This is a genomic window from Telluria sp. LT2P34 (assembly GCF_059685915.1).
Genome location: NZ_JCASIN010000013.1, coordinates 1 through 52,568 on the forward strand (window position 1 = coordinate 1; position 52,568 = coordinate 52,568).

Here is a 52,568-nt window from a genome sequence, read left to right on the forward strand (position 1 = left end):
CGCTATCGGTGCAGCGATGCGCAAGCTGGCGCACCTGTGCTTTGGTGTCCTCCACACGGGCAAGCCCTACGATCCAAAATTTGCGATGTAGGGCTTGACGATGAAGACGGTATCTACCGGTCCGTTTTTCACGTCGGCGAGTATGTCGCATCATGCGCAGGCCGTATCCAATTGCCGCGCCGTCCGCGGACGCGGCAGCGTCCACTCCGCGCAGACCCAGCGCTCGAAGTCCTGCGGCGCCATCGGGCGGCCGTACAGGAAACCCTGCACCTGGTCGCAGCCGGCGCCGCGCAGGAACTGCGCCTCTTCCGCCGTCTCCACGCCTTCGGCCACCACCACCTGCCCCAGGTCGTGCGAGAGCTGGATCATGGTCGCCACCAGCACGCGTTTGCGCTTGTCCAGGTGGATGTCGCGGATAAAACTCTGGTCGATCTTGACCACTTTCGCCGGCATGCTTTGCAGGTAGGCCAGGCTGCTGTAGCCGGTCCCGAAATCGTCGATCGCCAGCTCCACCCCGCCCGCGGCCAGGCCGGCCAGGGTCAGGCCGGCGAGCTGGCGGTTGCTCATCAGGGCGCTTTCGGTAATCTCGATGGCGAGCGCCGTGGCGGGCAAGCCGTGCTCGCGCAGGCGTGCCAGCACCCAGCTGCAGAAATCCGGTTCCAGCAGGTTTACCGCCGACACGTTCACCGCCACCTGCTGCGCCAGCCCGGCGCGGTGCCAGCTGGCGAGCTGGCGCAAGGCGCGCTCGATCACCCAGCGTGTCGTCGCGCGGGCCAGCGAAGTCTGTTCGATGACCGGGAAGAATTCGCCCGGCGAGACGTCGCCCAGCGCCGGATGGCGCCAGCGCAGCAGCGCCTCGGTGCCGACGCAGCGCCCGGTGGCCAGTTCGACCTTCGGCTGGTAGACCAGGCGCAGCTGGCTGTCGTCCTCGAGCGCGGGGCCGAACTCGTTCACCAGCCTGAAGCGCCGCATGAAGGCCGCGTTCTGCTCGGCCGAAAAGACGCGCACCCGCTGGGCGCCTTCGGCCGCATCGTGCGCCGCGCTGTACAGGTCGCGCAGCAGGCCGGACGGCGCGGTATGGCCGATTTCCAGCCCCGCCACGCCGATGCTGGCGGTGGTGACGAAGCGCGAGCTCATGGTTGCCGCGCGCAGCTCGAGCCAGGCGCCGAGCCAGGCGCAAAAGCGCTCGACCTCTGCCCCCGGCTCGGCCAGGAAGGCGAACTGGGTCACGCCGACGTGGTACAGGCGGCGCGCCGGTCCCAGCGCCGCGCGCAGCATGCGCGCCGCTTCGCAGACGATTTCATCGAGCCCGGCGGCGCCCATCGCGCGCGCCGCATTGCTCAGCTGCTCGATTGTCGCCAGGTTCACCAGCGCGGCCAGGCGCGCCTCTCCTGCCGGACGATCGATCGCCAGGTCGGCCAGGTCGTCGAAAAACTGGGTGCGGTTCGGCATGCCGCTGACCGGGTCGATGCGGCCGAGCGCGTGCTGCAGTTCGATCTGCGCCATCACCATCGCGGCCAGGTCGGCCAGGCCGGCGCGCTCGGTCTCGCTGAAGCCGCGCGGCTCCAGGCCCAGCACGCACATCGCCCCCAGGCAGTAACCGTCGCGCGTGGTGAGCGGCGCGCCGGCGTAGAAGCGCACGCCGCTGGCGGCCAGGTGGCTGTCGCGGTAGCGCGGGTCGGCCTGCAGGTCGAGGATCACCAGCATGCTGGCGGTGTCGGCCACCTGGGCGCAAGGCGCCTGTTCGCGCGGGATCGCGCAATGCGCGACGCCGACGCGCGACTTGAACCACTGGCGGTTGCTGTCGGTCAGCGAAACCGCCGCGATCGGCAGCGTGAACAGCTGGGCCGCCATGCGGGTGATCCGGTCGAAGGCCTCGTTCGGCGGCGTGTCGAGCAGGTCGAGTTTGCGCAAGGCGTCGAGACGGACTGCTTCCAGCGGGGCCGGCGAGGGGTGACTCATGGTGTCCTTGTGACTGCCGGCGGGGCGCCGATCGCTGGATGATGAAAATGATGAGCAGACCATTTTGATCATCAAATTTCACTGAGTCAACAAAATTTCCAGGGAATGTCACAAATTAATGTCGAATTGTGAACAGATCAGCACGCCGGCAGCGTGTGATTCGTCAAATCCGGCAGTTCGGCCCTGCCTGGTTCAGGCGCCGCCGGCTTGCTGCCGGCGCACCAGGGCGAGCACGGTGGCGCGGATGGTTTTCAGCACGGTGTCGGCCTTGAACGGCTTGACGATGAAGCCATGTACGCCGCGCGCCATGGCCGCTTCGATGGTGGGGGCGTCGAAGGTACTGGAGACCATGAAGACCAGGGTTTTCGGCAGCGCTTCACGCAGCTGCTCGACGACGCCGCTGCCGTCCTCCACCTGGTCGCGCGCGATGCAGATGATCTGCGGCTGGAATTTCATGGCCAGCACCAGCGCCCCTTGCGCGGTATGGGTCTGGCCGACGACCTCGTAGCCGCCCTCCTGCAGCACCGTATTCAACAGGCCGCGCGATACTGCGTTCGAATCGACTAACACTGCCTTGAGCATGGCATGGTCCTTCTGATGGTGATGTTCATGGCGAATTTCATGACGCTTCGTAGGCCAGCATTTTCCAGCTCACGCCCAGGCGCACATCGGTTTTCAGTTCGACGAGCTGGCGCGACAGGTAGAGGATATCGCGCTCGGCGCGCAAACGCTCGCCCAGCGGCGTCTTTAGAATGCCGGCGCCGGCCATGACGGCGTCCAGGTTGCCGTAGGCGGTCAGCAGGCGCGCGGCCGTCTTCATGCCGATCTTCGACACGCCCGGCACGCCGTCGGTGGCGTCGCCCATCAGCGCCAGCAGGTCGTGCAGCAGCTCGGGCGCGACGCCGAACTTGTTGCGCACCCAGGCGTCGTCATGCCACTCGTTCTTGAAATGGTCCCATACCAGGGCGCCATGGGCGATCAGCACGTGCAGGTCCTTGTCGGTGGTGGCGACGATCGCCTCGCCCCGGTTCTCCTGCAGCCAGCGCATGACGCAGGTGGCGAGCACGTCGTCGGCCTCGACGCCCGGCGCCACGATCACGGGCACGCCGGCGCCCTCCAGGCGCGCCTGGAACTCCGGCAGCGCCTCGCGCAGGCAGGAGGGCATCGGCGCGCGGTGCTCGCGGTAGCGCGGGTAGAGGGCGTGGCGCCAGGTCTCGCCGCCGTGGTCGAACGCGGCCAGCACGTGGGTCGGCGCGTGCGCCTCGAGCAGGTTGCGAAACGACGAGAAGGCGTGGCGCAGCGCGATCGTCGCCTTCAAATCGGAGTCGGGCTCCGGGCTGGCTTCGTAGACCCGGCGCACGATGTTCAGGCCGTCGATCGCGAGCAGCTTGGCCATGCCGTCTTACCTGGCGAAGTCGTATTTGCCGCCGCGCTCCAGGGCACGCAGGTAGGCCGGCCGTGCATGGATGCGCTCCAGGTACCCCGACAAGTTCGGGTACTGCGCGCCGAGGCCCGCGCGCGAGGCGGCCGCTTCCAGCGGGAAGCTCATCTGGATGTCGGCGGCAGTGAATTCGCTGCCGGCGAACCAGGCGCGCGTTGCCAGTTCGGCTTCCAGAAAGTCGAGCTGGTTGCGGATGTTGGGATTGATGAAGGTGTCCTTGACCTTGCGCGCGATGCCACGGGCGATCGGTTTCGCGAAAAACGGCAGCGGGCCATGCTCGATGCGGTCGAACACCAGCTTCATCAGCAAAGGCGGCATGGCCGAGCCTTCGGCAAAGTGCAGGAAGAAGCTGTACCGGCGTTTTTCCGGCGTGGCGGCCGGCGGCGCCATGCGCCCCTCGCCATAGGCTTCGATCAGGTATTCGATGATCGCGCCGGATTCGGCGACGGTGACATCGCCATCCGTGATCACGGGCGACTTGCCGAGCGGGTGCACGGCCTTCAGTTCGGGCGGCGCCAGCATCGTTTTCGGGTCGCGCTGGTATTTTTTGATCTCGTATTCCAGGCCCAGCTCTTCGAGCAGCCAGAGGATGCGCTGCGAGCGCGAATTGTTCAGGTGATGGACGGTGATCATGGGAGAGCGAGCCTGGTGCGAAGGAGCGTTAGCTTAGCATGGCGGATCACATCGTACGTCAGCGCACCGAGCCGCCGGGTGGCCCCATCTATGATGCAAGCATGGGCAGGATTCACATCGGTATCTCCGGCTGGCGCTATGTTCCCTGGCGCGGCGTCTTCTATCCGCGCGGGCTGGCGCAGGCGCGCGAGCTCGACTACGCCTCGCGCCAGTTGCCGACGATCGAGATCAACGGCTCCTTCTATTCGCTGCAGCGCCCCGAGAGCTATGCCGGCTGGTACCGCGCCACGCCCCCTGGCTTCGTGTTCGCGGTCAAGGGCAACCGCTTCATCACCCACATGCTCAAGCTGAATGAAATCGAAAGCCCGCTGGCGAACGTGATGGCGTCCGGCGTGTTCGAGCTGCGCGACAAGCTCGGCCCCTTCCTGTGGCAGTTCCCCGAAATGGTGCGCTTCGATCCCGAGCGCTTCGAGCGTTTCTTCGCCCTGCTGCCCCAGGACACGGAGAGCGCGCTGGCGCTGGCCTCGCGCCACCAGCCGCGCATGGAAGGCAGGGTCTCGCTCGCGATCGACGCACAGCGGCCGATGCGCCACGCCGTCGAAATTCGCCACGAAAGCTTTCGCGACGCACGCTTCATCGCCCTGCTGCGCAGGTACAACATCGCGCTGGTGGCGGCCGACACCGCGGGCCGCTGGCCGTATATCGAGGACGTGACGGCCGACTTCGTCTACATTCGCCTGCACGGGGACAAGGAGCTGTATGCCAGCGGCTACGATGACGAGGCGATCGCGCTGTGGGCGGCGCGGATCCGGGCCTGGAGCGCCGGCGGCGACGTGTACTGCTACTTCGATAACGACATCAAGGTGCATGCGCCCTACGATGCGCAGCGCCTGATCGCGGCCCTGGGCGCGGACCCGGGCCTGGACGTGGCCGGGCTGGCGCCGCCCTAGTCGATCACCATCCTGGTCAGCTCCGCGGAGCCGTTCCAGTCCGGCGCATACGTCCCTTCCTGGACATGGCGATGGAAGGTGGAGTGCGGCCAGTCCCGGACCCGCTCGACATGCCGGTGCTTGACCGGATCGTAATGGATGTAGTCCAGGTGCCGTTCAAAGTCGCCCTCGTCGCGCAGCTGGTGCTCCCAGAACTGGCGCTGCCAGAGATTGGCTTCGCGCCGATGACGGCTGGACGGATCCACGAAGGCGGTTTGCTGCAAGCGCCGCCCGACATCGCGCGACACATACTGTTTCAGCACCAGCCAGCGCGTGGCGTAATCGACATCGCCTTCGGGCAGCGTCCAGATGCAGTGCATGTGATCGGGCAGCAGGACCCAGGCATCGACGATGAAGGGCCGGGTGTCGCGGACAAACTGGATGGCCTGGGCCAGGCTGGCCCGGATGGCCGGGTTGCAGAAGATGGGCCGGCGCTGGTGGGCGACGATCGTGAAAAAATAGGTATTCCCAGCGGGAGATGGGCGATAGCGCGACATAGTCTTGCATCGTAATGCGGCCACATGCGCTGGCGGATGTGTTAAGTCAATTGTGACGCAGACGATACGAAATCGCGGCCAGGCATGCGGTTTGCATGGGGTGATACCCCGTGCGCACACGTGCCCACCCTACTTATCGCTGCTTACCTTTTCTCGTGGAGCTTGATTACGCGGTGTTTCGCGCCTGCCGGCGGGGTGGGTTCCGCGGGCGTTTCGCAGGTGTTGCAGGTCTTGCAGCCGCCGCCGCAGCTGGCGCCGGTGTCGAGCCAGCGCACCAGGGTCGAGTCGGCGCCGCCGCGCGAGAGGCGGTTGACGATGCGCAGGCGCCAGGCGGCGGGCAGGTATTTGGCGCCGACGTAGGCAGCCGCCAGCACCACGGCCAGGGCGACGGCGAGTTCCTGCCACATGCTTCAGCCCCCGCCCAGCGCCAGGGCGACGCGGTAGGTGATGAAGGAGGCGGCGTAGGCCAGCGCGAACATGTAGCCGGCCATCATCCACGCGTACTTGGCGCTGCCGGTTTCGCGGCGCACCACGGACAGGGTGGCGATGCACTGCGGTGCGTACACATACCAGGCCAGCAGCGACAAGGCGGTGGCAAGCGGCCAGGACGTGGCGATCAGCGGGGCCAGGGAATTGGCGACGTCATCGCCCGAGGCGGACAGCGCATACACGGTGCCGAGGGCGCCGACCGCCACTTCGCGCGCCGCCATGCCCGGCACCAGCGCGATGCAGATCTGCCAGCCGAAGCCGATCGGCTCGAAGATGAAGGCGAGCGCGCGGCCCAGCATGCCGGCGACGCTGTAGTAGATCGGCGGCTGGGTGGCGCCTTCCGGTGCGCCCGGGAAGCTCGACAGGAACCAGAGCAGCACCATCAGCGTCAGGATCAGGGTGCCGACGCGCGTCAGGAAGATCTTGGCGCGCTCCCACAGGCCCATGGCCAGCGTCGGCAGGTGCGGCCAGTGGTAGGCGGGCAGTTCCAGCAGCAGCGGATGCTGCTTGCCGCCGCTGCGCCGCTTCATGAACCAGGCCACCGCCATCGCGCTGACGATGCCCATCGCATACAGCACGAACAGCACCAGGCCCTGCAAGTTGAAAATGCCGATCTCGCGCTCGGGAATGAAGGCGGCGATGATCAGCGCGTACACCGGCAGGCGCGCCGAGCAGGTCATCAGGGGCGCGATCATGATCGTCACCAGGCGGTCGCGCGGGTTCTGGATGGTGCGCGCGGCCATTACGCCGGGAATCGCGCAGGCGAACGAGGACAGCAGCGGAATGAAGGCGCGTCCCGACAGCCCGACGCCGCCCATCATGCGGTCGAGCAGGAAGGCGGCGCGCGGCAGGTAGCCGATGTCTTCCAGGATCAGGATGAAGAAGAACAGGATCAGAATCTGCGGCAGGAATACCAGCACGCCGCCGACGCCGGCGATGATGCCGTCGACGATCAGGCTGCGCAGCGGGCCCTCGGGCATGGCGCCGCCGATCCAGCTGCCGACGCCTTCCACGCTGCCGGTGATCAGCTCCATCGGCGCTTCGGCCCAGCTGAAGACGGCCTGGAAGATCACGAACATCAGCGCGGCCAGCAGCACCGGCCCGATCACCGGGTGCAGCACCACGTTGTCGATCTTTTCCGAGAAATTGCCGGTGTCGTGGGCAGTGCTGACGCAGGCGTCTAGGATGCGGCGCACTTCGCGCTGGGTCTGTTCGACCGGCACCGCGTCGATGCTGGACAAGGGTTGCGGCTGGACCCCGCCGTCCAGGTCCATGCGGTCGAGCGCGGCCAGCAGCGCGGCCTCGCCGCCGGCCTGGATGGCGACGGTTTCCACTACCGGCATGCCGAGTTCGCGCGCCAGCTTGGCGGTGTCGATCTCGATGCCGCGCTTCTGGGCGACGTCGACCATGTTCAGGGCCAGCACCATCGGCAGCCCGAGGCGCTGGATTTCCAGCACCAGGCGCAGGTTCAGGCGCAGATTGGTGGCGTTGACGACGCAGACGATGGCGTCCGGCGCCGCTTCGCCGGCGCGCAGGCCGGCCACCACGTCGCGCGTGATGGCTTCGTCCGGGGTCTGGGCCGACAGGCTGTAGGCGCCCGGCAGGTCGAGCACGCGCAGCGCACGTCCGGCCGGCGAGGTGAAGCTGCCCTCCTTGCGTTCGATGGTGACGCCGGCGTAGTTGGCGACCTTCTGGCGCGCGCCGGTGAGGCGATTGAAGAGCGCCGTCTTGCCGCAGTTCGGATTACCCAATAATGCGATCAGGGGCGACCGCGCCGCCACCTGTTGTTCCATGACACCCATCGATTATTCCGGCTGGATGGAGATGAGGGCCGCCTCGAACTTGCGCAGCGCAAAAGTCGACTCGCCGACCTTGACCGCGACCGGCCCGCCCGGCAGGCCGCGCTTGAGCATGCGGATGCGTTCGCCCGGAACGAAGCCGAGTTCCATCAACCGGCGCGGCACGTCGACCCCATCCTGCGCGGTGGGCGCGAGGTGGATCACGGTGGCACTCTGCCCGACCTTCAGGGTATCGAGTGTGGTCAAAGTTGGGGCTAGGGTCATGGCGACGGTCCGGTGATGTAGCGCTGATGTAGCGCTGATGAGACAACTACGGACATCATAAACCTAAATGCGAATAATTTCTATTTGCAGGAAGATACCACGACAAAATCGCTTGCGTTCATCGAAAAGTTTCCGCAGAATAGAACACGAATGAGAACGATTCTCAATATTAATGCGTCATTATTTTAGTGACAATCCAGGGAACTACTTCAATGATCGTCTGTGTTTGCAACAACATCTCCGACCGTGAAATCCGCCAGGCCGTCGACCTCGGCATCACCTCGATCGCCGCGCTGCGCGCCGAGCTGGGCCTGGGTACCGACTGCGGCACCTGCGTCAGCTACGCACGCGAAGTGCTGCACGAAGCGCTCGACAGCAAGACCGTCGTGACCGAACTGCGCTTCCGCGCATCGCAGCCAGCCTGATTCATTTCCGCGAGCGCCGCTTTCTGCCGCGCGCCTCGCTGCCCTGCGCTATGATTGTGCTTATTACACATACATAATCAAGGCACATCATGAAGGGCGATCCCAACGTCATCCGGCTGCTCAACGCGCAGCTGACCAACGAACTCACCGCGGTCAACCAGTATTTCCTGCACGCGCGCATGTACCGCCACTGGGGCTTCTTCAAGCTCGGCAAGAAGGAATACGACGAATCGATCGGCGAAATGAAGCACGCCGACAAGCTGATCGACCGCATCCTGATGCTCGACGGCTTGCCGAATTTGCAGGCCCTGCACAAGCTCCTGATCGGCGAAAACACCGAGGAAATGCTGGCCGCCGACCTGAAGCTCGAACGCGCCGCCCAGTTCACCGTCAAGGAAGGCATCGCCGCCTGCGAAGCGGCCGCCGACTATGTCTCGCGCGACCTGCTGCTGTTCATCCTGGAAGACACCGAAGAACATATCGAGTGGCTGGAAACCCAGCTCGACCTGATCATCAAGGTCGGCATCCAGAATTACCTGCAGAGCCAGATGGTGGAGTAATGGCCGTCCACGGCCATTACTCGTAGGGTGGGCGGGGGATTTTAGTCCGGGGGACTAAAATCCCGCTCACGCGTTCAAATCACGTTTGAAAAGCCTGAGCAGTAGATCTTGTGCTGCCTGAACGCGTGAGCGGCGAACCGCGGGGCCGCCCAGGCCCACCCTACGGCCCCACCTGGTTGACCCAAATAGGGGCCGACCACAACACCTTGCCGTCGTCCTGGGTCACCTTCGCATAGTAAAAATGCGCGCCCGGCGCCGGCGTGAAGCTGATGTTCGCTTCGCTCGCCATCTGCGTCACATTCCCGCCCCTTCCGGGCACGCCTTCCATGATCGCCACCGAGGCCGCCTGCCTGCCGCCGCTGCTGGCGTAGTTCGCCACCAGCGTGACCGGCCCGGTATTCTCAAAGCGCTCGCCCATCATGCGGCCGTTCGCCGTCAGTATCAGTTGCGAACCCTTGTCCATGGTGGCGAACACACGCCGCGCCCGCAAGGCGTCGATGAAGCTGGCGCGATTCAAGGGCAGGCCGTTCGGAATCAGGACGCCGGTGCGGTTGGTGTAGGCCGTGCCCCAGTTGGCGCAGTGGTTGTCCTGGTTGGTGCTGAAGGCCACGTGGAAGCCGGCCTCCAGCACCTTGTTGCAGGCCATCTCGAAATTGCTGCGCCGGGTTTCGCCTTCCTTGTCGTTGCTTGAGAACGCGGTGCTGTTGACCACTTCGCACAGCGCCATCGCCTCGTCGCCATCTTTGGTGTAGCCAAGCGCCGTTCCCTGCACGCTGAACTGGCCGTTCATCGAGGGATGGTTGAACTGCCCGACCCAGCCGCGCTCGCGCATCAGGGTATAGAGCGCCGCATAATCGCTGCGCGGCGTTTCCAGGTCGGCCAGCAGCTCGCCTTTCGCGTTCTTTTCCCACCCCAGCAACTGTTCGCTATTGAAGATGTTGATATGGCCGCCCTTGTTGATGACGCCCCACTCCATGCCGTACAGCGCCAGGAAATCCGGGTGCGCCGCACTGAAACTGGCCGCGGCGTCGAGTCCCTTGCGGTACAGCGCCTTCGCGGTGGCCGGGTCGGCTTCCACCTGGGTGCTGTCGGAGCCGTCGAACATGTGGTTGTGCTCGGACGTGACGAGAACATCGAGACCGTGCCGGCGTGCATAGGCAAAAGCGGCGTCCGGTCCGTATTTCGCGCTCAAGGGTTCCTTGGCGCCCTTGCAGTCGGACAGTTCGGCGCCGCCGTCGCTGTGGTTGGTCTGGCTGTGCAGGTTGCCGAAGTAGACGGTGTAGGGCAGCGTGCCGGTGCCTGGCGCCGCCGCCAGCGGGCCGCGTGCGACCGGGAGCGGCGCGAACGGCGGCAAGGTCGGAGCCCGCGGCGGGCCGATTTCGATCTGCCAGGCCTGCTCGTGCACATCCTGGGAAGGCGCGCTGGACGCCGCATCGCGCGAGCCGGCGCGCAGGCGCACTTGGTAGATGCCGGCGGCGAGTTTGCCCGCATCCTGTCCCGACCAGGGCACCGCGACCGACACCGGCCCTTGCGGCATCGGCGTGCTGCCCTGCCAGCGGCGCACGACCAGCCCGCGCGGGTGGATCAGGTCGAGCTGCCAGTCGACGACCTGCGGCGTGCGCGCATTCGGGAAATCGAAAGCGAGGGTGAAAGTACGCGCCTCAGACATGCCGGGACGGGCGGCCCGGTAAGGCGCGTCGAGGGTGGCTTCGAATTCGCTGTGTTCGTCCGGACTGGCGCGGGTATTGGCAGCGCCGGAGGTGCAGCAGCACAGCAGCAAAATGCGCAACAACAGCGCGCGGCGGCAAGGGGGGCGGAGTGAGGTTTTCATGATGCAATTGTTGCAATTGCATCAGCAGTTCAACTTGCGCTAGCGCCCTGTTGAGTTGTCAATATCTATATATTTTTTGACAAAAGGACAAGCACCGCGATCCAGGCCGGCAGCATCAGAAATGGTATTGCGCGCGCAGCATCGGCGTGCTGGCGCGCTGGCCGCGCCCGCCCGTGGTGGCGCGGGTATTGCCGAACTTGTTGTTCCAGAACTGGTATTCGAGACCGACGCGCAAGCGGTTCTTCGGCTGCCCGACGTGGGCCCCGACGTCGTACATCAGGGCCATGTCGATATTCGTTTCCGGGCCGGTCTCCTGGCCGACTTCGTCCCGGCCCTTGGCGCCAATGAAATTGCCATAGCCTTCAAAGGAAAGCCGCTCCATCACCGGAATGGCCCAGCTGACGGAGAGCATCGCGTGGGTGTCGTAGGTGTAGCGGCCGCTGACACTGGAAATCGGTGGGAAGGCGCCGCTCGGCGCATTGCTTTCGCGTAGCAGCAGCAGGCTGGTATTCAGGAAGCCTTTCGGCACATCCCACATCAGGGTGGGACCGGCAACCAGCATGCGCTTGCGCGAGTTGTAGCCGACGTCGTTTTTCGTGTTCCAGTCGAAGCCGAGCGTCGCGCCCACGCCTTTTACCGGGCCGAAGCGCATTTCCCTGCCACGCAGCGCGCCGATGTCAAACGTGTGGCGGAAGACGACATAGGCTTCCTGCGCCCCTTCCGACTGGGTGGTCGAGGCCGGGTCGCTCTCGTCCGACTGCAGCAGGTCGACATTGAAGTAATTGCTGCCGTACTTGTAGCCGCTGGCATGGGTCAGCGCAAGGATGTGTTTTCGGATGTGCCCGGGATTGAAGGGCTCGGCGAAACGGGTGCCATAGCGCCAGCTGATGGCGGTATCGCTCCAGTCCGCGGCCTGGGCGGCCTGGGTGGCGCAGGACAGCAGGAGGGTGGCGCAGGCCGCCAGCGTGATCGTCGTCGTCATGGCATGGTTTTCGATTGGCTTGCTTCGCGTTCCGCCGGCATGGCCGGTCCTTGCCGGGGCGCGACCTGCAGCAGGACGTGATGGGCGGCGCCATCGTCGACCAGTTGCACGGTGTTGCCGGCAACAATTTGTCCATCGACCTGCAAGGCGCCCGACTCGGCGGCGCGCACTTCGATGGCGTACTGCGTGCTGCGGTAACGGTAGTGCAGGCGGAAACCCGGCCAGCCCTGCGGCAAGCGCGGCGCCAGCACCAGTTGCTCTCCACTGCGCTTGAAACCGAGCAGCGATTCGAGGATCAGCCGCAGCATCGGACCGGCCGGACCAGTGTAGCAGCCGCCACCCGCGCGCCCGCTTGCGGGCCCGTCGAACAAGGCGCTTTCAGCCAGTTGCCAGGCGCGCTCGCCCTGCTCGATGCCGGCCAGGGCCATGGCGGCCCAGAGCGCGGCCTCCGGCGCCTGGCCGCTCCCCGCGTTCCCATCGGCGGCAGCCAGTGCGCGGTGGGCGCGTTCATCGCCGGCCGCGCCCGAGAGCACGGCCCAGGCCTGCACGGCAAGCTCGGGCGCCGCCTGCTCGTCCTGGCGGGCGCGCCCGGCGCCGGGGCTGCTTCGGTAGCCGGCGCCATCCCAGGCGTGGTCGTCGATCCGGGCGGCGAGCGCCAGCGCGCCGGCGCGGCACGTCGTGGCGAAACCGTAATCGGCGCGCAAGGCGGCGACGTCGGCAAAGCGGCGCAGCACCTCGACCATGAAAAAGCCCAGCCAGACGCTCTCGGCGCCGTCGGCCAGCGGCAGGCCGTGTTCGCCGAAGCGCATGGCGTGGCGAATCGCCCGCACGCAGTGCTCGTACAAGTCGCCGTGGCCGTGGAGGACTGCTCGGCGCCCGCCGTCGTCCCCGGACGCGAGCGCTCGTTCTTCGAGCCAGGGGATCGATTCGCCAAGCACGCCGGTGTCGCCGGTGGCGGCAAGGTAATGCCAGGTCGCCAGGGGCAGCCACAGCAAATCGCTGGACGAGCGCATGCGTACGCTCTGCGGCGGCGGATAGCCGGGACTACCGGACCCCTCGTCGACGAACTGGCGCGCCGCGCACAGCAGCAGGTGTGCGCGTAGCAGTTGCGGGCGGGCGTGCACGACGGCCATCGCGTCCTGCAGGTGCTCGCGGAAGCACCAGGGCGCGTGCGGATCGAGGCCGGCGCCGCGCGCCCACATGCCGCGCGCGATTGCCGCGTACGGCAGCCAGCCGTTGACAAGCACATCGAGCATCGGGTCGGGCGTCTCGATCCGCAGCCCGCCCAGGGTGTCGTTCCACCAGGCGCGCACCTGCGCCAGCGCGGCCGCCGCATCAGCGTGATCCCGGACGATGGCCGCGATATCAAGGCCCTGCTGCGCCCCGAACATGAACACGATTTCCTTCTCCTCGCCCGGCGCCAGTTTGCATGATGCCTGCAGCGCCGCGCAGGGATCGAAGCCGGCGCCCAGGCTGCCCGCCAGATGCGAGCGGCACAGGGCCTGCGGGGCGCCGAGGCGCCCGTTGTGGCCGATGAATTCGAGGCGGTCGCAGGTGAAGGCCGCATCCCCGGCGTCCACATGGAAGAAGCCGACGCTGTCCGCCGCATTGGCGTGCCAGGGATTGCGGGCCAGGAGCGCGCCGCTGGCCGCATCCCGTTCGGTGACCACGTGCAGCGCCGACTGCGTGCGCTGCCGGGCCTCGCCCAGCACCCATTCGACATACCCGGTCACGGACAACCGGCGTAGCGCCGGGCCCTCGTTGCGCAGCTTGAGCACCGTGTACTTTACCGGGGCGTCGAGTGCGACGAAACTCGTCATCTCGGAGCGGATCGCGTGCGCGCTGTGCTCGAACACGCTGTAGCCGAAGCCATGGCGCGTCAGGTAAGCGCCGCCGGACGGCGTCGGCAGCGGTGTCGGCGACCAGATCACGCCGCTCGCTTCGTCGCGCAGGTAAAAGGCTTCACCGTCGCCGGCCCCGCCATCCTCGGCCGGCGCCGTCAGGTAATGCGCCTGCGCGCTCCAGCTGGCCGCCGCACCGCTGGCGGCGACGACGGCGCCCAACGCCGGATTGGCCAGCACGTGCGGCCGGAACGCCGGCGTGGCGCGGCCCGGCGCCGTGCGCACCAGGTATTCGCTGCCGTCGCTGCTGAAGCCGTCGCCGCTCTCGCCTGGCGGCTCGTCCACGGCCGGGAAAGCTGCCGCCTGGAGCGCACTCGCCAGCTGCGGCATCGGCGCCGTGGCGGCCGGCCGCGACGCCGCCGCGCGCCGTAGCTGTTCCGGCAAGCCGCCGCGCCGATCCAGCAACACGACGCGCGCCGCCGCCTGCATCAGCACACGCTCTTCTTCCGGCATGCCGTCGAAGGCAAAGGCGAAGATGCCGCCCGGGCCGTCGCCGGTATGGTCGTGCGCGCCGTCCGCGACCAGGCGCACGACCTGGCGCCGCACTGCGTCCGCATACCAGAGCACCAGGTCGACCGCCAGGCCCTTGCGGCGCCAGTACGCGTGCGCCTGCACCAGCTGGCGCACCAGTCCCAGGTTGGCGCTGTCGCGCACATGCACCAGCACGATCGGCAAGTCGCCCGAGATCCCGTAGGGCCACAGCTGCGCACGTCCCAGGCGGTTGCGCGCGATGACGGCGGGCTCGGCGCGCAGCGCGCGGTTCGGAAAGAGCACGGCGCCGGCCAGGCGCGCGTAGGCGACGGCATCGATCTCGGCGATGTCGAGCTGGCGCAGCAGCGCCTGCGATCCGGTCCAGGCCAGCTCGAAGGCGCTGTCGACGCCGCGCCCGTCGCGGTATTTGTCGACCAGGCGCAGCGCTTCATCGCGCGTGGGGGCCAGGCCGAGAACCAGATCGACCGTGACTTCCTCGCCAGCGGCCAGCGTCACGACGCGGCGGATCGCCAGCGCCGGTGCACGCCCTTCGGGTTCGGTCTCGAAGGAAGCCGGGTCGCCAGCTTCAGGACTGAGGGCCAGCAGGGTCAGCAGCCAGGGAGAACCCGTCTGCGGCGCCGTCGCGTGCGGTGTGTGCGGCCGGTGCGTGCACAGGATCGCGCCCTGTCCGGCCAGGATCTCGCTCTGCAGCGGCAGCGCGGCATGGCCCTCCTGCGCCAGCACCGGTTCGGCATGGCTCATTAGCTCGATGCGGCGCGCGCCGGCGCCGAGGTTGCGGATGCGCATGCGGCGCAGCTCGACGTCGTCGTCCAGCGCGACCACGATGTCGGTCTCCAGTTCGATGCCATGATCGACCCGGCGGAATTCGGCGCGGCCTTCGGGGAACACGGCCTTGTACTGCTCGGGCGTGGCGTAGGTCGGCAGGAAGCCTGGGGACCACACGGCCCCGCTGTCGAGGTCGCGCAGGGTGCAGGACAGCCCGGGGTTGGCGGCGCCCGCGGCTTCACTCCAGCGGGTCAGCGCCAGGTCATGCCAGCGGCTGTAGCCGGCGCCGTCGCTCGTGACCATGACGTGGTAGCGGCCATTCGACAGCAGTTGTACTTCATGCGGGACGCCGGGGCCGTCGATCGACCGCTGCAGGTCCGGCCCTGGCGCCTGCGCCGCGGACGGTCCGGGCGCCTGGAGACTGGCGACATCGAACGCGCCCGACTTCGGCACGCGCTCGTACAGCAGCGGCAGCGCGGCGGCGAGCTGCGCGTCGGCGGCGAAGCGCTCCTGCATCGGCCCGCCATGCAGCAATTGCGACAGCGCCAGCAGGCCCATGCCCTGGTGGTGCGCCATGAACGAGCGCACGACCGCGTGCGTCTGGTTGCGCGGCAGCCGCGCGCGGGTATAGTCGACCGCTTCATAAAAGCCGTACTGGCCGATCCAGCCGAGGCCCGCCATGCGCTCCAGGTTGGCGCAGGCCGCGGCCGGCGCCACCGTCAGCGCCAGCATCGCCGCGTAGGGCGCGATCACGAGGTCTTCGGCGCCGCCCGGCTTGAGAGCGTCGGCCACGCCGCTGCCCGGGACGCCGAAGGCTCGGTAGCCATAGTTCATCGCCGCGTCGAAGGTGTTGAAGCCGGATTCGGACATGCCCCAGGGGACGCCGTGGCGGCCGGCATGGCCGGCCTGCACGCGCACCAGCGCCTGGCAGGTCTTCTCGAACAGGGTGCCGCGATAACCCGGCATCACCAGCTGCGGGGCCAGGTAGTCCGCCATCGACCCGCTGCCCGATAACAGCAGCTGCTCGCCATCGATATACGCCAGCGGGCGCTTCAAGGCGAACCAGTGCGATTGCGGCAGCTGGCCGCGGGCGATGCCGATGAAGCTGGCCAGGCGCGACTCGGAAGCCAGCAGCTCGCAACTGGCGGGGTCGCGTTCGTCGGTGCTGGCGTTATAGCCGCTGGCAAGCAGGCCGGTGCCGCTGTCGTAGAGAAAGCCGAAATCCATGTCGGCGAAGGCGCGTGCCTGCCCTGCCAGTTCGCCGATCGCGTCCAGGCGCGCGCGCGCCGCCGCGGCGCCCTGTGCCACCATCGCCGCCAGAGCATCATCGGCAACGGGGACCATGGCATAAGCGGCCAGCTCGCGCAGGGTCGGGATGCGCGTCAGGCTGGCCTCGAACACGTATTCCTGCGCCGCCTCCATCCAGGGGACCAGCGCCAGCAGGTCGGCGCGGGCGGCGTGGCAGTCGGCCTCGAAGCGCGCGCTCCATTCGCGCAGGAGCGCGGGCGCATCGTCAGGCACGGCGTCGCCGATGGCGCTGGCCGCCCCGGCGGCGCTGCCCAGGAGATCGAGCAGGTCGGGCAAGGTGCCGGCCTTGCGGGCCGCCCCCGGCTGCAGCAGGCCGCGGCAACGGGCGATGGCCTCGCCCAGCGCCGGCGGAATCAATCCGGGCGCTTCCTGCGCATGGTCTTCCACTACCTGCAGCGTGGCGCGCATGCCGGCCAGCGCATGGCTGCGGCCGACCGGAACATCGGCCAGCGCCTCCAGGCCGGCGGCCAGCGTCAGCAGGTGGGCGGCCAGGTTGCCGCTGTCGACGGTCGACACCATCATCGGCTGCAGCGGCGCCAGCGTCTGGGTGTCGTACCAGTGGCAGAAATGGCCGCGATGGCGTGCGAGCAGCGCCATGCTGTCGAAGGCGGCGCGCACGCGCGCCAGCACCTCGGCCTGGGGAATGAAGCCGAAGTCCCAGGCCGCCAGGTTGGCCAGCAGGCCGATGCCGATGTCGGTCGGCGAGCTGCGGTGGGTGGGGCGCGGATGCGGATGCTCCTGCATGCTGTCGGGCGGCAGCCAGTTGTCGGCGGGCCCGATAAAGGTCTCGAAAAAATGCCAGTGGCGGCGTGCGAGGCTGGACAGGAACAGGGCTTGGGCGTCGGCCAGTGCCGGCGCCGCGCTCGCTGCGCTGGCCCCGGGCTGGCTGACCCACCAGGCCAGCACCGGCGACAGGAACCACAGCAGCAGCAGCGGCGCCGCCGCGAACAGCGCCAGCGGATGCAGGAAAGTCAGCAGCACCGCGACGCAGGCCGGCAGCAGCACGGCAAACCACATGTTGCGCAGGTTCAGCTCGATGTCGCGCAGGGGGCGCGCCGGGCCGGGTGCGCGCACCTGCAGCAGGTGGCGGCGCGAGACCAGCATGCGCCAGCTGCTGCGCGCGATCGCTGCGACGCCGACCCAGGCCTCATGCGGCAGCACCGCGACCTGCATCCCGGCGCGGCGCAGGGCCAGGCGTGCATCCTGGCCCCAGTTGGCCAGGTGCTGGCGCCACAGCGTGTCGCGCGGCCGGTCGGCCAGCTTCAGAAGCATCTCGATAAAGGCCGGCAGGAAGAACACCGACAAGGCCGCCGCGCTCCAGAACGCTGGCGAGGCCAGCCAGCCCCAGCACAGCACCAGCATGCCGGTCAGGGTGGGCGCGACCAGGCTGCGGCGCAGGCTGTCGAGCAGCTTCCAGCGCGCCAGCGGCGGCAGCGGATTGGCGGTGCGGGTGCCGGTGGGGGCTTCGACACGGGTGCGCAGCCAGCCCGCCAGCTGCCAGTCGCCGCGCATGCGGCGCTGGCGGCGCGCCACGTCGTCGTCGTACCGGTTCGGACAGGGCTGGTAGAGCTGGACGTCGCCCAGCAGGCCGCCGCGCAGGTAGCAGCCTGCAAGCAGCTCGTGCGACAGCGCCGCGTGCTCGGGCAGGCCGGCCAGCACGCGCACGCAGGCGTCTACTTCGTAGATGCCCTGGCCGCCGGTTGCGCCCTCGCCGAACAGGTCTTGCCAGACATCCGGCAGCGGGTCCGGGCTGAGGTCGATGCCGGGCTCGCCGCTGCACAGGCGTGCATACCGCGAGCTTGCGCCCAGCGGCAGCGAGGCCGTCACGCGCGGCTGCAGGAAGCCGTGCCCGGCGACCACGCGCAGGCCGTCGGCGCTGAGCGCCGGCCGGTTCAAGGGGTGCGCCATGGCCGCGATCATCTGGGCGGCGGCGCCCTGAAGCAGCTGGGTGTCGGCGTCGAGCGCAATCACGTAGCGTATCTTGGCCAGGCTGTCGAAGCGCCCTTCGGCCAGCATGAAGCAGGCGCGCGCGCCGCCGCGCAAAAAGGCGTTCAGGTCGGCCAGCGCGCCCTGCCGGCGCGCACGGCCGATCCAGGCGCGTTCGCTGGTGCTCCAGGTGCGGCGCCGCTGCAGCAGCAGGAACGGCGCCGCGGCGCCCTGGGCGTAGCGGGCGCTGTAGCGGGCATTGAGCGCGCCGACGGCGCTGCATGCGGCGTCCAGCAGCTCGGCGTCGAGGGGCACGGTTTCGCTGGCGGCGTCGGTAAAATCGCCGAGCAGGCAAAAGCGCAGCTGGGGGTCGCGGTTGGCGAGATAGTGCAGCTCGAGCCGGCGGCACAGGCTGGCCACCTCCGCGCGGCTGCCCAGGACCGCGGGCACGACCACCAGCGTTTGCGCCCCGGGCGGAATGCCGGCGCTGAAATCCATGCGCGGCAGCAGGCGCGGCGCCACCAGGCGTGCGGTCATCAGGTCGATCAGGGCCAGCGCCAGCTGGCTGGCGCCGCAGGCGGCCAGCAGGCCAAGGCAGACCAGCAAGGCCGGCGAGGCGCCGCCGCGCCAGGCGTGCACCACCAGCGCTGCGACGAACAGCAGCGTGAAGGTGGCGGCAGCGCCCAGGTAAGCCTGCAGCGGGCGGCGCCTGGCGCCAGCGGCCAGCGCCGCCAGCGCGCCGGGGCGCTGTCCCAGTATCGCGCGCAAAGCCGGCTCCCCATCGGCGACGAGGCAATGGCCGACGTGGCGGGTGCGCAGATCTTGCCCGCGCGCGGCCAGCGCCAGCGCTTCGGCCACGACCTGCAGCTCGTGCTGGCCGCGCTGGCCGTGCTGGCTAGCCTGGCGCGCCAGGCGCTCCACGGCCTGGCGATACTGGCCGCGCGTGGCCGCATCCATCTGCGGGTAGACGCCGGCCGGGTCGGTGCGCAGCGCCGCTTCGACCGCGCTTGCCGACTCGAGGAAGGCCTGCCAGTCGATCGTGCCGGCCAGGCGCAGGCTGGCCAGGCTGTGAACAAGCGCTACCGCGTCCGACGCCTCGTCGCGCGTGTCCGCTTCCAGCTGCTGCGCCAGCGTGAGGCCGTCGTCGCGCAGACGCGTGCCGAGCCAGTCCAGCACCCCGGCCAGGGCACCGTCGCGGCCCTCCAGGCGGCGCGCCAGTTCGGCGACAAAGGCCGTCCCCATCGGCGATGCCGAGCGCGCCATGTCGGCCATCAGGAGGACCAGGTCGCCCGGACGCGCATCGGCCGTCGTTTCCATGCGTGCGGCCCAGTCGCGGGCCAGCGCGCGCTGCCGGTGGGTGTTTTCGAGACGCGCGGCGAGGCCGCACAGCTTTTCGATCAGCGCCAGGCGCAGCACCAGAGGAAAGGCCCGCAGTTCGGCCAGCGCCAGCGGTGCGCCCGCCTGGCAGGCGGCGATCGAACGGCACAGGCCAGCGTACTCGAGGCGGCCGTCGCCATGGGCCAGCGCTTCCAGCGCCAGCTGGTCGATGCGCTGGTGCTCGCCCGTGCGCGGCAAGTGCCGGCGCACGAAGCGGACCTGCTCGTCGATCAGGTAAGCGTGGTCCAGCAGGGGCTGCGCGGTCGAGGACAGGCCCTGGGCCGTACGCGCATTCGCGATCACCGCGGCGATGCCTGCGGCGGCGTGGTCCAGGCGCGCCAGCAGGTCGCTGCCGCCGGGCGCGTGGATGGGGGAATCCCCCGCCTGCAGCACGCCGGGCAGGGTGTGCGATTGATCGGTCAACAGGAGCCTCGATGATGAGCGTGCAGGCAAGCCGATGCGCGGCCAGGGCGAGCATCGCTGCACACGCCTTTTGCCATGCTAAGACCTCATCAAAAACGAGACGGTGCGATAGCGAACAGTGCGCGAACACTGCGTCCTCACCGCGATCAGAACAGCGCCAGTCCTCCCGCCAGGTGGCGCACGGTCGGGTGGCCCAGCGCCTGCGCCAGCTGCGCCGCCCTGGCGCTGCGGTTGCCGCTGCGGCAGAAAAACACCAGCGGCCGCGTTTGCGCGCGCAGCCAGTCGGCATGCCCGGCCAGGCGCGACAGCGGCAGGTTGCAGGAAGAACGTCCATGCAGCTCGGGTGTGCCGGCCGCGTGTTCGCAGGCTTCGCGCACGTCGATCAGGATCGCGCCCGGGTGCTGCGCCAGGAATCGGGCCAGCCCGCGCGCATCGATGGCGATGCAGGGAGCGTTACCGGAACCAAGGGCAGGATCGACCGGCGGCAATCCCAGGTCCGGCGCCGGCGGCCCCGCCGTTAGGGCGCGGCCGCAATGGGCGATGCGCGCGCAGGCCTGCTCGATGAAGGCGTCGTCGATCAGCGCACCAAACGACATGCGTACCGCATTCGCGCAGCGCGCATCCGGCAAACCCATCGCCTGCAGCACATGGCTGGGCGCGGCTTTGGCGGCGGCACAGGCCGAACCCGCGCTGACGCGCACGCCGGCGGCGTCGAACAGGTCGAGCAGCGTCTTGCCCGATACGCCAGGGACCGAAAAATTGAGCGTGGTCGGCAGCGCGTGGGCGAAGGGCATGTTGAATTCGACGCCGGGGAATGCGTCGCGCAGCGCGGCGGCGAGCCGGTCGCGCGCGGCGGCCAGCTGTGCAGGCGAACAAAAGGTGCCGCCCTCTTCCAGCGCGCGCAGCACCGCGCCGAGCGCGGCGATTCCCGCCATGTTCTCGGTGCCGGAGCGCTGTCCCGATTCCTGCCCGCCGCCGCAGATCAGCGCCGTGTAGGGAGCGCCTTCGCGCACGTAGAGCATGCCGATGCCTTTCGGCGCGTACAGCTTGTGGCCCGAAAAGGGTGCGTAGTCGATGCGCGTGCGGTTCAAGGCCAGCGGCAGCTTGCCGAGCGCCTGCACGCAGTCGACCATCCACAGCGCCGTGCTCCTGGATTCCTCCAGCACGGCGGCGATAGCGTCGATGTCGGACACCACGCCGTTCTCGTTATTCGCCGCCATCGTGCACAGGAAGGCGGTTTCTGGCGCCAGTTCGCGCAGCAGGTCGAGACGATGGCGTCCCTCGCCGTCCACCGGCAGCGGCCGCAGTGTCAGGCCGGTGCCGAGCACGCGGTTCCAGTGCGCCAGGCTTTCCGGCACCGCCTTGTGCTCGGTCGCGCCATAGACCAGCAAGTCGCCGCAGGGCAGGCCGGCAGCGCGCCGCTCGCGCACGGCGCACAGCGCCGACAGCACCGCTGTCTGGATGCCTTCGGTGGCGCCGCTGGTGAACATCAGGCGCCCGCTGTCGGCGCCGAGCACGCGCCGGGCGCAGGCGCGCGTATCGTCGAGCAGCTGGCGCGCGCGCAGGCCGGCGGCGTGGCTGCTGCTCGGGTTGCCGAAGGTGCCGGCCAGCGCCGCCAGGGCGGCGTCGAGCGCCGCCGGCAGCACGGGCGAACTCGCATTTGCGTCGAGGTAGATTTCACTGTACATAACTGAACTTAAAAAGCGTGCAAAAAGTGTAAACACGAAACCAGATCGTGTTATTGTTAAGCAATATCTTATATAGTCAGGGCGGAAAGCGCGTTTCGATTTTTACTAAAATTCGCCTAGGTTTAGCATGAATGTTCTGTTAGTGACCTATAATTAAAATGAATTCACTAGACAAATTTGATTGTGCCATTCTCGCCGCTTTGCAAGCCGACGCGACCCTGTCCATTTCCGGCCTCAGCGATAAGGTCGGCCTGTCCAGCACCCCCTGCTGGAAGCGCGTCAAGCGCCTTGAGGAAGACGGTTACATCGAAAGCCGCGTCACCATCATCAACCGCCAGAAGGTCGGCTTGCCGGTCACCGTTTTCGTGAGCGTGCGCACCAGCGAGCACGATGAAAAATGGCTGGAGCGGTTTGCTGCCGCCGTCGTCGCCCTGCCCGAAGTACTCGAATTCCACCGCATGAGCGGCGACATCGACTACCTGCTGAAAGTGGCGACCACCGACATCGCCGGCTACGACCGCTTCTACAAAAAGCTGATCAAGACGGCGCAACTCTCCGGCGTGTCCTCGGCCTTTTCGATGGAGCAGATCAAGTGCACGACTGCCCTGCCGCTGGAACTCATCGCCCACGGTTTGCCTGCCTGAGCCCTCCTCCACTGTCGCGCTGATTCGTGCGATGATTCCGTTGGAAACATAAACGGAGACAGGCTGATGCCATCGAAAATGAAGATTGCGCCGCTGGCGCTGGCCGCGCTGCTGTGCGCGCTAAGTACGTCCCACGCCGCCTCGGCGCAGGAACAGCTCGTGAAAATCGGCGTGACCGGCCCCCTCTCGGGCGCCAACGCGTTCGCCGGCAAGGACAATGAAAACGGCGTGCGCCTCGCCGTCGAAGAACTCAACACCCAGAAGATCAAAGTCGCGGGCAAGACGCTGCGCTTCGAGCTGCAGTCGGAAGACGACGCAGGCGACCCCAAGCAAGGCGTGACGGTGGCCCAGAAGCTGGCCGACGGCGGCGTCAAGTTCGTGCTCGGCCCCTATAACTCGGGCGTCGCGATTCCCGCCTCGCGCGTCTACAACGACGCCGGCGCCCTGATGTCCACGGTCGGCACCAATCCGAAGATCACGCAAAGCGGCTACAAGGGCGTGTTCCGGATCGTCGCCAGCGACGCCCAGGTCGGCGGCTCGATGGCGAACTACGCCGCGCGCGAACTGAAGCTCAAGAACGTCGGCATCATCGACGACCGCACCGCCTTCGGCACCGGCATCGCGACCGAATTCAAGCGCCAGGCGCAGGCGGCCGGCATGAAGGTCGCCGCCCACGAATTCACCAACGACAAGGCGAGCGACTTCGCCGCCATTCTGACCTCGCTGCGCGCGAAGAAGGTCGATGCCGTCTTCTTCGGCGGCTACGCGCCGCAGGCGGCGCCGATGGCGCGCCAGATGAAGGCGCTCGGCCTGAACGTGCCGCTGCTGGGCGGCGACACCCTGTGCAGCCCCGAGATGGCGAAACTCGGCGGCCCGGCCGTCGGCGAAAACGTGCGCTGCGCCCAGGCCGGCGCGATCATCGCCAGGCAGGCCGGCGGCCCCGCTTTTTTAGCAAAATACAAGCAGCGCTTCAAGCGCGAGCCGGACGTCTACGCGCCTTCGTTCTACGACCAGACGATGTTCATCGCCCACGCCATGAAGACGGCCAACAGCCTGGCCCCGGCCGCTGTGGCGCAACAGCTGCGCACCCTGAGCCATGCGGGCGTGGTCGGCAACTACGGCTACGACGACAAGGGCAACCTCAAGAAGACCGCCGTCACCGTCTACACCTTCAAGGGCGGCGCGCTGGCGCCACTGGCCAGCTATTAAGGAATCACCGACATGCATCCGTTTTTCAAACTCGGCGCCCTTGCTGCCGCAACCCTGATCGCCTGCGCGCCGGCCCTCGCTGCGGAGCAGGCCGGCACCGCAGTCAGCCAAGGCGTCGCCACGAAGTCGGCCAACAAGCCGGCGAACAAGCCGCTGAACGCCCTGGCCGACGAGTACTACGACGCGCTGGCCCGCTTCGACCCGGTCTCGAGCAGCGAGAGCGGCGACAGCCGTTTCATCGACCAGATCGGCATGTCGATCGCACCAAAAGAACGTGCTGCACAGTTTGCACGTTATAAAACCTTCCAGAAGCGCCTGCGCGCCATCCAGCGCGACGGCCTGAACATGCGCGACCAGACCAGCTACGACATCCTCGACTACGAACTGACGACTGCCCTGCGTTTCGAGCCTTTCCCGGAACACCTGCTGCCGCTGAACCAGATGGACAACCTGCCGGTGACGCTGGCGAACTACGCCAGCGGCCAGGGCGCGCAGCCGCTGACAAGCGTCAAGGACTACCGCGCCTATGCCAAGCGCCTGGCGCAGCTCGGGCCCTGGATCGACCAGGCGATCGCGAACATGCGCGAAGGAATCAAGCGCGGCATCGTGCAGCCGAAGTCGGTCATGACGTCCGCCCTGCCCCAGTTCAAGCAATTGGTGGCCCCATCTGCCGAGGCGAGCATCTACTACACGCCGGTGAAGAGTTTTCCGGCGAAGTTCTCCGACGCCGACAAGCGCGCCCTGACCAGGCTGTATGCGGACGTCGTCAAAGGCAAACTCAATCCGGCATTGGCCCGCCTGGCAACTTTCATGGAAAAGGAATACTTGCCGGCCACCCGCACCAGCGCCGGCTGGAACGCGCTGCCGAACGGCGCCGACTGGTACCTGGCGCGCGTCGCTAGCCAGACCACCACCGACTTGAAGCCGGAAGCCATCCACCAGATCGGCCTGAAGGAAGTGGCGCGCATCCAGGGCGAATTCGGCCGCATCGGCCCGAAGATGGGCTATACGGGACCTGCCTCCGGACTGCCGGCCTGGGTCGCGCAGCAGGCCAGGTTCAAGCCTTTCACAACCGAGCAGGAAGTGATCGAGGTGTACCGCAAGCTCGATGCGCAGCTGCGCACCAAGCTGCCGGCGATGTTCAACCTCAAGCCGAAGGCGCCGCTCGACCTGCGCCTCGAGCCGGAACTGAGCCGCGCCACGGCGTCCGACCACTACACCCCGCCGGCGGTCGATGGCAGCCGTCCGGGCGTGTTCTGGTCGGTCGTAAACGATCCGCGCCAGTACGGCAGCACCGGCATGGTGACTTTGTACCTGCACGAAGGTGCGCCGGGACACCACTTCCATATCGCACTGGTGCAGGAACTCGGTTTGCCGAACTTCCGCAAATTCGGCGGCAACAATGCCTTTACCGAAGGCTGGGCGCTGTACGCAGAAACCCTGGGCAAGGACATGGGCCTGTTCGACAAGCCGGAAGATTATTTCGGCCACCTGAACGACGAAATGCTGCGCGCCGCACGCCTCGTGGTCGACACCGGCCTGCACACCAAGGGCTGGTCGCGCGAGCAGGCGATCACCTATTTTTCCGAGACGCTGGGTTACAGCGAAGCGGAGTCGCGCGCGCAGATCGAGCGCTACATGGTGTGGCCGGGCCAGGCGCTGGGCTATAAAATCGGTTCCCTGAAAATCATGGAACTGCGCCGCAGGGCGGAAGCTGCGCTGGGACCGAAGTTCAAGCTGCCGGCCTTCCACGACATCGTGCTGGGTGAAGGGACGCTGCCGCTGTCGCTGCTGGAGGCGAAGGTGGATCGCTGGATTGCGGCGTCGAAGTGATTTTTTGAATCCGATTGGCAAGTTCCGCCGTATATGAATAGGTAAGTCACCTACAACCATAAAGGAACTGCCATGCGCACACTGAAATCTACTTTGATCCTTGCCACCATGTTCGCCGCCGCCAGCGCATTCGCTCACGCGGATGTCATGGTTGGCGGCAAGAGCATGCTTCCAACCAAGGACATCGTCGACAACGCCGTCAATTCCGCTGACCACACGACGCTCGTCGCCGCAGTCAAGGCGGCTGGCCTGGTCGACACCCTGAAGGGCAAGGGACCATTCACGGTGTTCGCGCCGACCAATGCCGCTTTCGGAAAACTGCCAGCCGGGACCGTGGAGACGCTGGTGAAGCCGGAGAACAAGGCCACCCTGACCAAGATCCTGACCTACCACGTCGTCCCGGGCAAGTACGACTTCATGGCACTGAGCGCGGCCATCAAGAAGCAGAACGGCACGGCGACCCTGGCCACTGCCAGCGGCGGCCAGTTGAAATTCATGATGAACGGGATGCACAACATTACCGTCGTCGATGAAAAAGGCGGCACGGCGAATATCAGCACCTATGACGTCTACCAGTCGAATGGCGTGATCAATGTGCTCGATACCGTCTTGATGCCGAAGTAAGACCGCTGTCGTATCAACTCAGCCTGGAGCCACGCGGCTCCAGGCGATCTGCCTGCCTTACTTCTCCGGCGTAATCCGCCACACCACGCCACCACCGTCATCCACCACCAGCAGCGCCCCATCCGCCGCCACTTCCACCGCGGCCGGACGACCCCAGACATCGCGGTCGCTCAGCACCATGCCGGTCATGAAGTCCTGGTACTGCCCGGTCGGCACGCCCTTCTTCATCATTACGCGCACGAGCTTGTAGCCGGTGCGGGTAGCGCGGTTCCAGGAGCCGTGCAGGGCCACGAAAATATCGCCCTCGTAGGCTTTCGGGAAGGCGTGCTTCGCGCCTTTGGGCGCCTGGTACACGACCATGCCCAGCGGCGCCGAGTGCGACTGGATCAGGGTGTCGGGGACGATGACCTTGTTCTTCAGGTCGGGGCGGATGCCCTTCAGGCGCGGGTCTTCGTTGGCGCCGATGTAGTACCACGGCCAGCCGTAAAAGCCATCTTTCTTGACGCGCGTGACGTAGTCGGGCGCCAGGTTGTCGCCCAGTTCGTCGCGCTCGTTGACACTGCAGAACAGGTCGCCCGTACTCGGGTGCACCAGCATGCCGACGCAGTTGCGCAGGCCGTTGGCGAAGGGCCGGCGGTTGCGCCCGTCCGCATCGAAGGCCAGCACGGCGGCGCGCTCGGTCTCTTCGCCCCAGGCGGCGCCGACACCGTATTTCGCTTCCCACTGTGCCAGGGGCTGGGGCGGCGTCGCGCCGATTTTCGAAGCGTAGTTGGTGGCCGAGCCGACCGACAGGTACAGGGTCTTGCCGTCGTTCGAGAAGGCGATCGTGCGCGTGACGTGGCCGCCGCTGGTGTCGCTGATTTTTTCGATGACGACTTCCGGCTCGCCTTTCGCGGCCAGGTCGCCGGCGCTGTACGGGAAGCGCACCACGGAGTTCACGTTGGCCACGTAGAGGTGGGTCGGTTTGGCGGCCGATGGCCACAGGGCCATGCCGTAGGGACGCGACAGGCCGCTGGCAAAAACGCTGACGGCGCCGGCCTTGTCGCCACCGTTCGACTTCAGGATCGTGATCTGGCCCTTGGCGGCTTCCGACAGGAAGATGTCGCCGTTCGGCGCACGGAGGGGCAGGCGTGGTTTGCCCAGGCCGTCGGCGTAGATGCCGACTTTAAAACCTTTCGGGACGGCGGGCATGGCGCCGTCGGGACGGGCGGCCAGCTTGGGGCCGTTGCCGGCGCTTTCGGTGCCGAAGGGGGCGACCAGGTCGGCCGCTTTGATGTGGTGCAGGTCGCCGGGCTTGTCCACCGTCCAGGCGGCGCTGTCGGCAGCCGTGGTTTTCGTGGCGGCTACGGCGGCGGGTGCGGCGGCCTTGCCGCTTTGCGCGGCCAGGTAGTCGATCACGGCGGCGCGGCGCGAGGCATCGGGCACGCCGATCGGCATCGCGGTGCCGGGGACGTTCTTGTTCGGGTCGCGCAGGAAGAGGTCGAGCTCTTCGCGGGTCCAGGTTTTGCCGGCGGCGCCGGCTTTGGTCATGGCATCGGTGTAGTTGAAGCCGGGGACGCCGGCGGCTTTGCGATTGAGGACGTTGTAGAGGCCAGGGCCGGCGCGCGAGGAAGTTTTTGCGTCGACGGTGTGACAGCTGGCGCAATTTTGTTCGAAGAAGGTCTGGCCGACGGATTGGGCGGCGGCGGGGGCGATGGCGGCCAGCGTGAGGCAGGCGGCAAGGGACGCTCGGGCTGTCTTGTGTTTGTTATTCATGCTTGGTGGGGGCTGTTGCCTGTTCTGGTATTGGGGCGCTGGGTCCGCGTGGGCGGAGCCCACCCTACGAGGTGCGCCGCGTGTCCCGTAGGGTGGACTCCCGAGTCCACGCGGTCAACCGGTCGCCGGTTATTGAATCATGAAGACGGGATAGCGGCGCCATTCCGGTTCGCGGTACTTCGCGCAGTTGGCGAAGATGAAGTCGAGTACCGCTTCCTGGTTCGACAGCAGCGCCGGATTGACCTTCTTCCACGCGTCAAACTGCGCTGCCAGTTCCGGCTCCTCACCCAGCAGTTTCTCGGCCTCGTCCTCGAACACGTAATCCGAATACGCTTCCTTTTTCTCCAGCACGCTGTTGAAAAAGCCCCAGCGGAAGAAACTGTCGTGGGCGAGCGGCTCCAGGGTTTCGACGACGTAGCGGGCGCGGTCCTGGTCGAGCGGGACGATGACGTCGCCGGAGCGCAGCAGCACCGATCCCTGGCGTTTTTCCAGCTGCACGTCGTCGTGGAACATGTGGCCCTCGTAGGCGTTCGGACGCGAGGCGACCGACACCACGTGGTAATAGGCCACGTCCTGCATGCGGTCCTCCAGCACGCTCTCCATTTCCACGCCATTGAGTTGCAGGCGCTCGAGCGCTTCGACCCAGGCCTGGGGAATCACGTAGGCCTTCGGCGCGCTGACCGTCACATCGGCGTTAAAACGGTTGTAGTAGGCGATGTCGCGCTCCCAAGGGCTCGAGCGGTCGTAGTACAGGCGCGTGTAGTCGCCCAGTGCGCTCGGCTTGTACTTCGCCTCGTAACCCTTGAAGCGGAAGGTCGACGTATTCTGCTCGTCCATGACCCAGTGGATCGGCCACTCGGCGCGGGTACGGCCCAGCGCTTTCGCCGCGCGGCGCAGCTCCCGGATCTGCACCCCGTGCTTTACCGTGAAATCGAGCGCGGTTTCCACCAGGGCGCGCATCGACTCGTAACGGTCCTTGAAGGGTTTCAGCATGTGCGTCTCGGGCATGAAGCCGATCGTGTGGTGCAGGGCCGCGTAGCCGGTCGAGAAGCGCGCCGTCTCCAGGAATTCGGCGATGCCGTGGTCCGGGCTGTCCTTGACGGGATTCACGTAGGGACAGGTCGGCCAGCCGCGCGCTTCCATGTCGGCGTACATCGCGGGCAGCATGGTGCCGGTCAGGAAGGTCCCCAGCTCTCCGCCCAGCTTGTCCGCCTGGGTGTGGATCAGGGTCATCGTGTACGAATAGTCGGCGCCGTTCGAGGTATGGGTGTCGACCATCACGTCCGGATCCCAGCTGGTGAACAGCCGGTTGAATACCTGGGCGGTGAGGGTGTCGCACTTGACGAAGTCGCGGTTCAGGTCGAGGTGGCGGCTGTTGCCGCGAAAGCCGAACTGCTCCGGGCCGTCCTGGTTCACGCGCGAGGTATTCGCGCGGTTGATGCTGCCGTCGACGTTGTACAGCGGGACGAACAGGAACACGGTCTCTCCCAGTGCCGCCAGGCGCTCGGGCTGGAGGCAGAAGTCGCGCACCAGCGCCATGCAGGCGTCGACGCCTTCCGGTTCGCCCGGGTGGATGCCGTTGTTGTTGAAGAAGACCGGACGCCCGGCTGCCTTGATGGCCTCGATGTCGAAGACGCCATCCGCGCTGACCACGCCGGCGTGGATCGGCAGGCCCGCATCCGACATGCCGACCATACCGAACCACAGCACGGCCGGATATTCACTGGCGAGGTCTTCATACCAGGCGATGCAGTCGGCATGCGTGGTGGTCTGGTTCTGGTTGCCCTGTTCGTAGGGCGTCTTCAATTGGTTCGACATGGTCTGGAGAGGAAGGTGGAGGCAAGCCGCTACGATACAGCAGTTATATCGGAGAGTGGCAGCGTGATCGTCACCGTGGTGCCGCGCTGCGGGGCCGAGCGCACGGCGATCGTGCCGTGCAGCGCGTACACGCGCTCGCGCATGCCGATGATGCCGATGCCCTCGGAATTGTGGGTGGGATCGAAGCCGCCGCCGTTGTCCTCGACTTCGATGCGCAGCAGCGCGTTGGCCGCGTCCAGCACCAGCGTCACTTCGGCCGCGGTGGCGCCCGCGTGCTTCATGATGTTCGACAGCGCTTCCTGCACGATGCGGTAGGCGGAAATGGCCAGTTCATTCCCGAGCCGCGAGAAATCGCCCTCGGAGTGAAAGGCGAAGCGGCAGCCCGAGCCGCTGTCGTAGTGGCGCAGCATTTCCTCCACCGCCCCGTGCAGGCCCAGCATGTCGAGCACTTCCGGGCGCAGGCGGCGTACCAGGCGCCGGCCGTTGGCATACAGGTCGAGCGCCAGCTTGGTGATGGCGCCGGCCTTGGCGCGGATCTCGTCGACTTCCGGGGCCGGCGCTGCCCTGGAGGCCAGCATGCCGATGCTTTGCGCCTCGAGCCGCACCGCGATCAGCGAGGCATTAAGTTCGTCGTGGATCTCGATGGCGATGCTTTTGCGCTCGTCCTCGATGATGCTGTTCACCTTCTGGATCAGTTTGCGCTTGTCGGCGTCGGCCCGCAGCGCTTCGTTGCGCGACGCGACCAGGTCGCGCGTGCGTTCGGCCACCTTGTTTTCCAGGTCTTGCGTGGACTGGTCGAGGGCCACCGACATCTCGCCGATAGAGGCCTGCAGCTCCCCTATTTCGCCGCCGGTGGTCACCGGCAGTTCGACCCGGTACTGGCCGCCGCGGATCGAGCGCAGCGCGCCGATCGCTTCCTTCAAAGGCAGGGTCAGCGAACGCGCCAGCACCCAGGCCAGCACGCCGCTGGCCAGCAGCGCCAGCGCGGCCATCGCCAGCTCGATCCGAAAGCGCCCGGCCTGCTTGGCCAGCATGTTCGAGGGCGACATCGTCACCCGCACCGCGCCGACGATCTCGGTGGTCAGTGTCGGCGGGCGGGCGTCGCTCGAGGCCGATACGTGCGGCGTGCCGTTATCCGAAAACAGGTTGATCCAGACTACCTGCTTGCGGATCGGCGCTTCGTAGAAATGCGGCTCGGCGTCCGGGGCCAGGGTCGAGGTGACGCGTACCGCCGTCTTGCCCTCGGCGTCGACGATGTCGACCTGGCGGATGCTTTTGTCCGACTGGACCAGGCCATTGATGGTCAGGCGCAGGTCGGTGAGGTTGCCGGAGATGACGTTGTATTCGCTGGTCTCGGCCAGCGCCCGCGCCAGGATGCGGCCACGTTCGCTGAGTTCCTCGGCGACCTGGGCCCGGTGCGCGTACCACGAGTACCAGACGAAGGCGGTGAACAGGAAAACCACCGGCAGCATGGTAATGAAGGCCATGCGCAGGCCGATGCTCCAGCTGCGCCAGAACTGGAGTTGAAACTTCATGGCCGCGGACGGGCGAAGCGGCGCGCCTCGTCGCTCACGGCGATGTCGAGCGAGCGCGCCACGCCTTCGTTGATGGCGCTGCGGAAGTAACGCGGGAACTGCGGCGGCGGCAGGTCGCCGCTGGCGGCGAACGCGGCGGCCATTTCCGCGACCTGGGCGTTGATGTCTTCGATCTCGGAATAGGTGGTGGCCAGCGCGCCGACCTTCACCATGTCGCTCGAAAAGCCGATCACGCCCTGCTTGCGGCGGTAGGTCGAGAGCAGGATGTTGCGGATGTTTTCCGGGTTGTAGACGGCGCTGTCGGGCAGCGCCAGCAGCACTTCGCTGTATGCGACACGCGCCAGCAGGTCGTTCATGTCCGCGCCGGGGGCCGCTTGCAGGATCTCGGCCTGGCCGAGCAGGTCCGGTTGCAGCTGCGGGAGCAAGAACGCCGTCTCCGGCCCGAGGATGGCGGCGGCGCGCACCGGCCGCCGGTACAGCAGCGCGGCCAGGCGCAGCTGGTCGGCGGGGGCCGGCTCGGCATACACGGCCGTCATGGCTTTTGCGCGCGCGGGCGGCAGCGTCCCTTGCACCGCGCGCCACACCTGGCTCGAGGTGAACGCGGCGATGACGACGCAATCGCAGCGGCGCCGCGCCACGTCGCGCAGGGCGGCCGGCCCGATCGCGATATACACCATGCGCCGGCGCTGGGCCAGCTCGGTGCGAAAGCCGGCGAAGACCGGCACCAGGCGTTTATACAGGTCTTCGGCGATGCGGCTGGTGACGGTGCTGTTGTCGCCGGTGACGATCTGGAAGCGGTAGCCGGACGCAGTCGAAGCCGATGCAGCATGCGCGGGCAGCGCCAGGACCAGGGCCAGCGCGGCCGCCAGAGCGCGCATCGTCGTCAGGGCGCGGCCCACCACGGTCTTAGGGCTCGATCAGGCCGTACTTCACGGCCAGCTTGGTGATGTGGGCCTGGCGGTCCACGCCCAGCTTTTCCTTGATCGACTGGCTGGTATTGCTGATGGTCTTGGTGGACAGGTTCAGCTTCTCGGCGATTTCGGCATTCGTCAGGCCCTCGGCCATCAGCCGGAAGATCTCCAGTCCGCGCTCGTCCAGCTGCGATTGCGGCGACACGTCGCCCCTCACCGCGATGCTGGCCAGCCGCTCGGCGATCTGCGGCGGGAAGTACAGTTTGCCGCCCTGCGCCTGGCGCACCGCCGCGGCCAGGTCGGCCGGATCGCAGTCCTTGGTCACGAAGGCGTGGGCGCCGATGCGGTAGGTTTCCTTGATCAGGCTGTCCTGGTCGAACTGGCTCAGGAAAACGACTTTTGCCTGCGGATCGGCGCGCAGGATGTTCTGGGCCGCATCGAGCCCGGTGAGTTCGGTGCCGAAGCGGATGTCGAGCACGACGACGTCCGGTTTCAGCTCGGCGTACAGCGCGACCGCTTCGTCCGGGGTGCGCGCCTGGCCCACCACGTCCAGGCCCTCGGCGGCCAGCGACATCGCGAACCCCGTCATCACGATCGGGTGGTCGTCGGCCAGCATGACGCGGATTGTTTTCTGGTTTGCCATTCGGGTCTCCGTTGCCAAGCTCTGGTAGCCACGCCTGCCAGGGGACAGAAGGTGGATCGGGTGTCCCGCGATTATTCCATACAAAGTCCCGTATGCACAATTACCAAGAAATTGCTTTACCTGTTGCTATGTGATGGCATATATTATTTCTACGTCAAAGAAATACGGCACGCTTCCGGCTAGTAAAGCTGGTTCCAACCAAGGAGATCGCCATGCACTTCGCTCATCTGGATCACGGCCACGGCAATAAAGCGGGCAGGTTCGCCATCGTCGCCGGGCTGCACGCCCTGGTCGCGGTCGGCGTCATCAACATGATGAACAGCAAGGACATCTCGATGCCGAGCCTGCCCGACGACCTCACCGTCTTCATGACGCCCAAGCCGGTGGAACCTCCCAAGCCGCCGATCGAGCCGCCCACCGATCTGCCGAAGCTGGCGCAGCCGAAGATCCTGGTGCCCACCATCGAAATCGACCTGCCGCCGCCGCTGGTCGACAATCCCTTGCAGACGACGACCCAGCCGCCGCCGATCCCGGAACCGGCGCAGCCCTACCAGACGGAGAAGCCGGTGGAAGCCGTCACCAAGCCCTCGACCAACAGCGGCGCCATGCGCAGTGCCGTCCTGGCCGACGCCAGCGGCTGCACCAAGCCCGATTACCCGGTCAATGCCGCGCGCAACGGCGACACCGGCACCGTCATCCTGGCGCTGCTGGTCGGCACCGATGGCCGCGTGAGCGACTCGCGCGTGCAGAAGTCGAGCGGCTCGCGCGACCTCGACCGGGCCGCCGTCAATGCCTTGAGCCTGTGCCAGTTCAAGCCGGCGATGAACAACGGCGTACCGGAAGCCGGCTGGGCGCAGATCGCCTATGTGTGGTCGCTCGACTGATCTATCAAAGCGCGCCGTTTTGCCCGCCAACCCTCAGCCTGGCGGGCTTTTTTTATGCCTGACAAGGACACAAGTTCATGTTCCCTGATTCCACGACACCCGCTCCCGGCGGCCTGGCCGGCCTCGCCCTCAGCCTGGTAATCATCGCAGCGCTGGGCTGGGCCGCGCTGCGGTCGACCCAGCCGCCCCTGCCTCCTGCGGCGCCGCGCGACGCGCCGGCGACCCAGTTTTCGGCGGCGCGCGCGGAGCCTCACTTGCAGGCATTGGCAAGCACGCCGCGCCCGATCGCCAGCCAGGCCAACCGCGCGGCGCGCGACTACCTGGTGCAGCAATTGCAGGCGCTCGGCCTGGCGCCGCAGGTGCAGCGTGCGGTCGTACTGAAGAACACCGTCGACTACAACGCCAATTACACCTCGACGATGGCCGTGGTGCACAACGTGCTGGTGCGCCTGCCTGGAACCGGGCCCGGTTCCTTGCGCCGTTCCGCCTTGCTGCTGGCCGCGCATTACGACAGCGATGCAGCCAGCGTGCGCGCGGCCGGCGGCGCAGCGCCGGCAGCCGCCCTGCTCGAAACACTGCGCGCCCTGGGCGCCAACGCGCCGCTGGCCAACGACGTGCTGGTGCTGTTCGCCGACGGCGAGCGCGTGGGCAGCCTCGGCATGCAGGCATTCGTGGAACAGCACCCGTGGGCGCGCGAAGTCGGCCTTGCGCTGCGCTTCGACGGGGCCGGCAGCGGCGGGCCGCTGCAACTGGTCAATACGCATGGCGCGAACGGCGCCGCCATCGACGGCTGGCTGCGCGCCGTGCCGGACGTGCGCGGCTCTTCCCTGATCCGTGACATTGACCAGTTGATCCCACGCGCGCTGCGCCCGGGCGCGCTGGCCGGCCTCGGGGCGCCGGTACTGCAGTTCGCGAACCGCGGCCGGCCTGTCGACCGCGACGGGGTGCTTGACACCCCAGGGCGGCTCGAGCGCCCCACGCTGCAGCACATGGGCAGCGCGATGCTGCGCCTGACGCGTCACTTCGGCGCACGGCAACTCGATCCGCAGCTGGCAAGCGGACGCGCCTATTTTGCTCTGCCTCTCGTCGGCACAGTGCACTACGGCGCCGACCTGGCCTGGGTGTTGACGAGTCTCGCCTGCCTGCTGCTGGCGGGCGCGGCGTGGCTCGCGGTGCAAGGCGCCGGGGTGCGCTACCTGGCGCTGCTGCAGGCCGGTTTTATCCTGCCCTCGATTGCGGTTGCACTCGGCATCCTCGCCTGGCAGTTGTGGATGCAAGTCCCGGCCCTGCACCGCGCCTGGAATCCGGAGGCCCCAGGCCACGCGCAGACCGCCCTGCTCTACCTGGGCGGCGTAGCTGCGCTATGCGCCGGGCTGTTCATCCTCGCCTTGCGCGCCCTGCAGCGGCTGACCGGCACGGCTGCGGCAATGCTGGTGGGCCTAGCCTGCTTCTGCCTGGTATTGATTCTCGTGAGCTGGCTGGCCCCGGGCGCCAGCTACGTCGTCGCCTGGCCGCTGCTCGCGGCACTGGCCTCGTTCATCGCCCTGCACACGCGCCGCGTCGCCGCCTGGCCGGCCTCCGCCAGGCTGGCGCTGCTGCTGGGCGGGGTGCTGCCGGCCGTGGTGCTGGTGCTGCCGGCGCTGCGCGACACCTTCCTGGTGCTGTCTCCCGGACGCATGAACCTGCCGGTAGCGATGCTGGTGCTGGCGCTGGTGGCGTCGATGCTGCTGCTGGCGCACGCGCGGTGCTATGTCGCCCGCATCCTGCTGCTGGCGGGGCTGGGCGGACTGGCGCTGGCGGGCGGCGCCGACGAATTCACGGAAGCGCCACCCGCTCGCGCCAATGGCCTGGTGTATTACAAGGACATGCCGAGCTGGAACGCCTACTGGCTGCACCCGGATGCGCCGCTCGGTCCCTGGGAGCGCCGCCTGTTTTCCAACCTGAAGCAGCCGCATATTTTTGTCAACGTGTTCGGCTGGGAGAGCCCGCGGCTGTGGTATGCCTGGGCGCCGCGCGACGGCCTCGAATTTCCGTTTGTGCGCGTTCTGCGCAACGGCAAGGCGCCGAACCGGTATGCCGACTTCACGCTGGTGTCGAAGAACCGCGCGCCCGAGATCCGCCTGCAGGTGGAGCATGCGCGGCCGACCCGGGTCACCCTCAACGGACGCACCTTGCTGGATGTGGAAGCGAAGTCGCTGACGGTCATGCTGTACGGGATGGAGGACGAGCTGCTGCATTTTCGGGTCGACGTGCTGTCCGATCCGATCTTCAGCATCAGGATCGAGGAGATTTTGCCGGGGCTGCCGCAGCGGCTGCTGCATACGCTGCCGGCGCGGCCGGTACCGGTGCCCTTGAGTGGAAAATCGGTGGCGTCGGATACCTTGTGGTTTTATTAGCGTAACGCGTGGAGTCATTGAGGCCGGGGGCCTCGACGACGAGTCCACCCCGCACGTAAGCGCTTGCAATACAATATGGCGAACGCATGCTTGCGTTCCCATTCACCCGTTCACCCATTTTGCAGCAGGATTCCATGCACAAGACCGTCTCCGCCGTCGTCCTCACCGCCCTCGCCAGCAGCCTGGCGCTTTGCTATCCCGCCCACGCCGCCAAGGCGCCAGCCGCTGTCGTCAAGGAGGCACCGCTGCGCGGCCACATGGCCTTCCTGGCCTCGGACGCCCTGGAAGGGCGCGGCACCGGCCAGCGCGGCGGCGAGCTGACCGTGACTTACCTGGAAACCCAGGCGCTGGCCGCGGGCCTGAAGCCGGCCAACGGCAACAGCTTCCGCCAGGAGGTGAAGATCGCCGGTGTGCGCGCGCTGCCCCAGCAGAGCAATGTGGCCCTGGTCGCCGGCGGCAAGGCGCTGCCGATGAACTTCGGCGCGGACTGGGTGTGGGGACCGGGCGACGCCAAGCCCGAGGCCAGGATGGATGCGGAGCTGGTCTTTGTCGGCTACGGCATCAGCGCCGCCGAAGAAGGCTGGGACGATTTCAAGGGCCTGGACGCCAAGGGCAAAGTGCTGGTCATGCTGGTCAACGACCCGGCGCCGACCGCCGCCGAGCCGAAGCGCTTCAACGGCGCCGGCCTGACCTACTACGGCCGCTGGACCTATAAATTCGAAGAAGCGGCGCGCCAGGGCGCGGCCGGCGTCCTCCTGATCCACACCGATGCATCGGCCTCTTACGGCTGGAGCGTGGTGCAGAACAGCTGGGCCTCCGCCGAGCGCTTCCAGCTCGCCGACAAGGGCCTGGGCAGCCCGATGCAGGGTTGGCTGACCGACGCCGCCGCCCGCAAGCTGTTCACCGCCGCCGGCCAGGACCTCGATAAACTGCGCGCGGCCGCCGAAGACAAGGCCTTCAAGCCGGTCACCCTCAACGCGCGCGTCAAAGGCGAGGCGAAAGCCGCGGTGCGCACCCTGAACGAATACAACGTGGCCGGCATCGTGCCCGGCACCGACCCCAAGCTGAAGGACGAAGTCGTCATCTACAGCGCCCACTGGGACCACATGGGCAAGCAGGGCACCGAAGGCGACACCATCTTCAACGGCGCAGTCGACAACGCCTCCGGCACCGCGGGCCTCCTGGCGATGGCGCAGGAAGCCTCGCGCAACCCGGCCAAGCGCACGCAGATGTTCCTGTGGGTGGCTGCGGAAGAACAGGGCCTGCTGGGCAGCGCGGCCTATGCGGCAAAACCGCTGTGGCCAGCGGCCAAAACCGCCGCCAACCTGAACCTCGACAGCCTGAATTTCGTTGGCGCGGCCAAGGACATCGGCGTGCAGGGCAGCGAGCGCACCGACTTGGGGGCGATGGCGGCCGTCACCGCGAAAGCGATGGGCCTGGTCGTGGCCGAAGCCAAGCCGGACCTCTCGGGCGGCTACTTCCGCAGCGACCATTTTAGTTTTGCGAAAGCCGGCATCCCGGCCTTCTCGGTCGGCGGCGGGCGCACCTGGACCAAGGACAAGGAAGCCAACGACGCCAAGGCCGCCGCCTACCGCGCGCGCTACCACCAGCAGAACGACGAATACGACCCAAGCTGGGATCTGGCCGGCATGGTGCAGCAGGCCCAGTTCACGCTGAACCTCGGCCGCATGATCGCGGATTCGCCGAAGATGCCGACGTGGAAAGCCGGCGACGCCTTCGGCAAGATCCGCGCCGCCGCCAGGTAATTTAGCGCTGCAATCAAAAACGCCCGGACCGAGAAATCGGCCGGGCGTTTTTTACGACTTTTTCGATGAAATACTATTTCATGCAAATGCTAAGCATGAAATTTCCTTTCACTGAATAATCCCGCATGCCATCCGCGCTCCGCCTCCGCCGAGCGGCGCCGGATGATCCGCATGATTATCCCCACCCGCATGCACCATCAAGGCCTTGCCCTTCACGTTCGCCAGCTTCAGGCGCGGCGCCAGTACCGGATTGTTCGCCGCCCCGGACGACTCCACATACAGCGCCGGCAAGTCGCCGATGTGCCCATCGCCCCACGGCAAGCCATGCTTCTTGGCCTTGGTCGTATCCAGATGCCCGCCCGCCGCGCCAGCCGGCACCGTCTTGCCATCTTTCTCGTTATTGCCGCAGCTGCCGTTCTCGTGCACGTGGAAGCCATGCACGCCCGCCGGCAGTCCGGTCAGCGCCGGCGTAAACACCAGCCCGTATTTCGTTTCGGTGATCGTGACGGTACCGCTGGAGGCGCCGACACCCTTCTCCGATACCATATTGATCGTCGCTCGCATCTCGACCGCGTGCACACTCGCCGCCGCATATGTCGAACACAGCAGCGCTGCGCAAATCCATTGAGCTTTCATCCTGTTCCCCTTCAGTCGTCCGGTTATTAAAACGAGAAAATCTGCATGGATCAGTGTAGTCGAAGCCAAAGGATGAGGGAGTTCGCCTCGTTTTATGTGCGTTCAGCGATCTCCGCCACTGGTTTTACCGGTAAACAAAAACCAGTGGATCGCGTCCTCCGCAATATCCGGCGGAATTTCGTGCCCGCCCTGAAATTCCCGATACAGCAGCGGATACGCTGCCGCCTGCAGTTGACGCGCGATCGCCCGCCCGCACCCATCGATCGGCAGCACGCGGTCGGAGTCGCCGTGTGAAACGAAGACTTCCGGAATACCCTGCTGCTCGATCGGCCCGATAATCCCGGGCGAAAACGCCAGCACATGGGTAAACACGTTTCCGTTGGCCAGCCCCAGCGTCAGCGCATAGGAAGCGCCGTCCGAAAAGCCGCCAACGCCAAGATGATCGGTATCGACCGCATAGTGGGTGAACACGTGTTCCAGCGTACGGTCGACAAGCGCGAGGTCCGGCCCGTAGGTGCGTTCGGCGATGATGTCCCAGGTCGGCGCATGCGATGCCGGCGCCACCAGGATCAGTCCGGCATGATCGGCCAGGTGCAGCAAGATGCGCAAGCCGTCATGCGCGTGCCCGCCCGCACCGTGCAGCAGCACGACCAGCGGCATCGGCTGGTCCGGGCGGTAGTGCGGGGGCACGTAGATATAACTGTCGCGCCGGCTGCCGAGTTCGAGTTTTTGCAGGCCGACAGGGGCCGGCGCTGGTGGACCCGTCCCAGCCGCAGGCACTTTCACACTCAGATGACCACGCTCGTTCATGCTGCCCTCTCGTCACGCTCGAGGAGCAGTGTAAAACCCGATCAGGGGTGCATGGCGCGAGATTCGCCTGGGCTTCCCGCCGTGGCCCGGTCGAGCAAAATCATTTCAATTCCAGCTGCCAGTATCCGACATCGATCCAGCGCCCGAATTTCAGCCCCACTTCGCTGAAATGCGCCACCTTGCGAAACCCCAGCCGTTCATGCAGGCGCACGCTGACTTCGTTCGGCTGCGCAATGCCGCCGATGACCATGTGTAATTCACGCTTGCCTAACTCCGTCAGCAAGGCTTCATACAGTGCGCGGCCCGCGCCCTTCCCGGCATGAGCTGGATCGAGGTAGATCGAGCTTTCGACCGCATAACGGTAGGCGGCGCGGGCCCGCCATTTGGTGGCGTAGGCATAGCCAATCAACGCCTCGCCCTCGACCATCACCAGCCATGGCAGCTTTGCAGAGACTACGTCGAAGATACGTTCCTGCATCTCCGCAGCCGATACTGGCTCTTCTTCAAATGAAATGGTGGTGGTGGCCACGTAATGGTTATAGATCGTGCAGATCCGGTCGGCATCGGCAGGGCATGCAGGGCGAATGATTCGTGTCATGGACGGGCCGCTGGAATATTCATTGAGCAACTACTCAAATAGTAGCCTGCATTCCTTCGCGCGGCCATGCCAAAAAAAAACGGCACCCGAAGGTGCCGTTCTTGTTCAGCGTAGAGCTAGCGATTACTCGCCATCCCCATGATGCTCGGCCGGAGCCGTTGCATTCTGCTGGTCTTCCATCGCCTGCAGTTCGGCAGCCATGTTGGCCTTCTCTTGCTGCAGCAGTGCCTGGCGCTCTTCCGCCTCCCACACTTCCTTCTCCTTGCGGGCGCGGTGGAATGCCAGACCCGTACCGCCAGGAATCAGGCGGCCGACGATGACGTTTTCCTTCAGGCCGCGCAGGCCGTCGCGCTTGCCCATGATCGCGGCTTCGGTCAGCACGCGGGTGGTTTCCTGGAACGATGCAGCCGAGATGAACGAATCGGTCGACAGCGATGCCTTGGTAATACCCAGCAGCACGTTTTCGTAGGTTGCCTGCAGTTTGCCTGCCGCTTCCATGCGATCGTTTTCTTCCAGCAGCTCCGAACGCTCCACCTGCTCGCCGATGATGTAGTCGGTGTCGCCGGCTTCGACGATGGCCACGCGGCGCAGCATCTGACGAACAATCACTTCGATGTGCTTGTCGTTGATCTTCACGCCCTGCAGACGGTAGACGTCCTGCACTTCGTCGACGATGTAACGGGCCAGCGCTTCGATACCCAGCAGGCGCAGGATGTCTTGCGGATCGGCCGGGCCGTCGACGATCATCTCGCCCTTGTTCACGACTTGACCATCGTGGACCAGCACTTGCTTGTCCTTGGTGATCAGGAACTCGTGCTTGTTGCCGTCCATGTCCGTGATTTCCAGACGCTGCTTGCCTTTGGTTTCCTTACCGAAGGCGACGGTACCGGTGACTTCCGCCAGCATGCCGGCGTCTTTCGGCGAACGTGCTTCGAACAGCTCGGCAACCCGTGGCAGACCACCGGTAATGTCGCGCGTCTTCTGCGATTCGGTCGGGATACGTGCCAGCACTTCACCCACCGAGACCGACTGACCGTCCTTCACCATGATCAGCGAGCCGATCTGGAAACCGATCGTCACGGCGTGTTCGGTGCCGGCAATCTTGACTTCCTGGTTCTCTTCGTTCAGCAGTTTCACCTGCGGACGCACGACTTTACCTGCCGAACCACGACGCTTCGGATCGATGGCGACCAGGGTCGACAGACCGGTGACTTCATCAACCTGACGCGCGACGGTGACGCCCTCTTCCACGTTCTCGAAGCGGATCACACCGGCGTACTCGGTAATGATCGGACGCGTCAGCGGATCCCAGGTTGCCAGCGCGAGACCAGCCTTGACGGTCATGCCGTCCTTGACATTCAGGGTCGCGCCGTACGGCACCTTGTGACGCTCGCGCTCGCGGCCATGGTCGTCCGTAATCAGGACTTCGCCCGAACGCGAGATGACGATCTGCGCGCCCTTGCCGTTGGTCACGTAACGCATGGTGGCCGTGAAGCGCACCGTGCCGTTCGACTTCGCTTCCACCGACGATGCCACTGCCGCACGCGACGCCGCACCACCGATGTGGAAGGTACGCATGGTTAGCTGGGTACCCGGCTCACCGATCGACTGTGCTGCAATGACACCGACTGCTTCGCCGCTGTTGACCATCGAGCCGCGGCCCAGGTCGCGGCCGTAGCAAGCTGCGCACAGGCCATAACGGGTGTCGCAGTTCAGCGGAGTGCGGACCTTGACTTCGTCGATGCCGAGGCGCTCGATGTCTTCGACCATGTCTTCGTCCAGCAGCGTGCCGGCCGCGTACACGGTTTCCTGGGTTTCAGGGTTGATGACATCCTGGCCGGTCACGCGGCCGAGGATACGGTCGCGCAGGGCTTCGATGACTTCACCACCTTCGACCATCGCCTTCATGTGCGTGCCGTTGCTGGTGCCGCAATCGTCCTCGATCACCACCAGGTCCTGGGTCACGTCGACCAGGCGGCGGGTCAGGTAACCCGAGTTTGCCGTCTTCAGCGCGGTGTCGGCCAGACCCTTGCGGGCGCCGTGCGTCGAGATGAAGTACTGCAACACGTTCAGGCCTTCGCGGAAGTTCGCGGTAATCGGCGTTTCGATAATCGAACCGTCCGGCTTGGCCATCAGGCCTCGCATACCCGCCAACTGGCGAATCTGGGCTGCCGAACCGCGCGCGCCCGAGTCGGCCATCATGTAAATCGCGTTGAACGATTCCTGGGTGCCGACGGTGCCGTCACGACGGGTGACCGGCTCGACTTTCAGCTGGTCCATCATCGCCTTGCCGACTTCATCGGAGGTCTTGCCCCAGATGTCGACGACCTTGTTGTAACGCTCGCCGGCGGTGACCAGACCCGAGCTGTACTGCTGCTCGATCTGCTTCACTTCCGCTTCGGCCGAGGCGATCATGCCCTTCTTGACGTCCGGGATCATCATGTCGTCGACGGCGATCGAGATACCGGCGCGCGTTGCCAGGCGGAAGCCCGACTGCATCAGCTTGTCGGCAAACACGACGGTCGCACGCAGGCCGCACTTGCGGAACGACGTGTTGATCAGCTTCGAGATTTCCTTCTTCTTCAGCGCGCGGTTCAGCACGGAGAATGGCAGGCCCTTCGGCAGGATCTCGGACAGGATGGCGCGGCCAACCGTGGTCTCGTAACGGGTGACGGTGCGCTCGAACTCGTCGCTGTCGGCCACGCGTGGGAATTCCACGATACGCACGGTGATGCGGGTCGCCAGTTCCACTTCCTTGTTGTCGTACGCGCGCAGCACTTCCGACACGTCCGGGAAGAGCATGCCCTCGCCCTTGGCGTTGATCGCCTCGCGCGTTGCGTAGTACAGACCCAGCACGATATCCTGGGACGGCACGATCGACGGCTCGCCGTTCGACGGGAACAGGATGTTGTTCGACGCCAGCATCAGGGTACGCGCTTCCATCTGCGCTTCGATCGACAGCGGCACGTGCACAGCCATCTGGTCACCGTCGAAGTCGGCGTTGAAGGCCGCGCAGACGAGTGGGTGCAGCTGGATGGCCTTGCCTTCGATCAGGACCGGCTCGAAGGCCTGGATACCGAGACGGTGCAGGGTTGGTGCACGGTTCAGCATCACCGGGTGTTCCTTGATGACATCTTCGAGGATGTCCCAGACCACCGGTTCCTGGATTTCGACCAGTTTTTTCGCTGCCTTGATGGTCGTTGCCAGACCCATCAGTTCCAGTTTGTTGAAGATGAAGGGCTTGAACAGTTCCAGGGCCATCAGCTTCGGCAGGCCGCACTGGTGCAGTTTCAGCTGCGGACCGACCACGATGACCGAACGGCCTGAGTAGTCGACGCGTTTACCCAGCAGGTTCTGACGGAAACGGCCGCCCTTACCCTTGATCATTTCAGCCAGCGACTTCAGCGGACGCTTGTTGGCGCCGGTCATCGCTTTACCGCGACGGCCGTTGTCCAGTAGCGAGTCGACCGCTTCCTGCAGCATGCGCTTTTCGTTACGCGTAATAATTTCTGGAGCGCGCAGTTCCATCAGGCGCTTCAGGCGGTTATTCCGGTTGATGACGCGGCGATACAGGTCGTTCAGGTCGGAGGTCGCGAAACGGCCACCATCCAGCGGGACGAGCGGACGCAGCTCCGGCGGCAGGACCGGGAGCACTTCCATGATCATCCAGTCCGGCTTGATGCCCGAACGCTGGAATGCCTCGAGCACTTTCAGGCGCTTGGCGTATTTCTTGATCTTCGCTTCGGACTTCGATTCCTTCAGCTCCACGCGCAGGGCTTCGGCATCGCGGTGGATGTCGATCGAGCGCAGCAGTTCACGGATGCCTTCGGCGCCCATGTAGGCGGTGAAGTCGTCGCCGTACTCTTCGTACTTGGCGGCGTAATCATCTTCCGACATGATCTGGCACTTCTTCAGCGGGGTCATGCCAGGATCGGTCACGACATACGCTTCGAAGTACAACACGCGTTCGATGTCCCGCAGCGTCATGTCCAGGACCATGCCCAGGCGCGACGGCAGCGACTTCAGGAACCAGATGTGCGCGGTTGGCGAGGCCAGTTCGATGTGGCCCATGCGCTCACGGCGCACCTTGGCCAGCGTGACTTCGACGCCGCACTTCTCGCAGATCACGCCACGGTGCTTCAGGCGCTTGTATTTGCCGCACAGGCATTCGTAATCCTTGATCGGGCCAAAGATCTTGGCGCAGAACAGGCCATCACGCTCAGGCTTGAAGGTGCGGTAGTTGATGGTCTCGGGCTTCTTGACTTCACCGAACGACCACGAACGAATTTTTTCGGGCGACGCCAGGCCAATCTTGATGGCGTCGAAAGTTTCATTTTGCTGTACTTGCTTGAATAGATCGAGCAGTGCTTTCATGTATCACTCCAGAGGTGACTAAATTTCATTTCGGAATGCGGAGCATTCCAAACCAAGCGGAGGTTTTAAGGAGGGCGGAACACCGGGGCAGGATAGCCTGCCCCTCCCCCCGTTCCCCTTCTTAGTTACGCTCGAGGTCGATATCGATACCCAGCGAGCGGATTTCCTTTACCAGCACGTTGAACGATTCAGGCATGCCGGCGTCGATCACGTGGTCACCTTTGACCAGGTTCTCGTACACCTTGGTACGGCCATTCACGTCGTCCGACTTCACAGTCAGCATTTCCTGCAGCACGTACGATGCGCCGTAGGCTTCCAGTGCCCACACTTCCATCTCACCGAAGCGCTGGCCACCGAACTGGGCTTTACCGCCCAGCGGCTGCTGCGTCACCAGCGAGTACGGACCGGTCGAACGCGCGTGCATCTTGTCGTCCACCAGGTGGTGCAGCTTCAGCATGTGCATGTAGCCAACCGTCACCTTGCGCTCGAATGCTTCGCCGGTGCGGCCGTCGTACATCGTGACCTGGTTCTTCGACGGCGTCATGCCGAGGTGCTTGGCAATGTCGTCCGGGTAAGCCAGATCCAGCATGCGCAGGATTTCCGACTCGTGGGCGCCATCGAAGACCGGGGTCGCGAACGGCACACCTTTTTTCAGGTTGCCGGCCAGGCCCATGATCTCTTCGTCATTGAAGCTGTCGAGGTCTTCCTTCTTGCCGGTCTCGTTATAGACCTGGCCCAGGAAACCACGGACTTCTTCGACTGCTGCCTGCTTCTGCAGCATTTCGCCGATACGCAGGCCCAGGCCCTTTGCCGCCCAACCGAGGTGGGTTTCCAGGATCTGACCGACGTTCATTCGCGAAGGGACGCCCAGCGGGTTCAGCACGACGTCGGCAGGAGTGCCGTCCGCCATGAACGGCATGTCTTCCACCGGCACGATGCGCGACACCACACCCTTGTTACCGTGGCGACCCGCCATCTTGTCGCCCGACTGCAGGCGGCGCTTGACGGCCAGGTAGACCTTGACCATCTTTTGCACGCCAGGCTGCAGCTCGTCGCCTTGCGTCAGCTTCTTGCGCTTCTCTTCGAAGGCCAGGTCGTACTGGTGACGCTTTTCGTTGATCGATTCCTTGATCGCTTCCAGTGCGTTGGCGGCCTCATCATCAGCCGGACGGATGTCGAACCAGTGGAACTTGTCCAGGTCCGCCAGGTATTCCGCCGTAATCTCCGCACCCTTGGCCAGCTTCTTCGGGCCGCCGTTGACGACCTTGCCAATCAGCATACGCTCCAGACGCTGGAAGGCGTCGCCCTCCACGATACGCATCTGGTCGTTCAAGTCCAGGCGGAAACGCTTCAGCTCATCGTCGATGATCTGCTGGGCGCGCTTGTCGCGGACGATGCCTTCGCGGGTAAACACCTGGACGTCAATGACGGTGCCGACCATGCCCGAAGGCACGCGCAGCGAGGTGTCTTTCACGTCCGACGCTTTTTCGCCGAAGATCGCGCGCAGCAGCTTCTCTTCCGGCGTCAGCTGGGTCTCGCCCTTTGGCGTGACCTTACCGACCAGCACGTCGCCGGCGGTGACTTCGGCGCCGATGTAGACGATGCCCGATTCATCCAGGCGCGCCAGCTGGTTTTCAGCCAGGTTCGAGATGTCGCGGGTGATTTCTTCCGCGCCGAGCTTGGTGTCGCGAGCGACCACCGACAGCTCTTCGATGTGGATCGAGGTGTAACGGTCGTCCTTGACGACGTTTTCCGAGATCAGGATCGAGTCCTCGAAGTTCAGACCATTCCATGGCATGAACGCGACCAGCATGTTCTGGCCCAGAGCCAGCTCGCCCAGGTCGGTCGATGCACCGTCGGCAATCACGTCGCCACGGGCAACTCGGTCGCCGACCTGCACGATCGGACGCTGGTTGATGTTGGTGTTCTGGTTCGAACGGGTGTACTTGATCAGGTTGTAGATGTCGACACCGACTTCGCCCGCAGTGGCTTCGTCGTCGTTGACGCGAATCACCACACGGCCGGCATCGATGTAGTCGACCACGCCGCCACGGATGGCTTGCACGGTGGTGCCCGAGTCGACCGCGACGGTGCGCTCGATACCGGTACCGACCAGCGCCTTTTCAGGACGCAGGCAGGGAACGGCCTGGCGCTGCATGTTCGCGCCCATCAGTGCACGGTTCGCGTCATCGTGCTCGAGGAACGGAATCAGCGAGGCTGCGACCGACACGATCTGGCCAGGCGCCACGTCCATGTACTGGATGCGCTCTGGCGAGACCAGGATGGTTTCGCCGGCTTCACGTGCGGACACCAGTTCGTCGTCCAGCTGGCCTTCGGCGTTGATGGTCGCATTCGCCTGGGCGATGATATAGCGGCCTTCTTCGATGGCGGACAGGTAGTCGATCTTGTCGGTGACCTTGGAGCCTTCGACCTTGCGGTACGGGGTTTCCAGGAAGCCGTATTCGTTCAGGCGGGCGTACAGTGCCAGCGAGTTGATCAGGCCGATGTTCGGGCCTTCAGGCGTCTCGATCGGGCACACGCGGCCGTAGTGGGTCGGGTGCACGTCGCGCACCTCGAAGCCCGCACGTTCGCGCGTCAAACCGCCAGGTCCGAGGGCGGAAACGCGACGCTTGTGCGTGATTTCCGACAGCGGGTTGGTCTGGTCCATGAACTGCGACAGCTGCGACGAACCGAAGAATTCGCGGATCGCGGCCGAGATCGGCTTGCTGTTGATCAGGTCGTGCGGCATCAGGTTGTCCGCTTCGGCCTGGCCGAGGCGTTCCTTGACGGCGCGCTCGACACGCACGAGGCCGGCGCGGAACTGGTTTTCGGCCAGTTCGCCCACGCAACGTACGCGGCGGTTACCCAGGTGATCGATATCGTCGACTTCGCCGCGGCCATTGCGCAGCTCGACGAGGATCTTGATCACGGCCAGGATGTCGTCGTTCGACAGCGTCATCGCGCCGACGAGTTCGTCGCGACCGATACGGCGGTTGAACTTCATGCGGCCGACGGCCGACAGGTCGTAGCGCTCAGGGCTGTAGAACAGGCCGTTGAACAGGGCTTCGACTGACTCTTCGGTTGGCGGCTCGCCAGGACGCATCATGCGGTAGATCGCCACGCGCGCGGCCATCTGGTCGGCGGTGTCGTCGGTGCGCAGGGTCTGCGAAATGTAGCCGCCCTGGTCCAGGTCGTTCGTGTACAGGGTCTGGATCGTGTCGACGTCGGCGTCGCGCAGCTTGCCCAGCAGTTCGTCGGTCAGCTCGTCGTTGGCGGACGCGATGATTTCGCCGGTATCGGCATCGACGATGTTGCGGGCCAGGATACGGCCGATCAGGTAGTCTTCAGGAACCGAGATGGCCTTGATGCCGGCCGCTTCGATGTCGCGCACATGCTTGGCATTGATGCGCTTGTCCTTGGTGACCAGGGTCTTGCCCGACTTCGGATCGACGATGTCGAAGCGCGCAACTTCGCCGCGCAGTCGCTCGGACACGAATTCGATTTCCCCGCCTTCGGAGCGCAGGGTGAAATTGTCGAACACAAAGAAGTTCGCCAGGATCTGTTCCGGCGTCATGCCAATGGCTTTGAGCAGGATCGTTACCGGCATCTTGCGGCGGCGGTCGACGCGGAAGAACAGGATGTCTTTCGGGTCGAACTCGAAGTCCAGCCACGAGCCGCGGTAAGGAATGATACGTGCCGAGAAGAGCAGCTTGCCCGACGAGTGCGTCTTGCCGCGGTCGTGCTCGAAGAACACGCCCGGCGAGCGGTGCAGCTGCGAGACGATGACGCGCTCGGTGCCGTTGATGACGAACGAACCATTGGCGGTCATGAGCGGCAATTCGCCCATGTACACTTCCTGCTCCTTCATTTCCTTGACGACCGGCTTGGTCGGCGATTCCTTGTCCAGGATCACCAGGCGCACTTTGGCGCGCAGTGGGGAGGCAAAGGTCAGGCCGCGCTGCTGGCATTCCTTGACGTCGAAGGCAGGGTCGCCCAGCACGTAGGACAGGAATTCGAGACGGGCGAAGCCGTTATGCGACACGATCGGGAAGATCGAGCTGAAAGCCGACTGCAGGCCTTCATTCTTGCGGCCGGACGGCACGCCGTCCGCTTGCAGGAAATTCTCGTAGGATTCAAGCTGGGTAGCCAGAAGGTATGGAACGTTGTGAACGTTGGCGCGCTTCGCGAAAGACTTGCGAATGCGTTTCTTCTCAGTAAATGAGTAGTGCATGGACACTCCGTGAGTGACAGAAAGGATGAGAATTCAGGGATTGCCAGTGGTGGAGCGACCACATACAAGGCCTCAAGTCTCTTACTGTTCCGCCAGATGAAAAGGAAGAGCTACTGCTTGTGCTACGATTGCTACAGTGTTGCAGTACTGCATCAATGTTGCGTATGCCGCAGGGACGACAAAAGAGCCAAAGCCGCAGCACCGCCTTCCGACGGGGCTTGCAAGCTTTGACTCCGGCTCTGGGCGCCTTGCGACACCCATTGCTTTTTATTACTTCAGTTCTGCCTTGGCGCCTGCATCTTCCAGCTTCTTCTTGGCGGCTTCAGCGTCAGCTTTAGGCATGGATTCCTTGACGGTCTTTGGTGCACCGTCAACCACGTCCTTGGCTTCTTTCAGGCCCAGACCGGTGATTTCACGGACGGCTTTGATGACGCCGACCTTGTTCGCGCCGATTTCGGTCAGCACGACGTTGAATTCGGTCTGCTCTTCGACTGCTGCAGCAGCAGCGCCGCCGCCGGCTGCAGGAGCCGACATTGCAGCTGCCGACACGCCAAACTTCTCTTCGAATGCCTTGACCAGGTCGTTCAGGTCCATGACGGACATTTCGCTCACTGCGTTCAGGATATCGTCTTTGCTAATTGCCATTTGAAACTCCAGATGTATGTTGTTTGTAGTACAGATTAGTTACTTGAGAAAAAAAGGCTGCGCTTACGCTGCAGCGGTTTCTTCGGCTGCAGGAGCAGCTTCCGAACCTTCGCCTTTTTTCGCTGCCAGGGCAGCCAAGCCACGTGCAAAGCCCGACACCGGAGCCAGCATCACGCCCAACAGCTGCGCAATGAGGATTTCACGGGATGGGATGCTTGCCAACGCGGTAACAGCTGCGAGATCGAGCTGCTTGCCTGCGTAGTTACCGGCTTTCACGACCAGCTTGTCGTTGGTTTTCGCAAAGTCAGCGATGACTTTAGCGGCAGCAACGGCATCGTCCGAGATCGAATAGATCAGCGGACCGGTCATGGAATCAGCCAGCGAGGCAAACTGCGTGCCTTCGACAGAGCGACGTGCCAGCGTGTTCTTCAGAACACGGAGGTACACGCCCTGCGCGCGCGCGGTTGCACGGAGTTTCGTCAAGTGACTAACCTGGATGCCACGGTACTCGGCCACGACGATCGTTTGCGCGGTAGCTACTTTTGCGCTAACTTCTTCGACGACGGCCTTTTTGTCATTCAGATTAAGACCCACGGTCATCTCCTTAAATAATGCGAACAAAAGCGTTCGCATCGGTTCGAACACGGCGTCCGAAGTTAAGAAGTCAAACTAACGCGGATGAGTTCACGCAGCATGGACTACAAAACTTGTTCGGGTACACCATCTGCGTTGGGTGATGTATTAACCAGTTGCCCAACCACTGCGTCCGGCCCAACGGTCTTTGATTGCCTGCCGGGGTTAGTACAACCCCGACAGCCCAAAGATGCGCCCCGCTGGTGTTTTGCGAGGACTTGATTCTAATTAAAACTTAAGCGGCGATCGAAGCCTGGTCGACACGCACGCCAGCGCCCATGGTCGACGAGATCGCGACCTTGCGCAGGTACACGCCCTTCGAGGTGGCCGGCTTGGCCTTCGTCAGTGCGTCGATCAGGGCAGCCAGGTTGGCCTTCAGGTCGGCGTCAGCGAACGACTTGCGGCCGATCGTTGCGTGGATGATGCCGCCCTTGTCGGTACGGTACTGGACCTGACCGGCTTTGGCGTTCTTCACCGCGGTAGCGACGTCAGGGGTGACGGTGCCGACCTTCGGGTTAGGCATCAGGCCGCGTGGGCCCAGGATCTGGCCCAGGGTACCGACGATACGCATGGTGTCTGGCGAAGCGATGACGACGTCGAACGGCATGTTGCCGGCTTTAACCATCTCAGCCAGGTCTTCCATACCGACGATGTCGGCGCCGGCTGCTTTGGCAGCCTCGGCCTTGTCACCGGAAGCGAACACGGCGACACGGACGGTCTTGCCGGTGCCTGCTGGCAGCACGACCGAACCACGAACGACCTGGTCCGACTTCTTTGGATCCACGCCCAGTTGAACGGCGACGTCGATCGACTCGTTGAACTTGGCGGTTGCGAATTCCTTGACCAGCGACAGTGCATTGTCGAAGGCGTAGACCTTGTTACGGTCGACTTTCGCTTTCATTTCTTTAACGCGCTTGGACAGCTTAGCCATTACAGACCCTCCACCGTGATGCCCATCGAACGTGCCGAACCGGCGATGATACGCACTGCGGCGTCCATGTCGGCTGCGGTCAGGTCCGGCTGCTTGGTTTTTGCGATTTCTTCAGCCTGCGCACGGGTCAGCGAGCCAACCTTGTCGGTATGTGGCTTCGGCGAACCTTTGGTGATGCCGGCGGCTTTCTTGATCAGGTAAGTTGCCGGTGGGGTCTTCATCACGAAAGTGAAAGACTTGTCGGCAAATGCGGTGATCACGACCGGGATTGGCATGCCAGGCTCGAGACCCTGGGTCTGGGCGTTGAACGCCTTGCAGAATTCCATGATGTTCAAGCCGCGCTGGCCCAGTGCTGGACCGATCGGTGGGGATGGGTTTGCTTTACCAGCTGCTACTTGCAGCTTGATAAAACCAATAATCTTCTTTGCCATGGATAACTCCTGAGTTGGCTTTGAGTAGTAGCGCCCCACCGCTGTTACCAGCTTGGCGGGGCTCCTCTTACCGGATTCCGCCTTGCTGCTGCGACGCTCCGATTATTGCGTTTAAACTTTTTCGACTTGCCCGAACTCCAGTTCCACCGGAGTTGCGCGGCCGAAGATGGTGACAGTCACACGCACCTTCGATTTTTCGTAATTCACTTCCTCGACGTTGCCGTTGAAGTCGGTGAACGGGCCTTCCTTGATCCGGACCTGCTCGCCCACTTCGTACAGCACTTTCGGCCGTGGCTTTTCGACGCCTTCCTGGACCTGCTGCATGATCTTGTCGATCTCGCGCGCTGGAATCGGGGTTGGCTTGTTCGATTTGCCGCCAATGAAGCCGGTAACCTTGCTCGTGTTCTTCACCAGGTGCCAGGTCTCGTCGGTCATTTCCATCTCGACCAGCACGTAACCAGGGAAGAAGCGGCGCTCGGTGACCGTCTTGCTGCCGTTCTTGACTTCCACGACTTCTTCGGTCGGGACCAGGATCTGGCCGAACTGCTCGCTCATGCCGGCGCGCTCGATGCGCTCGGTCAGGGCGCGCATGACGCTCTTTTCCATGCCGGAGTAGACGTGAACGACGTACCAGCGCTTGTTGCTGACCGGAACGCTCACCGGCGCAGCTTGCGCTTCGGCTTCCGGCGCTGGAGCGCCTTCCGGCAGATCGCCGGCTGCATTGTCTTGCACGTTATCGCTCATTATTATTTCCACCCCAGGACCAGGTCGTACAGCAGGAAAGCCAACAGCTGATCCGTACCCCACAGGAAGATCGCCATCACGACGACGAAAGCGAACACGATCGCAGTGATCGAGGTGGCTTCCTTGCGGGTCGGCCAGACGACTTTCTTGGTTTCGCGAACGGACTCTTTGGCGAAGTTCAGGAAGTCACGGCCGGAGGTGGACGTCCACAAAAGCAGGACAGCAAAAACTAAACCAGCCAAAAGGGCGCCGCCGGCGACCAAGGCTGGTTTGTTTTGGCCTTTCAGGTAAAAGAACCCGACTACGCCTGCAATCGCGGCAACCACCGCCAGGACCACCTTAAACTTGTCATTCGAGGTGCTAACGGTTTGCACGGATTGATTAGACATTCTTCTTTACTTTCGGTGCTGCGCACCAGAATTCGGTGGCAGGGGCGGAGGGAATCGAACCCGCGACCTTCGGTTTTGGAGACCGACGCTCTGCCAATTGAGCTACACCCCTACGAAGACTTCAGCTGAATCGCGCATTCTACAGCATGCAAGCGCACGATGCAGAATGTTTTTTGAGGGAGGGGGATCGACTCCCCTCCCTCAAAGGCCTTGCTTTGCTACTTACTACAGACTACTTAATGCTTAGGCAATGATTTTTGCAACCACGCCGGCGCCGACGGTACGGCCGCCTTCGCGGATAGCGAAGCGCAGGCCTTCTTCCATCGCGATCGGGTTGATCAGCTTGACGGTGATCGACACGTTATCGCCTGGCATG

Annotated in this window: 39 protein-coding genes and 1 tRNA gene; 10 read left to right on the forward strand and 30 right to left on the reverse strand. The window is 65.1% G+C overall.

Annotated features, from left to right (window positions below; translation table 11 throughout):
* Positions 1-150 precede the first annotated feature (150 nt).
* From AC56KZ_RS20305 to AC56KZ_RS20320, 4 genes are all read right to left on the reverse strand, one after another.
* Positions 151-1,962 (reverse strand): putative bifunctional diguanylate cyclase/phosphodiesterase, encoded by a 1,812-nt coding sequence (locus tag AC56KZ_RS20305; RefSeq protein WP_497163986.1) that lies wholly within the window; start codon positions 1,960-1,962, stop codon positions 151-153.
* A gap of 192 nt (positions 1,963-2,154) precedes the next feature.
* Positions 2,155-2,544 (reverse strand): ANTAR domain-containing response regulator, encoded by a 390-nt coding sequence (locus AC56KZ_RS20310; RefSeq protein WP_497163987.1) that lies wholly within the window; start codon positions 2,542-2,544, stop codon positions 2,155-2,157.
* A 37-nt stretch (positions 2,545-2,581) separates the two neighbouring features.
* Complete coding sequence (locus tag AC56KZ_RS20315) at positions 2,582-3,358, reverse strand: 5'-3' exonuclease (RefSeq protein ID WP_497163988.1); 777 nt, start codon at positions 3,356-3,358, stop codon at positions 2,582-2,584.
* Between the two features lie 6 nt (positions 3,359-3,364).
* On the reverse strand, positions 3,365-4,036 hold the full coding sequence (locus tag AC56KZ_RS20320) for a glutathione S-transferase (RefSeq protein WP_497163989.1): 672 nt from the start codon (positions 4,034-4,036) through the stop codon (positions 3,365-3,367).
* Between the two features lie 101 nt (positions 4,037-4,137).
* Here AC56KZ_RS20320 and AC56KZ_RS20325 point away from each other — a divergent pair, with 101 nt between their 5' ends.
* Positions 4,138-4,986 carry a DUF72 domain-containing protein gene (locus AC56KZ_RS20325; protein ID WP_497164020.1) on the forward strand — a complete coding sequence of 283 codons (849 nt, stop codon included), beginning with the start codon at positions 4,138-4,140 and terminating at the stop codon, positions 4,984-4,986.
* Here AC56KZ_RS20325 and AC56KZ_RS20330 read toward each other — a convergent pair.
* The 4 genes from AC56KZ_RS20330 to AC56KZ_RS20345 form a co-directional block, all read right to left on the reverse strand.
* Positions 4,983-5,522 (reverse strand): REP-associated tyrosine transposase, encoded by a 540-nt coding sequence (locus AC56KZ_RS20330; RefSeq protein WP_497163990.1) that lies wholly within the window; start codon positions 5,520-5,522, stop codon positions 4,983-4,985. The genes AC56KZ_RS20325 and AC56KZ_RS20330 overlap by 4 nt on opposite strands.
* Before the next feature lie 143 nt (positions 5,523-5,665).
* Positions 5,666-5,929 carry a DUF6587 family protein gene (locus AC56KZ_RS20335; RefSeq protein ID WP_497163991.1) on the reverse strand — a complete coding sequence of 88 codons (264 nt, stop codon included), beginning with the start codon at positions 5,927-5,929 and terminating at the stop codon, positions 5,666-5,668.
* A gap of 3 nt (positions 5,930-5,932) precedes the next feature.
* On the reverse strand, positions 5,933-7,813 hold the full coding sequence (feoB, locus tag AC56KZ_RS20340) for a ferrous iron transporter B (RefSeq protein ID WP_497163992.1): 1,881 nt from the start codon (positions 7,811-7,813) through the stop codon (positions 5,933-5,935).
* A 3-nt stretch (positions 7,814-7,816) separates the two neighbouring features.
* Entirely contained in the window at positions 7,817-8,074 is a 258-nt protein-coding gene (locus tag AC56KZ_RS20345; protein WP_497163993.1) for a FeoA family protein, read from the reverse strand.
* A gap of 212 nt (positions 8,075-8,286) precedes the next feature.
* Between AC56KZ_RS20345 and AC56KZ_RS20350 the strand changes: the two genes are divergently transcribed.
* The gene (locus AC56KZ_RS20350) at positions 8,287-8,499 is read left to right on the forward strand and encodes a (2Fe-2S)-binding protein (protein ID WP_497163994.1); all 213 of its coding nucleotides are present in this window, start codon (positions 8,287-8,289) and stop codon (positions 8,497-8,499) included.
* An 89-nt stretch (positions 8,500-8,588) separates the two neighbouring features.
* Entirely contained in the window at positions 8,589-9,059 is a 471-nt protein-coding gene (bfr, locus tag AC56KZ_RS20355) for a bacterioferritin (protein WP_497163995.1), read from the forward strand.
* Between the two features lie 160 nt (positions 9,060-9,219).
* On the opposite strand, the gene AC56KZ_RS20360 is transcribed toward bfr, so the two are convergent.
* The 4 genes from AC56KZ_RS20360 to AC56KZ_RS20375 form a co-directional block, all read right to left on the reverse strand.
* A complete protein-coding gene (locus tag AC56KZ_RS20360) occupies positions 9,220-10,890 on the reverse strand; it encodes a CehA/McbA family metallohydrolase (protein WP_497163996.1) in 1,671 nt (556 codons plus the stop codon).
* Between the two features lie 115 nt (positions 10,891-11,005).
* Complete coding sequence (locus AC56KZ_RS20365) at positions 11,006-11,872, reverse strand: outer envelope protein (RefSeq protein WP_497163997.1); 867 nt, start codon at positions 11,870-11,872, stop codon at positions 11,006-11,008.
* Positions 11,869-20,064, reverse strand: coding sequence for a GH36-type glycosyl hydrolase domain-containing protein (locus AC56KZ_RS20370; RefSeq protein WP_497163998.1), 8,196 nt, complete (start codon positions 20,062-20,064; stop codon positions 11,869-11,871). Before AC56KZ_RS20370 ends, AC56KZ_RS20365 begins: the two co-directional genes overlap by 4 nt.
* A gap of 146 nt (positions 20,065-20,210) precedes the next feature.
* A complete protein-coding gene (locus AC56KZ_RS20375) occupies positions 20,211-21,752 on the reverse strand; it encodes an aminotransferase class V-fold PLP-dependent enzyme (RefSeq protein ID WP_497163999.1) in 1,542 nt (513 codons plus the stop codon).
* A 158-nt stretch (positions 21,753-21,910) separates the two neighbouring features.
* On the opposite strand from AC56KZ_RS20375, the gene AC56KZ_RS20380 reads away from it, so the two are divergent.
* From AC56KZ_RS20380 to AC56KZ_RS20395, 4 genes are all read left to right on the forward strand, one after another.
* Entirely contained in the window at positions 21,911-22,396 is a 486-nt protein-coding gene (locus AC56KZ_RS20380; RefSeq protein ID WP_497164000.1) for an Lrp/AsnC family transcriptional regulator, read from the forward strand.
* A 66-nt stretch (positions 22,397-22,462) separates the two neighbouring features.
* Positions 22,463-23,605: a branched-chain amino acid ABC transporter substrate-binding protein gene (locus tag AC56KZ_RS20385; protein WP_497164001.1), complete on the forward strand. Its 1,143-nt coding sequence runs from the start codon at positions 22,463-22,465 to the stop codon at positions 23,603-23,605.
* 12 nt (positions 23,606-23,617) lie between these two features.
* Positions 23,618-25,438, forward strand: coding sequence for a DUF885 domain-containing protein (locus tag AC56KZ_RS20390; protein WP_497164002.1), 1,821 nt, complete (start codon positions 23,618-23,620; stop codon positions 25,436-25,438).
* A 108-nt stretch (positions 25,439-25,546) separates the two neighbouring features.
* Positions 25,547-26,062, forward strand: a complete 516-nt coding sequence (locus AC56KZ_RS20395) for a fasciclin domain-containing protein (RefSeq protein ID WP_497164021.1) — start codon at positions 25,547-25,549, stop codon at positions 26,060-26,062.
* A gap of 57 nt (positions 26,063-26,119) precedes the next feature.
* On the opposite strand, the gene AC56KZ_RS20400 is transcribed toward AC56KZ_RS20395, so the two are convergent.
* The 5 genes from AC56KZ_RS20400 to AC56KZ_RS20420 form a co-directional block, all read right to left on the reverse strand.
* Positions 26,120-27,817, reverse strand: coding sequence for a PQQ-dependent sugar dehydrogenase (locus tag AC56KZ_RS20400; protein WP_497164003.1), 1,698 nt, complete (start codon positions 27,815-27,817; stop codon positions 26,120-26,122).
* A 129-nt stretch (positions 27,818-27,946) separates the two neighbouring features.
* Positions 27,947-29,635: a M14 family zinc carboxypeptidase gene (locus tag AC56KZ_RS20405; protein ID WP_497164004.1), complete on the reverse strand. Its 1,689-nt coding sequence runs from the start codon at positions 29,633-29,635 to the stop codon at positions 27,947-27,949.
* Positions 29,636-29,664: 29 nt separating this feature from the next.
* Positions 29,665-31,170, reverse strand: a complete 1,506-nt coding sequence (locus AC56KZ_RS20410; protein WP_497164005.1) for a sensor histidine kinase — start codon at positions 31,168-31,170, stop codon at positions 29,665-29,667.
* Complete coding sequence (locus tag AC56KZ_RS20415) at positions 31,167-32,069, reverse strand: hypothetical protein (RefSeq protein WP_497164006.1); 903 nt, start codon at positions 32,067-32,069, stop codon at positions 31,167-31,169. Before AC56KZ_RS20415 ends, AC56KZ_RS20410 begins: the two co-directional genes overlap by 4 nt.
* A 7-nt stretch (positions 32,070-32,076) precedes the next feature.
* Positions 32,077-32,724 carry a response regulator gene (locus AC56KZ_RS20420; RefSeq protein ID WP_497164007.1) on the reverse strand — a complete coding sequence of 216 codons (648 nt, stop codon included), beginning with the start codon at positions 32,722-32,724 and terminating at the stop codon, positions 32,077-32,079.
* Positions 32,725-32,936: 212 nt separating this feature from the next.
* Here AC56KZ_RS20420 and AC56KZ_RS20425 point away from each other — a divergent pair, with 212 nt between their 5' ends.
* The 3 genes from AC56KZ_RS20425 (at position 32,937) to AC56KZ_RS20435 (ending at position 37,770) form a co-directional block, all read left to right on the forward strand.
* Positions 32,937-33,608 carry an energy transducer TonB gene (locus AC56KZ_RS20425; RefSeq protein WP_497164008.1) on the forward strand — a complete coding sequence of 224 codons (672 nt, stop codon included), beginning with the start codon at positions 32,937-32,939 and terminating at the stop codon, positions 33,606-33,608.
* A gap of 77 nt (positions 33,609-33,685) precedes the next feature.
* Positions 33,686-36,004, forward strand: a complete 2,319-nt coding sequence (locus AC56KZ_RS20430; RefSeq protein WP_497164009.1) for a M28 family peptidase — start codon at positions 33,686-33,688, stop codon at positions 36,002-36,004.
* A gap of 134 nt (positions 36,005-36,138) precedes the next feature.
* Positions 36,139-37,770, forward strand: a complete 1,632-nt coding sequence (locus tag AC56KZ_RS20435) for a M28 family peptidase (protein ID WP_497164010.1) — start codon at positions 36,139-36,141, stop codon at positions 37,768-37,770.
* A 108-nt stretch (positions 37,771-37,878) separates the two neighbouring features.
* On the opposite strand, the gene sodC is transcribed toward AC56KZ_RS20435, so the two are convergent.
* The 13 genes from sodC to AC56KZ_RS20500 form a co-directional block, all read right to left on the reverse strand.
* On the reverse strand, positions 37,879-38,406 hold the full coding sequence (gene sodC / locus AC56KZ_RS20440) for a superoxide dismutase [Cu-Zn] SodC (protein WP_497164011.1): 528 nt from the start codon (positions 38,404-38,406) through the stop codon (positions 37,879-37,881).
* Between the two features lie 102 nt (positions 38,407-38,508).
* A complete protein-coding gene (locus AC56KZ_RS20445) occupies positions 38,509-39,216 on the reverse strand; it encodes an alpha/beta hydrolase (RefSeq protein WP_497164012.1) in 708 nt (235 codons plus the stop codon).
* Positions 39,217-39,316: 100 nt separating this feature from the next.
* Positions 39,317-39,814, reverse strand: coding sequence for an arsinothricin resistance N-acetyltransferase ArsN1 family B (locus tag AC56KZ_RS20450; RefSeq protein WP_497164013.1), 498 nt, complete (start codon positions 39,812-39,814; stop codon positions 39,317-39,319).
* A gap of 123 nt (positions 39,815-39,937) precedes the next feature.
* Complete coding sequence (gene rpoC / locus AC56KZ_RS20455; RefSeq protein WP_497164014.1) at positions 39,938-44,188, reverse strand: DNA-directed RNA polymerase subunit beta'; 4,251 nt, start codon at positions 44,186-44,188, stop codon at positions 39,938-39,940.
* Between the two features lie 121 nt (positions 44,189-44,309).
* Positions 44,310-48,419, reverse strand: coding sequence for a DNA-directed RNA polymerase subunit beta (gene rpoB / locus AC56KZ_RS20460; RefSeq protein WP_497164015.1), 4,110 nt, complete (start codon positions 48,417-48,419; stop codon positions 44,310-44,312).
* Between the two features lie 270 nt (positions 48,420-48,689).
* A complete protein-coding gene (gene rplL / locus AC56KZ_RS20465; protein WP_497164016.1) occupies positions 48,690-49,064 on the reverse strand; it encodes a 50S ribosomal protein L7/L12 in 375 nt (124 codons plus the stop codon).
* Between the two features lie 63 nt (positions 49,065-49,127).
* The gene (rplJ, locus tag AC56KZ_RS20470; protein WP_497164022.1) at positions 49,128-49,658 is read right to left on the reverse strand and encodes a 50S ribosomal protein L10; all 531 of its coding nucleotides are present in this window, start codon (positions 49,656-49,658) and stop codon (positions 49,128-49,130) included.
* Positions 49,659-49,932: 274 nt separating this feature from the next.
* Positions 49,933-50,628: a 50S ribosomal protein L1 gene (gene rplA, locus AC56KZ_RS20475; protein ID WP_497164017.1), complete on the reverse strand. Its 696-nt coding sequence runs from the start codon at positions 50,626-50,628 to the stop codon at positions 49,933-49,935.
* Positions 50,628-51,059: a 50S ribosomal protein L11 gene (gene rplK, locus AC56KZ_RS20480; protein ID WP_435762715.1), complete on the reverse strand. Its 432-nt coding sequence runs from the start codon at positions 51,057-51,059 to the stop codon at positions 50,628-50,630. The genes rplA and rplK overlap by 1 nt, the downstream gene beginning before the upstream one ends.
* 111 nt (positions 51,060-51,170) lie before the next feature.
* A complete protein-coding gene (gene nusG / locus AC56KZ_RS20485; protein WP_497164018.1) occupies positions 51,171-51,803 on the reverse strand; it encodes a transcription termination/antitermination protein NusG in 633 nt (210 codons plus the stop codon).
* A 2-nt stretch (positions 51,804-51,805) separates the two neighbouring features.
* Positions 51,806-52,192 (reverse strand): preprotein translocase subunit SecE, encoded by a 387-nt coding sequence (gene secE, locus AC56KZ_RS20490; RefSeq protein WP_497164019.1) that lies wholly within the window; start codon positions 52,190-52,192, stop codon positions 51,806-51,808.
* Positions 52,193-52,228: 36 nt separating this feature from the next.
* Positions 52,229-52,304 (reverse strand) — tRNA-Trp (locus AC56KZ_RS20495).
* A 131-nt stretch (positions 52,305-52,435) separates the two neighbouring features.
* Positions 52,436-52,568, reverse strand: a 133-nt coding sequence (locus AC56KZ_RS20500) for an EF-Tu C-terminal domain-related protein (protein WP_497163938.1), incomplete at its 5' end; no start/stop codon positions are given.

What these genes read in the sequence shown, in the direction of transcription:
- AC56KZ_RS20305 (WP_497163986.1), bottom strand. Translation starts at nt 1,962, where the DNA reads ATGAGTCACCCCTCGCCGGCCCCGCTGGAAGCAGTCCGTCTCGACGCC.
- AC56KZ_RS20310 (WP_497163987.1), bottom strand. Translation starts at nt 2,544, where the DNA reads ATGCTCAAGGCAGTGTTAGTCGATTCGAACGCAGTATCGCGCGGCCTG.
- AC56KZ_RS20315 (WP_497163988.1), bottom strand. Translation starts at nt 3,358, where the DNA reads ATGGCCAAGCTGCTCGCGATCGACGGCCTGAACATCGTGCGCCGGGTC.
- AC56KZ_RS20320 (WP_497163989.1), bottom strand. Translation starts at nt 4,036, where the DNA reads ATGATCACCGTCCATCACCTGAACAATTCGCGCTCGCAGCGCATCCTC.
- AC56KZ_RS20325 (WP_497164020.1), top strand. Translation starts at nt 4,138, where the DNA reads ATGGGCAGGATTCACATCGGTATCTCCGGCTGGCGCTATGTTCCCTGG.
- AC56KZ_RS20330 (WP_497163990.1), bottom strand. Translation starts at nt 5,522, where the DNA reads ATGTCGCGCTATCGCCCATCTCCCGCTGGGAATACCTATTTTTTCACG.
- AC56KZ_RS20335 (WP_497163991.1), bottom strand. Translation starts at nt 5,929, where the DNA reads ATGTGGCAGGAACTCGCCGTCGCCCTGGCCGTGGTGCTGGCGGCTGCC.
- feoB (WP_497163992.1), bottom strand. Translation starts at nt 7,813, where the DNA reads ATGGGTGTCATGGAACAACAGGTGGCGGCGCGGTCGCCCCTGATCGCA.
- AC56KZ_RS20345 (WP_497163993.1), bottom strand. Translation starts at nt 8,074, where the DNA reads ATGACCCTAGCCCCAACTTTGACCACACTCGATACCCTGAAGGTCGGG.
- AC56KZ_RS20350 (WP_497163994.1), top strand. Translation starts at nt 8,287, where the DNA reads ATGATCGTCTGTGTTTGCAACAACATCTCCGACCGTGAAATCCGCCAG.
- bfr (WP_497163995.1), top strand. Translation starts at nt 8,589, where the DNA reads ATGAAGGGCGATCCCAACGTCATCCGGCTGCTCAACGCGCAGCTGACC.
- AC56KZ_RS20360 (WP_497163996.1), bottom strand. Translation starts at nt 10,890, where the DNA reads ATGAAAACCTCACTCCGCCCCCCTTGCCGCCGCGCGCTGTTGTTGCGC.
- AC56KZ_RS20365 (WP_497163997.1), bottom strand. Translation starts at nt 11,872, where the DNA reads ATGACGACGACGATCACGCTGGCGGCCTGCGCCACCCTCCTGCTGTCC.
- AC56KZ_RS20375 (WP_497163999.1), bottom strand. Translation starts at nt 21,752, where the DNA reads ATGTACAGTGAAATCTACCTCGACGCAAATGCGAGTTCGCCCGTGCTG.
- AC56KZ_RS20380 (WP_497164000.1), top strand. Translation starts at nt 21,911, where the DNA reads ATGAATTCACTAGACAAATTTGATTGTGCCATTCTCGCCGCTTTGCAA.
- AC56KZ_RS20385 (WP_497164001.1), top strand. Translation starts at nt 22,463, where the DNA reads ATGCCATCGAAAATGAAGATTGCGCCGCTGGCGCTGGCCGCGCTGCTG.
- AC56KZ_RS20390 (WP_497164002.1), top strand. Translation starts at nt 23,618, where the DNA reads ATGCATCCGTTTTTCAAACTCGGCGCCCTTGCTGCCGCAACCCTGATC.
- AC56KZ_RS20395 (WP_497164021.1), top strand. Translation starts at nt 25,547, where the DNA reads ATGTTCGCCGCCGCCAGCGCATTCGCTCACGCGGATGTCATGGTTGGC.
- AC56KZ_RS20400 (WP_497164003.1), bottom strand. Translation starts at nt 27,817, where the DNA reads ATGAATAACAAACACAAGACAGCCCGAGCGTCCCTTGCCGCCTGCCTC.
- AC56KZ_RS20405 (WP_497164004.1), bottom strand. Translation starts at nt 29,635, where the DNA reads ATGTCGAACCAATTGAAGACGCCCTACGAACAGGGCAACCAGAACCAG.
- AC56KZ_RS20410 (WP_497164005.1), bottom strand. Translation starts at nt 31,170, where the DNA reads ATGAAGTTTCAACTCCAGTTCTGGCGCAGCTGGAGCATCGGCCTGCGC.
- AC56KZ_RS20420 (WP_497164007.1), bottom strand. Translation starts at nt 32,724, where the DNA reads ATGGCAAACCAGAAAACAATCCGCGTCATGCTGGCCGACGACCACCCG.
- AC56KZ_RS20425 (WP_497164008.1), top strand. Translation starts at nt 32,937, where the DNA reads ATGCACTTCGCTCATCTGGATCACGGCCACGGCAATAAAGCGGGCAGG.
- AC56KZ_RS20430 (WP_497164009.1), top strand. Translation starts at nt 33,686, where the DNA reads ATGTTCCCTGATTCCACGACACCCGCTCCCGGCGGCCTGGCCGGCCTC.
- AC56KZ_RS20435 (WP_497164010.1), top strand. Translation starts at nt 36,139, where the DNA reads ATGCACAAGACCGTCTCCGCCGTCGTCCTCACCGCCCTCGCCAGCAGC.
- sodC (WP_497164011.1), bottom strand. Translation starts at nt 38,406, where the DNA reads ATGAAAGCTCAATGGATTTGCGCAGCGCTGCTGTGTTCGACATATGCG.
- AC56KZ_RS20445 (WP_497164012.1), bottom strand. Translation starts at nt 39,216, where the DNA reads ATGAACGAGCGTGGTCATCTGAGTGTGAAAGTGCCTGCGGCTGGGACG.
- AC56KZ_RS20450 (WP_497164013.1), bottom strand. Translation starts at nt 39,814, where the DNA reads ATGACACGAATCATTCGCCCTGCATGCCCTGCCGATGCCGACCGGATC.
- rpoC (WP_497164014.1), bottom strand. Translation starts at nt 44,188, where the DNA reads ATGAAAGCACTGCTCGATCTATTCAAGCAAGTACAGCAAAATGAAACT.
- rpoB (WP_497164015.1), bottom strand. Translation starts at nt 48,419, where the DNA reads ATGCACTACTCATTTACTGAGAAGAAACGCATTCGCAAGTCTTTCGCG.
- rplL (WP_497164016.1), bottom strand. Translation starts at nt 49,064, where the DNA reads ATGGCAATTAGCAAAGACGATATCCTGAACGCAGTGAGCGAAATGTCC.
- rplA (WP_497164017.1), bottom strand. Translation starts at nt 50,628, where the DNA reads ATGGCTAAGCTGTCCAAGCGCGTTAAAGAAATGAAAGCGAAAGTCGAC.
- rplK (WP_435762715.1), bottom strand. Translation starts at nt 51,059, where the DNA reads ATGGCAAAGAAGATTATTGGTTTTATCAAGCTGCAAGTAGCAGCTGGT.
- nusG (WP_497164018.1), bottom strand. Translation starts at nt 51,803, where the DNA reads ATGAGCGATAACGTGCAAGACAATGCAGCCGGCGATCTGCCGGAAGGC.
- secE (WP_497164019.1), bottom strand. Translation starts at nt 52,192, where the DNA reads ATGTCTAATCAATCCGTGCAAACCGTTAGCACCTCGAATGACAAGTTT.